We start from the raw sequence: 57,671 nt of genomic DNA on the forward strand, positions 1-57,671 counted from the left end.
GCTTCAGAAGGTTCGACGCATCCATCGCGCCGCCGGACGTAGCGCCTGCGCCGATGATGGTGTGAATCTCGTCAATGAACAGGATGGCTTTTTCCTGTTGCTCCAATTCCTTCATCACGGATTTGAGGCGTTCCTCGAAGTCACCGCGATAGCGCGTACCGGCCAGCAGGGCGCCCATGTCGAGCGACCAGATGACGGCTTCGTCCAGGATTTCAGGCGCCTCGCCGTCCACGATCTTCTTGGCGAGGCCTTCGGCAATCGCCGTCTTGCCCACACCCGGATCGCCAACGAGGATCGGGTTGTTCTTGTTGCGGCGGCAGAGCACCTCGATGCAGCGATTGATTTCCAGTTCGCGGCCGATCAGCGGATCGATCTTGCCGGAGCGCGCCTTTTCATTGAGGTCCACGCAATAGGCGTCGAGCGCCTCATGGCCCTGCTTGACGGGTTCTTCCTCTGAATGCTCCGCGCCGCGCGGGCTGGACGGACGGGACATGCCCGGCTGCTTGGCCACGCCGTGAGAGATGAAGTTCACCGCGTCATAGCGGGTCATATCCTGCTCTTGCAGGAAGTAGGCAGCGTGGCTTTCACGCTCGGAGAAGATGGAAACCAGCACATTGGCGCCGGTCACTTCATCGCGGCCAGAGCTTTCGACGTGCAGGATGGCGCGCTGCACCACACGCTGGAAGGCAGCCGTGGGCTGAACGCGGCCTTCGCCGTCATCCACAATCAGGCTGGACAATTCTTCGTCGATGTAGCGGCTGAGATCGGCGCTGAGCGCTTCAATATCCACTTTGCAGGCGCCCATGACTTCTCGGGCATGCTCATCTTCCGTCAGCGCCAGGAGCAGGTGCTCCAGAGTTGCGTATTCATGATCACGCTCCGAGGCGAGCGTTAGGGCCTTTTCCAGGGCGGTCTCTAAGGAGGGGGACAAGCGTGGCAAGGGGTTGGCCTTCCGGGATGAGTGTTTCTAGTCGTCTTTCTCCATGACGCATTGGAGAGGGTGTTCATGGCGTTTGGCAAGGTCCAAAACCTGCGCGACCTTCGTTTCGGCCACTTCGTAGGTATAAACCCCGCACAGCCCCACGCCCTTTTGGTGAACGTGAAGCATGATCCGCGTCGCCTGCTCTGTGGACCGGTTGAAGAACCGCTCCAGAATGAAAACGACGAACTCCATCGGGGTGTAGTCATCATTCAGCAGAAGGACACGATAGAGCGACGGCTTCTTCGTCCGGGTTCTCGTCTGCGTCGCGAGGCCGAAATTGGAACCATCCTCATCCCCTGACTGACTGCCCCCCGGAGGGCCCTCGGGGCCCGGGTCATTTAACCAGATAGGATGAAGAGTGCCGCTCATATGTCTTAAGATATACGTTCCTGCTGGACTTTGAAGAGTTGATGTCTGCCAATTACACAGGCTGCCTGAATTTAAGGCAAGGCAAGTGTATCAAGAATCTCCCGAATACGCTTTTCATTCACTCCGAAATCAGAGCGCCCGACCCGCGACCGGGAATAGATAGCGAGCGTGGCTTTGCCGGAGCCCTCCGGGCCTGCCAGGACTGCGATATCAACGTCATCCTTGAAACGCAGGATCTTCGAAATAGCGATGAAATGCATCCGCCGGGATGCCGGATCTGCGGCCTGCAATTCCCACCTTTTATGGCCCGCGACCACACCCTCGGCGCGGGCAAACAATTCCTCAGCTGTGCAGGAAAAAAGCGGCGCCTCGCCGTCTGGTGAGGCATGATCGACAAAGCCGGGCGGGGCGACGAGCCAGGTGTTTGGCGTCTTCGGACGCTTGAGGGTGGAGAAGTCCAGAAAATCGCTCATGTTACAAATGTATACGGACTCGCGGCCTGCGCCAGCCCCTGATCCAGCGTCAACACGGACCAAAAAGAAGAGACTGTCCTAAAAAGAAGAAACCGGGCCAATCAGGCCCGGCTTCCACCAATCTACTCACTCTACCTCCACGCCGGGCCTCTGCCACGCCCGGACGGGATTTCGAGGGGCAAGCCTACTTGCCGGAAAATGCCATGAACGGCTTCGCCGCATTGCGCCATGCGCTCATGCAGATATCAGCCTGCTTGGTCATTTCAGAGGTGTAGGCGGAGAAGAAATTCTTCGCATAACCGGTCTGGATTTCCATCGCTTCGCGCGGGTCTTTCGCGCTGGTCAGCGATTGCGTGGCTTCCACACCCTGCTCCAGCGTGCGAGCGAAGAAATCCATGTTGCGGGCGCCGAGCGTGCGGAAAACTTCCGTGGAGCTGGCTGCCTGCTTGGCAAATGCCTTGAAACCGTCTTCGGCGAAGCCGCCGAACTTGCCAGCGTAATCCGTCATTTGCTCTACACCTTCATCAATCATTTTGCTCGCTGAATCCGCGACACGCGCTTCCGCCTTGGCGGTGGTCGCTTTTGTCTTCGGAGCGGCTTTCTTTGCTGTCGCCATGGGATAGTCCTCTTCTAGCGTCGAGAGAGTACCCTAGCGTAAATTGTTCGCACATGCAATGATTTTTTGTGCACCGCACAATAAATTCCGGTCATGTTTCCGCACTCTCCCTTGCCAGCAGATTACGGATTTGTGAGGCTGGGCCCTGCGTTAAGGTGTGGTCAACAGATTTGACAGATTCTAGATTAAGACCGGGGCGTCCGGGGTTAACTCATTTGGGAGGAAACACGATGCGGCGAGCATTTTCACCAGTTCTGAAGGCTATGGCTTTAACGGTGATGCTCTTCATGTCCGGTCTGGCTGTCCAGACTGCGGCAGCCGAGAAATATGCTTCCATTGTGATTGATGCCGACACACATGAAGTACTGCACGCCCGCAATGCGGACGAGCCACGCTATCCGGCCTCTCTCACCAAGGTGATGACGCTCTACATGCTGTTCGACGCCCTGAAGGCCGGAGACGTGACGCTGGACGAGCGCCTGACCGTCTCACGCCATGCGGCCAGTCAGCCGCCTTCCAATCTGAAACTGCGCACCGGCTCCACGATCACCGTCCGCGATGCCATCGGCGCGCTGGTCAACAAGTCTGCCAATGATGTCGCCGCCGTTGTGGGCGAGCGTCTGGGCGGCACGGAAAGCCGGTTCGCACAGCTGATGACGGTGAAGGCCGAATCCCTGGGTATGCAGAATACACGGTTCATGAATGCTTCCGGTCTGCCCGATACGCGCCAGCTGACGACCGCACGCGACCTGGCCATCCTGGCCGAGGCAATGCTGGAAAATCACGCTGACTATTACCACTATTTCTCCCAGCGCAGCTTCACCTGGGGCGGGCGCGACTACAAGAACCACAATGACCTGCTGGGCAAGGTCGACGGTGTGGACGGCATCAAGACCGGCTATACCCGCGCCTCCGGCTTCAATCTGATGGCCTCCGCCAAGCGCGACAATCGCCGCGTCATCGCCATCATGCTGGGCGGCAACACATCCAAATCCCGCAACACCCATGTCGAGGATCTGGTCGAGGCCGCCTTTGAAACACTGAACGATCCGGCTGAGCAGCATGATCTGGTCTTTGCCAAGGTTGCCCTGCCGATCCACCCGAATGGTGCGGCCGAACCGATGCTGAACGGCAAGCCGCTGCGCGTGATCATTGCCGAAGGCGGCAGTGATGATGAGGCACCAGCCGAAACGCTGGTTACGGCGCAGGCTGTTGCCGCTGACAAAGCGGCAGCGCAGGAAGAGGCCGCCATTGTCGCCCGGGCTGAGCCGGAAATTGTCGAGCAGACCAAGATGGAAACCACCATCAATGTCGCTGAGCAACCAAAGACCCAAATGATGAGCGTGTCAGAATATGAAGCGCGCCAGATGGGCATCGTTCGATAAGCAGCGCACATCTGCGGCAGATGCCGCTTCAGTTCAGGCCTTGCCAGGTCCGCGCCCCTGACCCAGAACGCTTTTAAGGCATCAGGAGCGACTCGACGTGACCCGTGAAAGCGATCTCGACATAGCGCGCAATGTGATCCGCATTGAACGCGATGCGCTGGAACAACTGGAATCCGGACTGGATGAAACCATTCAGCAGGCCGCCGACCTCATCATGGCGACCGACCGCCATGTCATCGTCGCCGGCGTCGGCAAGTCAGGTCATATCGGCCAGAAAATGGCGGCGAGCCTTGCTTCGACCGGCACGCCGTCCTTCTTCCTGCACCCGACCGAAGCCAGCCATGGCGACCTTGGCATGATCGTCCCGGGCTCTGTGGTGATTGCGATCTCCTATTCCGGAGAGAGCCGTGAACTGGTGGATTTGCTGCGCTATTGCCGCGGCAATCAGATCCCCGTCATAGGCATGAGCCGCGCGCCGGACTCCACGCTGGGCCGCAATTGCGATGTGCTGCTGAAAATGCCGTCCGTGGCAGAGGCCTGCCCGAATGGCCTGGCACCGACCTCTTCCACCACCATGGCGCTTGCGCTGGGCGATGCGCTGACCATTGTGCTGATGGCGCGCCGGGGATTCTCGCGTGAAGATTTTGGCTTCCGCCATCCGGGCGGCAAGCTGGGTCGGTCCCTGCAAAATGCCGGGGACTATGTCACCGGGCGCGCAGACGATTTGCCAAGCGTGAGCGATACGGCAGCCGTGGACACGGTGATCCTGGCGATTTCGGAAGGCCGCAAGGGCTGTGTCGCCGTGCTGGATGAGGCGGGCAAAATGGTCGGCATGGTGACCGATGGCGATTTGCGCCGGGCCATGCTGGCAGGCAAGTTGAGCGGCAATGCCACCTCCATCATGACCGCCAATCCACAGACCATCTCCCCGGAAGAGAGAATGTCTGTTGTCATCAAGCGGCTGACGGAGAAGCGCATTTCGAATGCGTTTGTCGTGGAAGACGGGCGCCCCATCGGCATCATCGACATGAAGGATCTTCTTGCCGAAGGATACGTCTGAGGCGCCCGCGCTTCAGGGTGATTATTTCACCAGTTCAAACTTCACGCTGACCTGAGCGGAATAGCCAATCTCACCGCCGGAAATCGGCGTGGACTTGGCGTCCATCGCTTCGCTCATTACCATGCGGCCCATCTGCATCGGTTGCGGGGCATAGCCACCCGATTCAGAGATGCTGACGATCCGGCCAACACGCATGCCGGCGGCGTTCGCATAAAGCTGGGCGCGGGACATGGCATCCTTGATCGCATCCCGGCGGGCCTCATCCTGAGCATCGCTGGGATCTTCAAGGGCAAAAGAGAGCCCATTGAACGTGTTGCCACCGGCCGCGACCAAGCTGTCCAGCGTCTCGCCCAAATTGTCGAGATCGGAGACTTTCACCGTCAGCTGGTTGGAGGCAGTATACCCGCGCAGCACCTGTTTGCCGCTGCGACGTCCATTGCCGTCGGTTTCCTCAACATAGTCATATACCGGATTGAGCGAAAGGTTTGAGGTCTGCATGTCCTTTTCGGGAATGCCTGCCGCGGCGAGCGCCTCAAACATGCTGTTCATCGCTTTCGCCTGATCAGCCATGGCCTGCTGCGCCGTGTCGGCCTCGGCCTGAACGCCGGCATTGATATAGGCGATGTCGGGCGCCTGCTTCACGGTCGCTTCGGCAGAAATGTCGAGCGTTGTTTCAGGCTGGATGGAGTTGGGATGGTAGCTGCTGGTCATGGTTCCTGCACTTGCATTCTGGGCTGCTGGCATCTGAGCGCAGGCAGCCATTGTGCCGGCCAAGATAAGCGCGCTGGATGATATAAGCAGGTTTCGGGCAATACGCATGTTCGCTCCTTGCGTTGACTTGATGATCCAGCCTTGCAGGAGAGACATGACGCACTCATGAACAAATCAGGCCGGTTTTGTGTCCCCGTCTGGATATCCGTTCGGGTTTTGACTTTGCCAGGCCCATTGGTCCCGGCACATATCGTCTAGCGTAAAACGTGTCTGCCACCCCAGAAGTTCCCGCGCATGGGTCGGGTCTGCCCAATAGGCTGGAAGGTCACCAGGCCGACGCGGGGCAAACTCCACCGGAATGTCGCGGCCGCTGGCCTTTTTGAAGGCCTTCACAACGTCCAGGACCGAATAGCCATTGCCGGAGCCTAGATTGACCGTGAAACTGTCCGGAGACGCCATCAGCTTTTCCAGACCGGCAATATGCGCCTCAGCCAGATCCATGACGTGGATATAGTCGCGCACGCCTGTGCCATCCGGCGTGTCATAATCATTGCCGAACACATTGACATGCGGGCGGCGGCCAACGGCCACTTGCGCCACATAGGGCATCAGATTGTTCGGAATGCCATTCGGATCTTCCCCGATCAGGCCGGACGGGTGCGCGCCAATCGGATTGAAATAGCGCAGGATGCCTGCATTCACACCGGCGCCCGACGCGACGAGATCGTTCAGCATCAGCTCCACGGCATATTTCGTCATGCCATAGGGATTGGTCGGCGCCAGAGGATGGCTCTCTGTATAGGGCAGCGAAACCGGCGTGCCGTAAACGGTCGCGGAGGAGGAGAACACGATATGCTTCACCCCGGCCGCCTGCATCGCCGTGAGCAGGCTGAGCGAGCCCTGGACGTTGACGCTGTAATAGTCGAGCGGCTTCTGTGTGGATTCGCCCACGGCCTTCAGGCCGGCAAAATGGATCACAGCGGCACATTCTTGCTCTCGCATGATGGCCTCCATCCGCGCCGTGTCGCGAATGTCCGCCTCGATGACGGGCAAATCGTTCACGCCGGTAATCTGGCAGATGCGATCTATGGCAGCAGCGCAGGAATTCGAAAAATCATCAACAATAACAGGTCTATACCCGCGTTTTACCAGCTCGACGCAGGTATGCGAGCCAATATAGCCTGCGCCGCCCGAAACAAGAATAGTTCCTGATCTGTCCTGCATGTATCCTGGCCCTTATCTGTATTGGCGTGTTCCATCCCGGGAGATGGGGATACACTCCATGCAACAGGCCTACCATATTTCGTAAATCCCGGGCGCAGACAACGCATTGCCAAGGCGGAGAAGCTCGCTAAAACGGGCGGCTGGGGCCTGTAGCTCAGTTGGTTAGAGCGGACCGCTCATAACGGTTTGGTCGCGGGTTCAAGTCCTGCCGGGCCCACCATTCATTTCCGGTCGCCTTGAGCGTCACCGAAAAGCACGACTGCGACACTGGATCCCGGCTCTGCGCTACGCTTGGCCGGGATGACAAATTCCGTCTCGCCCCACACACCAAGACTCATCCTGAGCGAAGTCGAAGGATGGCTGCACGCGCACAAACCTCCCCTCCCTGTCATCCCGGAAAATCCGCAATGGTTTATCCAGGACCCTGCGCAGGGATATAGCGGCTGACCCAACCGGATGGCCCCCGCCATGCCGGGCAAACGTGCTGGCCGTTATGCCATCTCCGCAATCTCATTCCGGAAGTATTCAATTGTGGGCTTCAGCCCTTCGGCGAGGCGGATGCCCGGTTGCCAGCCCAGCGTGGTCTTGGCGCGGGTGATGTCCGGGCGGCGCTGGCGCGGATCATCCTGCGGCAGCGGCTTGTGAACGAGTTGGGATTTTGAGCCGGTCTGCTCGATTATCTGCTCGGCCAGCTGACGAATGGTGAACTCCCCCGGATTGCCGAGATTGATCGGTCCGGTGACGTCATTTTCCGTGTTCATCAGGCGGATCAGCCCATCCACAAGGTCAGACACATAGCAGAAGCTGCGCGTCTGCTCGCCATCGCCATAGAGGGTGATGTCTTCGCCGCGTAGCGCCTGGACTATGAAATTGGAAACAACGCGGCCATCATTCGGATGCATGCGCGGGCCATAGGTGTTGAAGATGCGCGCGACCTTGATCTTCACATTGTGCTGGCGGTGATAGTCAAAGAACAGCGTCTCGGCGCAGCGCTTGCCCTCATCATAACAGGCACGGGGGCCAAGCGGGTTCACATTGCCCCAATAGTCTTCGGTCTGCGGGTGGATTTCCGGGTCGCCATACACTTCAGACGTGGAGGCCTGCAGGATCTTCGCGCGGGTCCTCTTGGCCAGGCCCAGCATGTTGATCGCGCCGTGCACGCTGGTCTTGGTCGTCTGCACGGGGTCAAACTGGTAGTGAATGGGGCTGGCCGGGCACGCCATATTGTAGATCTGGTCGACCTCGACAAACAGCGGCACGGTGATGTCGTGGCGCATTACCTCAAATTTCGGATTGTCCAGAAGGTGGGCGACATTGCTGCGCCGGCCGGTGAAGAAATTGTCGACGCAGAGCACTTCCGCGCCGGTTTCCAGAAGCCGCTCGCACAGGAAGGAGCCGATAAAACCGGCACCGCCGGTGACAAGAATTCGCGGGACATAATGCATGGTCAAGCGATCTCCGCTTTTCCCTGCCCGGTCAAGGCTCTTGGACATTTCGCGGTGATGCGACAAGGTGATTTCCGGGAGGAAGCCGAGCCATGAACACGATGGACCGCATCATCGGATTTGCTGCGAGCCATCATGGCAGCCGCGACGCCGTGCTGGAAATGTCGCGCAATTCGCACGCCGTGAAGGATCTGGCCAAGGTGCCGGACGACCGATACCTGGCAACCATGACGCGGTGTGTGTTCAATGCCGGCTTCAACTGGAAAGTCATCGACACCAAATGGCCGGGCTTTGAAGCGGCCTTTGAGGGCTTCGACCCGCACAAGCTGGCCTTCTTTGGCGACGAGATGATGGGTCAGCTAGTGTCTGATGCACGCATCGTGCGTAATGGCCAGAAGATCAAGGCAACGCTGGAGAATGCCCGCTTTGTGGCAGAGACAGCGACTGAGCATGGCAGCTTTGGCAAATTCCTGAAGGCCTGGCCGCAGAATGACCAGGCAGGCCTGCTGGATTATCTGGGCAAGAAGGGCTCTCGCCTTGGCGGCGCTACAGGGCAGTATTTCCTGCGCTTTTCAGGGCATGATTCCTGGATCACATCCGGGGATGTCTGCCGCGCATTGATGCGTGAGGACGTGCTGGAGACGCCGGAAGCGAAGAGCAAATCCGCGATGAAGAAAGTGCAGGTAGCCTTCAATTACTGGCACAGCGACAGCGGCCTGCCCTATGCGCAGATCAGCCGCCTGCTGGCCCTCAGCGTGGGTTAGACGGACGCCTTCTTTCGGAAGTAGCCCAGCGTGCCTTTGTTGAGCAGTGCATCTTCCGCAAGGGTCTCGTGAGCCTCAATGTCTGGCTGGTCTTTGACCTGTTGATAGACATTGCCAAAATCCTTGTAGCAAGCGTCCAGCAGCGCATCGAAACTGTCGATGACGAAATAGGTCTGCTGGAAATCGTCGATGACGTATTTTGTGCGCATGATGCGCTGCAGATCGAAGGCAACACGGTTCGGGCTGTCATCCTCCAGCGCGAAGACGGTTTCCTGCGGACTGGACAGAATGCCGGCGCCATAGATGCGCAGGCCGCCTGCCTCGCGGATCAGGCCGAACTCCACCGTGTACCAGTAGAGCCGCGCCAGATTGTGCAGCTGGCCCAGCTGCATGGCGCGCTGCCCGCCCTTGCCATAGGCCTCCATGAAGTCCGCAAACACAGGATTGGCCAGCAGCGGCACATGGCCGAAAATGTCGTGGAAGATGTCCGGCTCCTGCAGATAGTCGAACTCTGCCTCCGGCCGGATAAAGGCGCCCGCCGGGAAGCGGCGATTGGCCAGATGGTCAAAGAAAATCTCGTCCGGCACCAGCTCTGCGACCGGCACGACGCGCCAGCCGGTGATCTTTTCCAGCTTGTCCGACAGCTCTCCCATATGCGGGATGCCGGAGGCTGAAAGCTCCAGCTCTTCCATCGCCTTCAGGGCCGTGGCACAGGCCCGGCCTTTGGCGACCTCGCGCTGGCGACGAAACAGGCGGTCCCACCTGTCGTGCTCCTCCGGGCTGTAGCTCTCCCACGCCTGATCAATCGTGAAATCAGCCGCGCGGGGTGCGTCATGATACCGGTTCTTTAGCATCCTGGCGCCTTTCCTCAGAGGGTATGGTCAAAACAAATATAGTTTCATTTGCAACTATATTTTCTCCGGGATCACCTGTCAAATGAACGAGCAGGCCCTACGCCATGAAACAGCCATATAAAGTCAGACAAATGGTCGAAAGATGATGGGTTACCGGGTATGGGATGCAATCAATTTATCAGAACATCGGCAAATACAGATAAACCAAAGATGCCAAAACCGACCTTCTCAGTCGTGATCGTGAACTATAATGGTGGCCACTATGTGCAGGATGCTCTGGATTCCCTGAGTCGCCAGACACGCCAGGATTTTGAAGTCATCCTGATAGACAATGCCTCCAGCGACGGCTCTGTCGACCATCTTGAAACGTCAGGCTTGCCTGGTTTCACCCTGCTCGCTGAAACAGAAAATCACGGCTATGCCCGCGGGTCGAATATCTGTGTTGCCCACGCGCGGGGCGACTGGATCGTCTGCCTGAATCCGGATGCCGTGGCAGACCCCTCCTATCTGGATGAGATCGCCAGCGGAATTGCACGCCATCCTGGCGTGAACATGTTCGCCTCGGCACAATACAGCCTGGAATATCCTGATCTGCTGGACGGAGCCGGCGATGCCTATCTGATCTTTGGCTTTCCCTGGCGGGGCGGCTTTGGGCGCCCGGCGCGCGAAATGCCGGATGAAGGCGAATGCTTCAGCCCTTGCGGTGCCGGTGCCATCTTCAACCGGGCGCTTTTTCTCGAAAAGGGCGGCTTCATCGAGGATTTCTTCTGTTTCTGCGAAGATGTCGAACTGGGCTTCCGGTTGCGTTTGGCGGGCGAAAGGTGCGTTTTCCTGCCGAAGGTCATCATCCATCATGTTGGCGGCGGCCTGTCCGGCCGCGACAGCGACTTCTCCACATATCATGGCAGCCGCAACAGGGTGTGGACCTATGCCCGCAACATGCCATCCCTGTTGTTCTGGCCCACAATCCCCGGACATCTAGCGCTCTCTGCCTATGTTCTGGGACACAGCATGTTCAACGGGCGCTTCCGGCACACCTGGCGCGGAATGCGTGATGGCCTGAAAGGCGCAACGCGCATGCGCAAGGCAGGCAAGAAAGACCGCGTGCAACGTATACCTTTGTGGAGGCTGGCACGCAGCATGGCGTGGAACCCGTTCCGCATGAGCCGGCGGCGTGTACATGTCCGCCCGCTTCAAACGCAGCACGGTCCGGAAAAGCAGGCTACAGATAATTGCACGCCTGCCAAAAACCCAAACACCACGGTTAGCTGACGCATGTTGTCTTTTGGACGTCTTTTACGCGCAGCGCGCGGATTCTGGAAAGCTTTGCCCCTGCCCCTCTGGATGCGCAAGGCTGTTGGCAAATATAGCTGGAAAACCATCGAGCAAGTCAGCTTCCTCCTCAGCCGGCGCAGCCCGAACTGGACAGAGGGCAAACTATACGTAGCCGGATTTTTCTCGGAATCCCACGGCATTGCCGCGTCAGCCATACGGTGCGCCAATGCACTGGAAGAGCTGGGTATGGATGTTGAGCGAATTGATCTTGGCCCGCCATCCGCGATGGCCCTGCTGAACAAGCCGCCCGCCCCGGAAAGCCTGACCGGCACATACATCATCCATGTGAATGCGCCGGAATTTTCCTTTGCACTCGCAAAGCTGGGCCTGACACACCGCTCACGAGCCAGAGTCATCGGTTACTGGGCCTGGGAACTGCCGAAAGCACCGAAAAGCTGGATCAAACGTAGCCGCCTCTGTCATGAAATCTGGGTGCCGGCGCAATTTGTGGCGGACGCCATGACAGAGGCCAGTTGCCCTGTTCATGTGGTGCCGCACCCCCTGCCAGCACTGGGAGGCCCAGCAGCGGCTGAAGCCCTAGCCTGCCCGATTGACGTGCCACAGGATGCATTTGTTGCCTTGTGCATGTTCGATATGCGCTCATCCCTGATGCGGAAAAATCCACTCGGCGCGATTGGAAGTTTTCGCAAGGCATTTTCCGGTGATGAAAATGCTATGCTGATCATCAAGACACAGCACGGCCAGCAATACCCGGAATCTTCTGCCCGGCTTCACGCCGCCGCTGAAGGAGACCCGCGTATTCTGATTGTAAACGAGACCTGGTCACGCTCAGAGGTGGACGGACTGATCCAGCGGTGCGACGTCTTCCTGTCATTGCATCGTGCAGAAGGCTTTGGCCTGGTGATTGCCGAAACCATGCAACGCGGCAAACCTGTACTCGCAACCGCCTGGTCAGGAAATCTGGACTTCATGGGTACGGACTATTTCGGTGCTGTTCCCGTCTCGATGATTGCCGTGCAGGATCAGGACCGGATTTACGAAGGACAGGAATGGGCCGAGCCGGATCTCGATGTTGCCGGGCGCAAGCTGAAACAGCTATATGACGATCCGGACCTGACCAGAAAAACGGGCGAAGATGGCCGCCAACGCGTCACGTCCCGACTGAGTGCACAGGCTTACAGAAAATATGTGCAACAACGGCTCACCCCGGATCAGCCCAGAAAAGTGTAGGAATAGGTTCTGGCATCGCCCGTCCGGTTCCTGATGTGCAAACCGGAACTGTCAACACCGAGGCTGGACCGGCTGACTTCGCCGACAAGCGCGCCGGGGGAAGACACACCCGCATTATGAAGGCCTGTTCCCGCTGTCAGAGTGATCAGACCTGGAGACGTCCCCACATCAAATACCAATATTCCGCTATGGTGTGCCTGCGGATAATCCGGGTCCACCACGGTCAGCATAAGGAACCCGCCGCTGCCGGGTGGAATGATCGTGGCCACATCCGCATCAGGAATGTCTATCAGGCCACTGCGCGCACCCGAAAAGCAAACCTGCTTTTCGCCCGGCGCAGCGCTGAAGCGAGACTGCCAACTGGACCCATCCTCGCTGGTGCGCAAGGCAAAGGCTCCGTCGGCCCCGAGGCTGAGTTCACTGCGGCCGGAATAATTCTGCTGAAACACCAGACTGGCAATATCCATAGACGCATTCTTGTTGATGACCAGTCGGTGGTCACCCCCATCATGAGTAAACAGCGATTGTGCAGACCGGACACTCAGGCGCCGTATATCATCTGGCGCAATGTTCACGCCAAAGCGGGCAGCCTCTTCGGCAGCACCGGCCCAGGCGCCCGCCTGGAACACAATCCGCTTCGCCTCGTCCATCACCCAGGCTTGCCACCCTGCCCCTGGCGTAACGAATATCCACTCGCCCGCATACCAAGCGGCGATCTCCGTCTGCCGCCCGGCCCAGCCCCCTGTCGCCCCGTCAGGTATCAGATAGCGGTCCCCTTCCGTAGGCGTCACATCTGAAATGTCAGTCACCCGCGAGATGACCGACAGTTGCACCAATGCGTCTAGGCGCTCCAGGGATTCATTGATGGTTACATGTTTCTGCGCCTGGGAGGGTTGCAGATATGGCAGGCCAAGATGTGAGGAATGGTCCATTCGGGATGTCCTTTTTGCTTACCTGCGAACGGTAAGGCAACGACCATTCCGCCGAACAGTTCAGCCACTCTCCCCGTTCAGTGCAGCAATCAAATCCCGTGCGCGTGCGGACCAACTGGCCGTTTGCGCCTGCTGCATCAGCGTTTGACGCAAGGCGGTATCCGCATCACCGGCAAAGCGCAGCACCGCATCCGCAAATCCGTCGGATTTGGCCTGCAACTCCACCCCCTCCATGCGGCCCCAGCCTTCATCAAGAAACGGCGTGGACACGACCGGCAAACCGGCGGCCATGTACTCGTAAATCTTGACCGGATCGACCATACGCGTCAGGGCCGTGACCTTGAACGGGATGAGCGCAACCGAGGCTTCGCATAGCCGTTTCATCGCTTCAGGATGGGGCATCTCGCCTTTCAGGATCACATTAGCAGGCAATGGTCCGGGTGGCAGGCTTTCGACCCGCCCAATGATTTCGAACTCTATGTCCGACAGGGTCTCTGCCGACTGCATCAGTAAGGGCCAGTCGAACCAGGACTCAATGGCGCCAAGATAGACGGCACGCCTTGCGCGCGGATGGCTTGCTTCTGCTTGCGACAAGGCCGCAGGGTCAAAGCCGTTTGGCACAAGAGCATTTCTCACGCCCGACAGGTCAGCCCGCTGAAGAAGGCCCACATGCGGACTGGTCACAAGATCTGCCTGCGCAATGAGCGCCTGTTCCTCGACCATGATATCCGCCCGGATATGATCAAAACTGCCATGGTCGTCCAGAAGATCATAGATCACACGGTTAGCTGCCAGCGCCCCTATAACCGGCTGCCATGCCGGAAAGAGGCACAAGACATCCGTATGTACCGCGCCCTTCAGAAGGGTATTTACCTGCTCCGCAATCTGATGGGCGGATGAAGCAGTCAGGCGGTCTTGCGCCATATCGAAGGCCCGCTCGAAAGGCACGGCTACGCCCGAGATTGCCTCCGCAAGGCTATACACAACAGGCAGATTGTTATCCGCATGATCCAGGCTGGCTGGCCCCAGATAGAGAACATGATCATAGGAAACCGAGAGGGCCTGCGACAGCTGCTGCTGGCGTTGGCGGCGAAACTCCCAGTCGATGGATGAAAGAACCAGCAGCACGCGCCTGCTCTTGCAGGGCTGTGTGCCCGGCCCGACAAACCGTATCTGTGACGCCAAACAGCCACCGGAACATTTCGGAGCGGGCATGGTCTGTACATGGCCCGCAAGAGACATGCGCCATGCTCCGCGCGAGCCAGGCTCGCTGACCGGGAATGGGATGTGAAACCTGTAGAGCGGACGCGTCTGCCATGCTGCCCGAAGGGCGCCATCCGGTTTCAGTCTGGCGTGCACAGGCTCTGCCCAGGCACCAGATACAGACAAGGTCTCCTCAGGTGACAGCGCCTTTGAAGGGGCTACCCAGCCAATCAGACCTTCTGCATTGCACTGGTCAATGTGGACCCAGAATGGCTTCCAAAGGGAAAGAAGATATCGCCGTGGCGCGCGATTCACAGGCCGGGCGTTTACGTTCTCATCCCTCGAATGGCCCAATCTGTTCCCCTTCATATGTCTTGCCTGCATAGTTTGCCAGGACCTGAACGATCCGGTTACTTGCCAGGCCGTCTCCATATGGGGATGCCCCGCTGGCCATTGCAGCATACACGTCGGGATTGTCCAGCACCTCAAGAACGGTGTCACGCACCTTCTCGCGCTTCAGCCCCACCAACCGGGCGACACCAGACGAAACAGCCTCCGGCCGTTCCGTTTCTTCACGCAGAACCAGTACGGGCTTGCGCAGGAATGGAGCCTCTTCCTGTACACCCCCGGAATCGGTGACGATCAGGTCCGCCGCCTTCATGGCTGCCACAAAGTCAAAATAGGGCAGCGGGTCGATCAGCTGGATGCGGTCATGGTCACCCAGTAATTCCTGAGCGGTGCTGACAACATTCGGATTGGGATGCACCGGATAAACGAGAAACACGTCCGGACGCGCGTCGATGACTTCGCGCAGGCCGGCAAAATACTGGCGCATCGGCTCGCCGAAATTTTCGCGACGGTGGGATGTCATCAGGATGAGGCGCTTGCCTTCCGGCGCTGCGAATTGCGACGGGGCCACGCGGTCCATGTAATAAGCGAGATTGTCGATCACGGTATTACCGGTCACAAAAAGCTTGTCTTCCGGCACCAGTTCGCGCCGCAGGGCATCAGCAGATGCGGGGGTTGGCGCAAAGTGGAAATCGGCCACCCTGCCCGTAATGACCCGGTTCAGTTCTTCGGGAAACGGATTGCGAATATCGCCGGTTCTGAGACCGGCTTCGACATGGCCAAATGGGATTCCATGATAGAAGGAACAGATCGAAGACACCATTACGGTGGTCGTATCCCCTTGCGACAGCACGATGTCAGGCTTGATCTCGTTCAGCGTTTTCTCCAGCGCCAGGAATGCCCGTCCGGTCAATGCCCCCAGGGTCTGGCCTGGCATCATCAGGTCAAGATCGTAATCCGGCACAATGTCGAATTGTCTGAGCGCTGTATCAACGAGATCGCGATGCTGTCCAGTCAGCAAAAGTGGTGCCTCACACCAGCTTTGTGCATTGAGCGCCCGCAATACCGGCGCCATCTTCACAGCCTCCGGCCGTGTACCCACGATACTGAGAATTTTCATGCTAACCTCGATAAATGCCGGAAGGAAAAGAATCGCCTCGCAAGCCGTTGAGTTAGCCGCCCACTCCCGACAGCGCAACCACGCCTTAAGCTTCCCGCTGCAGTTGACGCAATTTCTGCTCCGCGCGCCAGGTACGGTCGTTAAGATTACTACGGGAAACCTCCAAAAAGTCGATGTACAGGTCCTGAAACGCCAGCTTCCCGGGAGTTGGCCAGGCTAGGCGCCTCATCCTGCTGAGGAAGCCAGGATGGTTACTGATCGAAACATCTGCCGGGACCACATCTTCGTCCAGCAGAGTCAAAAGCCCCGAGATCGGAGAAGACACGAACGAAAGGTCTGGCACACCCCAAGTTTCAAGAATGCGCCGCTCATCTGCCCCGGCAACCACGACATCTCTCAAACGGTAGGTCTCGGCCTCGCTATCCGTTATTCGCTCCAGCAGGGCGATAACATCATCTGTGCGCTCGCCAACGCCTCTGCCGCTGTAATTGCGTGTCCGAAGGGTTTCAAAATCAGCTTTGGAGACCAGGAAAGGCAAAGCCTCCGGCCCCAAATGAACACACAATTTGTTTCCACTTGCAGCCTCAAGGAAAGCGCGGCCATTTGCGGCGACGATATCATAATCGCCGTGAAGTTCGGCAATGTCATGCCGCGCACCCAGGAACGTCACGCGATCCGGCGTCAGACCGTACATGCGCGCTGCTCTCTCCAGCCGTGCGCGGGCAGTCCCATCGCCGGCAATGTCCACGCCCCAGCCCTCATGAGCAGCCGCGGCCTTCAGCAAAGGCATGATCGCCTTGACCCTTGGCCTGTCGAGACGGCTGACGACCAGGACGCGCTTTCGCGGCGGAAGACCTGTCGGCTTCTGCTGAAACACTCCCGTATTGACGCCATTCATAACAACGGACACCCGCTGTAGAGGCGCCAGGGCCGCCGCCTCGACAACCTCCCTCACCTCTTCGGAAACGGCAACAATCTCTTCTGCCGCAGGCAATATAAACTGCCTCAGCACAAGCGTCCAAAGCGCTCCATAGCCCTGCTCCGCAAGGGAAAGAGGACCGTGAAGAAATACGCGGCGCGGGATGCCTTGCTTCTCGGCGGCGAGAACAGCCGGAAGTATGGAAGGAAACGGATGCGCCCAGACCTCTGTTACGCCGCGCTCTTGTATAATTTCGGAAAGTAGCTGAACCATTTCCCTGAGGCGGTCGGGGGTCAATGCCTTGTCAAAAGGCACCTCGAAGACTGCATGGTCGTATGCAAGCCCCAGCTCGTGCACAGCGGCCTCTTGCGATGCCGTAGCAAGAATAATCTTATAGCCGCGCGATCGAAGATAACGCAGCTCACCAGCAATTCGCGTCTCCAACCCACCGTGGCTGAGATTCGCAACACTGATGAGAATTGTTCTGTCCATCAGGGAATTTCTCTCCTATTGAGGTATATCTTCGCGGATGTTTGGAACCCATACGGGCGTAAATAAAATCTGATTTATGACGCAGAGTATAGTCACACCCAAAAGGTCAGCCTCGATATTCTCAGAGCTGACCAATGTAATAAACACCTGGCCCATCTGGTTTCTCATGGGCAATCAGGACATCAAACTTCGATACAAGCGCTCCATCATCGGCCCGTTCTGGATCAGCCTGACGCTGGCGGCATGGATTGCCGGTATTTCAATACTTTACGCCCAGATCCTGAAGCAACCCTTTCTCGATTATCTCGTCTTCCTGTCATGCGGCCTGCTGGCCTGGAACATGATTTCTGCCGTGATCAGCGAAGGCAGTGTTTCAGTCATTGATAATTCATCGCACCTGATGAGTGCGCCAATGCCCCTCAGCATTTTTGCGGCACGCGTTGTTTATCGGAACATCATCGTATTCTTTCACAATATGCTGGTTGTTGTCTGTGTCTTGATCTATGCAAAGGTACACATCACTTGGGCCATGCTGTTTCTGCCCGTTGGCTTGCTCATCAACTGCCTGATTTTATTCTTCTTTATCTCTGTAAGCGGACCATTGTGCGCGCGCTTCAGAGACCTTCAGCAAATTATCTCGAACCTCCTTCAGGTTTCGTTTTTCCTGACTCCCATCATCTGGCAGACTGGCCAGATCGGAGGGCGGACGCTGGTCACGCACGCCAATCCCTTTTACCATATGATTGAGCTTATTCGGGCACCTCTCATGGGGTATATCCCAAGCACAGATACACTGATCGCGTCAGGGGTCATGCTGATTGGCGGCCTTATCGCGGCACTAATTGTCTGGCGCTATAGTCGTAAACGCGTAATCTTTTGGCTCTAGGTAGACCTCATGACGTTTCTCAACGTTCAGAATGTTAGCTTCTCCTATCCGATCTTCAATGCGAAGAGCCGGTCCATAAAGAGCGCTGTTCTGGCGGGAGGCGCGGGTGGGCGCCGCGCTGAAGGCCCAGGGTCCATTGAGCTGGTGCACGCCCTGAATGACATTAATCTTGATCTGAAGTCCGGAGACCGGCTCGGCCTGATTGGTCATAATGGTGCGGGCAAATCGACTCTGCTGCGTCTCATGGCGAACATTGCCCAGCCGACGACTGGCAGCATCGAATCAAGCGGGCGTATCATCCCCTTGATCAGCCGCGGACTAGGCATCAACCCCGAGCTCACTGGTCGCCAGAATATTGAACTTCCCCTCCGCCTTTTCGGGGCGACGAACAGCGAAGTCGAAGAAGCCCATAATACCGTTCCGGAGTTCACCGAGCTCGGCGAGTTCCTGGACCTGCCCGTACGCACATATTCCGATGGCATGCGGGCGCGCCTGTCATTCGCGATCTGCACCGCATTGCGTGGAGACATTCTCGTGCTGGATGAATGGCTGGGGGCTGGCGACGCAGGCTTTGTCCGCAAGGCCAGCGAACGCCTGAAGCATATGGTGGAACAGTCCGGCATCGTTGTGCTGGCCAGCCATACAACATCCATTCTGCAACAGAACTGCAACAAGTTGGCCTGGATGCGCAAAGGCGAGATCGTCGCCGTGGGCGATCCAAAGGACGTGTCAGAAGCCTATGCGGCGGAAATGCGGCGTCACGGCCAGGCCGGAACCATGCAAAAACCGAGCGGAGAAGCAGAAGCAGCCAAAGCGCGGCAAGCCTATATTGACGATCAGGTCCGCCAAATGGATCAGGCCTGGTTCGCACAGAATTTCTCAGAGGCGCGCCGTATTGCAGAAGAACTTTATGCCAGGGAGAATGTTGCACGCGCGGCATACCGCCTGGGCACAATTCACTTCTACGGTCGAGGGGCGCCCATAAACATGGCGGTAGCCTTGCCCTATTTCCGGCACCCATCCCTAACGGATGATGCCTGGAGCATTTATCATCAAGGCCTGATTCTGGCAGACAAATCCTTCCCTGCCCGAGATGAAGCCATCGCTCATAATCTTATTGAAATTGCGATGACAAAGGGCGTGCGCGAAGCCGCCACTACCCTGCAATCTCTGAAAGTCAAACAGCAGGCGCTCAGCGCATAGTAGCCTGCGCCGACGCCTGCCTGGAAATGACTAGAGCTCGTCTGAATTCTGCGAAGCATAATATGCTTCGATACGATCCCTTATGGTGGTGACAAGCTTCTGCTCTACCTTCTCAAGCATACGGCGCAGAATGCCCGGCAGGCCATCTAGAACCGGGGACATTGAGATCACAGTCTTACCTGCCAATCCTTTTTCCGCCGCCCCTTCGAGAGACACCGGAGCCACTTTCGCAACAGTCCCCCGGCCTGAAAATTCCAGCCGCTCGCCATCTTTGCGACTCTCCACAACAAATTCAAACGGCAATACACCGATCGTTGCGTAGATCTTGCCTTCTACGCGACTACGGGTGCCCTCCCCCTCCTGGCCTGGCTCGGTCTCATAAACATCAAAGACTGCCTTGGGTACGGTTGCTGTCCAGGCATCCTGCGAATGCAGATAAACTTCGAGCGTTTCGACAGGAACGACAGACTCCGTTACCCTCAAATTCGATTTTGAATTATTCATTATACGCCCTTAATTATTGATATTCCACGCCGTCCAGCGAAACGACAAGGTTTCGTTTCATCTTCCGCTGCATGACATAGGCATCCTCGACCATAAATGTCAGCCCATTCCAGTAACGGCGGATATCCGCACGAATACCGCGCAGGCGCAGCGTAACGACCTTGTCGCGAACAAAATCCCCTTTGAAAAGGATATCGCAAGGCTGCTGAAGACGGGAGCCATCAAAACTGCAGCATAGTTTCCCATCAACCAGCACATCCACAACCGAAACTCTTGGCGGAGGCGGCGCAGAACAATTGATGCGAAGAGACAAGACCCAATCGATATCCGTTGGTATCTCGCACTGTGCCATATCAACGGAAAGGCTCTTATAGTCCCCCGGACGGGCAACCATGGGAAGCGGAATGACTTCCATGCCATTTTCGGTCTGTGCGATCTCGTAGAGCGCCTCTGATGTCCGCTCGCGCTCAAGCGAGCCCACTCCGGCACTCATATAGGAGTACGGAACACGACTACGGTTTGCATAATGATATCTGAGGTGCGCAACATGTTCAAAGGCATCGAGCATAGTCCGTGCACGCTCCTGCCAGCTGGCGGCATGAGCATGCTTCAAAACAGCCTTTTTGTAAGCCGCATCATCCTTTTTCGCCAAGGCTGCATCCAGCGCCTCAGAGAAAGATTGCACATCACTGGCAGAGAAGACTTCCTTGTAGGCAACACACTCTCTCATATCGCTGTTGACCAGAACCGGCTTACGCGCCGCGAAATACTCGAAAAGCTTTAGTGGCGACGTCGTCTTTGCAATGTCACCCTCCTTGAAGGGGATCCATGCTACATCGAAAGAATTCAACAGTGTCGGGACGGTTGGATACGGGAAAGGTCCCGGCCAGACGAGATTATCCGCCTCAGGAAGAGTAATGGAATCCGTGTATTTCGGTCCGACCATGACAAATGTCAGATCCGGCCGATGCCGCGCCAAGTCTGCAATCAACTCATAGTCCAGCCAATCGGCCAGCGCCCCGACATATCCAATAACAGGTTTGTTGCCATGCGCCTTGCGGATCTCATCAATGACCGGGTTCGTCTCCTTGCAGCCAATGAAACGTTCGATCTCCACACCGTTCGGTGACATGGCCACCATATCAGATGGGAAGCGGGCCCTCATTTCATCGTACAGCAGACCCGCTGTAGGAATGACGACATCGACAATTGAAGGCGCCAGCCATGCGAACGTTACCTTCGCCGCGTCTGCCCCCTCCTTGCCGGAAATTGCCTCATCAATATGATCTACATATTCATAGACAATATAGTGTCCGGCCTCTCGCCAGGCAGAGATACGCTCTTTGGAAAAATACCAAGCGGTACTGTAGAGGTCGATAAAGCTCGGCGGGCCATCCACGATGTACTGCTCAAACAATGCAGGCTGTTTGCACAGATACAAATTGTCACGAATCTGAAGAACTTCATCTCCCTCATCATACATGTAAGATGGAGAAAAGTAGATGACCATAGCCCCCAACTCCGCCATTGCGGCGGCGATATGCTGTGGCCTCTGAAAAAGGGGAAGGTTCCAATCCACAAAGGGCGGCACGATGAAAATGGGCTGACGTTTGTCAAACGCGTCATGCGCCTTGTGCAAAATGCTTTGCATGTTCATGAGACGCGGCTGATCCGCACGGTAAAGCACTTTCGGGAACTGGAAGGTTTTCTTTGCCTGCTCCCCTTGCGACTTTGACGAGAACGCACCAGGCTCCACTGCCTGACCATCAAAATCAAAGTCATGTCCGGCGACTCTGACTGTGAGACGCGCCTGAGAGCTGATCGTCTGCGGAATTTCTACAGCAAAGCCGATATGAAGCGCGGCATATTCCTCATCCACATCCTCCCGTACGAATTCCGGCTCAGCGGCCATGACCAATTCGTCATCGGCGAATACTTCAATGACCAGTACATCATCCGGGTTGAATACATTTACCAGCCAACCGCTGACATAATTGCGCTCAAACTTGTCAATAGCCCCCAAGAGCATAGCGATTTCCCATCTTCTCTATAGCAACTTAATCAAACGTACTGGAGAACAGCATCACGAAGCATCTGCACCTCCTGCTTCGCCACAGCGCGTAGCTCTTCAACCCCGTGCCGGTCAACGCCTGACATTCCAAGGTAAAATAGTTCGGGCAATCTGGCATCCCCGGCGACCGACAGAAAGGCAGCTCTGCCTATACGCTGATAGAAATGGACGAATTTGTCCGCCCTGCTCAGCGTAACGGTTGGTACCCCTGACATATGCCCAACCACACAACCATGAAACTTCATGCTGAGCAGCATCTGGCAGGTCTGAATCTCTCGCGTCAGCTCCTCTATCGTCCGCGTCACGGTGATTGATCTTGGCGTGAACGTATGCTCGTGCGCCTCCGCTATATCCTCTTCAGAGGTGGGGGCTGTTCCCAGAGGGATGTGTTTGATGGTCCATCCGTCATCCACAGCCTTCTGCAGAAACGCGTTGATATGGACCGGATCAATGTTCTGATAAGCACGCGTAATCAGACCGAGTACCTTGTTCTGCGGCGCATGGAATGGAAAGTCCATGGCGCAGACAATGTCTATACCCGGATAGACATCTATCTTTGGTCTCAAATGCTCTTGCATCCATTTTGCGCTGGCCTCGCTGCGCGCATGTATGAACTTCACATTTTCATGCTGCAGGAAACGCGACATCTCCAGGCAGACTTCCTCCTTCCAGCCGCCCCATCTGGGCACTTCCACGCCAATGACGAAGACGGGCTTGGCCAGGTATTCCTCTTTCCAGTAGAGGGGGCTGAGCGACCAAGGTATAACAAGATCCCCCCCGCCGATGATAATCGCATCGAATTTATCTACACGTTCGGCCACGGACCCAGAAAAATAGGGTGCTTCAGTCATGTCGTGCATGACGTCCACCTCAATATCCTCGTCCCCGGCGAACAAGTCGGTCAGAACCTCCCGGAACAACTCGTCGCCATAGTTACCCCACTTGAAATACCCAACAAGGCCAATACGCTTTGTCACATAAACTCCTAACTGCTTGCATTCTCTGATCTGTATTCGAGTTAACCTAGCGTGGAACCGGGCCGGTGTTCATCTAAATTTCCCGATAAAAAGCAGCCTGCGGGCGGCTCTACACACGTCAATTTACCTTGCTAAAGCTGCATCAGAGAAACGGGTTAAAAGCTTGTCCAAAGCTTTCCACCCGAACGACGATTTTGAGGGATCGTCCTAAAGCAAGGACACGTGTGAAGCAACCTGCCGAGCCCGGCATCGGGACAGGCTCAAACACGGGTAGCACATAGATTCCAAGGCGCACCCATTTCCCTGAAACACACGACCTGCAACAGATAGTAACCACGCGTGATTTGCCGCCAGATTGGCACCCCTCTATCGAGGCGCAACAGAATAAAGGAACCTACCATGTCCCTCCCCTTCATTGATCTACAGACACAACGCAAACGCATTGAGGGGGAAATTAACACTGCAATTCAGAGTGTTGTGGAAAGCGGCCGGTATGTGCTCGGGCCAGAAGTCACCGAGCTTGAAAAACAACTGGCGGAGTGGTGCGGCGCATCGCACTCTGTCAGCTGCGCGAATGGCACCGACGCGCTCGCCCTGGCACTGATGGCGTGGGAACTGAAGCCCGGCGACGCCGTTTTCTGCCCCTCCTTCACCTTCGTTGCCACGGCGCAAGTCGTGCCATGGCTTGGCGCCGCACCGGTCTTTGTGGATATCCTGCCGGAAACCTACAACATGGACCCGGCCCATCTGCGCAAACAGATCGAAGCGGTGAAGACCGAAGGCAAGCTGACCCCGAAAGTCGTGATCGCTGTGGACCTGTTTGGCCAGCCGGCCAACTATCCCGAGATCAAGGCGATCTGTGACGAGTTCGGCCTGAAGCTGCTGGCTGACACAGCGCAGGGTTATGGCTCCACGCTGAATGGCAAACACCCGTCCGACTGGGCCGATATCGCAACGACCAGCTTCTTCCCGGCCAAACCGCTAGGCTGCTATGGCGATGGCGGCGCGATTATCACCAATGATGCGGCCCTAGCAGAACTTATCGAATCGCTGCGTGTCTATGGCAAGGTGACGCCTACTGATGCCGCAGAACGCAACTTCCATCATGACCCCAAATATCTGTCGCTACGCGTCGGTATGAATTCCCGTCTCGATACGATTCAGGCCGCCGTCCTGCTGGAGAAACTGAAGATCTTCGCCGATGAGATCGACAAGCGGCAGGTGGTGGCAGACCGCTATGCCGAGGGCCTCAAGGGCCACGTAAAGCGCGTACCGACTGTCATTGAGGGCGGTCGGAGCGTCTGGGCGCAATATGTCATCGAACATGAGAACCGAGACGGTCTGCAGGCGCACCTCTCCAGCCAGGGCGTCCCAACGGCCGTCTACTATCCCGTGCCAATCCACGAACAGGATTTTTGCGCCGCCTACAAACCGCCTGCGGGCACCCTGCCCGTCACCGAGGCTGCCAGCAAGCACGTCATCGCTCTGCCGATGCACCCCTATCTGGAAGAAGCAGATCAGGCGACAATCATCGACGCCGTGCGCGCATTTAACGGGTAAGCCCCCTAGGGCTTCCAGCCCTTTCTCAAGAGTATCCGCAGCTCGACTACAGGGTAACGCGCACTTCGCGCGTTGCCTTTTGCTGCCTGTCATGTTACCCGCCATACAAACGTATAAAGGATTATTGATATGGCTAAAAGCTATCACGTAGCCGATATTTCCCTCGCCGATTATGGCCGCAAGGAAATTGCCATTGCCGAGACGGAAATGCCGGGCCTGATGGCCGCACGCGAAGAGTACGGCCCTTCGCAGCCTCTCAAGGGCGCGAAGATCGCCGGTTCGCTGCACATGACCATCCAGACCGCAGTTCTGATCCAGACGCTGGAAGCCCTCGGCGCAGACGTTCAGTGGGTCTCCTGCAACATCTACTCGACCCAGGACCACGCCGCTGCCGCAATCGCCGACAATGGCACGCCGGTCTGGGCCTATAAGGGTGAAACCCTGACCGAGTATTGGGACTACACAGACCGCCTGTTCCACTGGCATGACGGCACCGGCCCGAACCTGATCCTGGATGATGGCGGCGATGCCTCGCTCTACCTCGTTCTCGGAGAGAAGGCTGAAGCCGACCCTTCCATTCTGGACAACCCGAAATCGGAAGAAGAAACTGCGCTCTACGCACAGATCAAGAAGCGCATCCAGGAATCCCCAGGCTGGTTCGCCAAGACAAAGGCCGGTATAAAAGGCGTGTCTGAAGAAACGACGACCGGTGTGAACCGCCTCTACCAGATGGAAAAGCGCGGCGAGCTGCCCTTCCCAGCCATTAACGTCAACGACTCGGTCACAAAATCCAAATTCGACAACAAGTATGGCTGCAAGGAATCCCTAGTCGATGCGATCCGTCGCGGCACGGACGTCATGATGGCCGGCAAGAAGGCTTTCGTTGCAGGCTATGGCGATGTCGGCAAAGGCTCTGCAGCCTCGCTGTCTGGTTCCGGTGCCCGCGTATCTGTCTCAGAAGTTGATCCGATCTGCGCCCTGCAGGCCGCTATGGATGGCTTCGAAGTGATAACAATGGATGACGCCGCGCCGAAATTCGACATCTTCGTCACGGCGACCGGCAACAAAGACATCATTACCGTCGACCATATGCGCGCAATGAAAGACATGGCAATCGTCTGCAATATCGGCCATTTCGACAACGAAATTCAGGTCGAAGGCCTGCGCAATTTCGAATGGACGAATATCAAGCCGCAAGTTGACATGATCACCTTCCCGGATGGCAAGCGCATCATTCTTCTCTCGGAAGGCCGCCTGGTGAACCTTGGCAATGCGACAGGCCACCCATCTTTCGTGATGTCAGCCTCCTTCACCAATCAGACGCTAGCACAGATTGAGCTGCATACGCGCGGCGATCAGTATGAGAACAAGGTCTACACCTTGCCGAAGCATCTGGATGAGAAAGTAGCCATGCTGCACCTCAACAAGCTGGGAGTTCAGCTGACTGAACTGTCCGGCGAACAAGCCGACTATATCGGAGTCGACCAGACTGGCCCGTTCAAGCCAGAGCATTATCGCTACTAGAAGGCAGGGCCCGACTTTTGGCACGCGAACATATCCTCACCCTCTCCTGCCCCGACCGGGTTGGCCTTGTGGCCAGCCTGGCCAAACTTATGGAACGACATGGGTGCTTTATTGCGTCCTCGCGGACTTTCGGCGACCCTGAAAGCAGCCACTTCTTTGCGCGTCTGGTGTTCCATGCCCCTGATGAGTCCACCCCGGATGGCCTTGAGGCCGAACTCCACAACCTGGGTGACGAACTTCAGGCGGATTGGGCAATTCATTCGAGTGATAAGAGAATCAAGGCGCTTCTTCTGGTCTCAAAATCAGACCATTGCGCCAACACGCTGTTATACGGGGCGCGGCGCAGGGAATTGCCGATTGACGTTGTGGGCATCGTCTCCAACAACGAAACGCTGAGAGACAATTTCGCGCACTGGAACCTGCCTTGGTTCCATGTTCCGGTAACTAAGGATACGAAGCCGGAGGCCGAAGCCCGGCTTTTCGAAATCATCAATGAGACTGGTGCAGAGCTTGTCGTCCTGGCCCGCTATATGCAGGTCCTCAGCGATGAAGCATGCCGCCGCCTGGAAGGCCGATGCATCAACATCCACCATTCCTTCCTGCCAGGGTTCAAAGGCGCGAAGCCTTATCATCAAGCCCATGCACGTGGCGTGAAAGTGATCGGCGCGACGGCACATTACGTCACAGGTGATCTGGACGAGGGCCCGATCATTGCTCAGGTTACGGAAGTCATCGACCATACTTATAGCCCTGCCGACATGATCGAGACAGGGCGCCACCTTGAGGGCAATGCCCTGCTGCGCGCCGTCAAGGCACATGCGGAGCACCGCATATTTGTAAATTCCGGCAGAACGGTCGTTTTCGCCAGGTAAAAATAATAAGTACAAAGAAAGTCAGCACTCATGAAACTTTCCAGCCACGAATTTACCAGCGAGAGCGTCTCCGAAGGCCACCCGGATAAAGTATCCGATCAGATTTCGGATGCAATCGTGGATCTGTTCCTATCGCGGGACCCCAGCGCCAAAGTTGCCGTTGAAACCCTGACAACTACAAACCGCGTTGTTCTGGCTGGCGAAGTGCGCACCAACAATGGCACCGATATTTCACATGAGGAAATGGAACAGGTCGCCCGCGATGTGGTCAAACGCATTGGCTACGAACAAGACGGGTTTCACTGGAAAAACATGAGCATAGAGAACTATGTTCACGGACAGTCCGCAGAAATCGCCCAAGGCGTTGAAGAGGGCCAGGGCCTATACGGGGAAGAAGGCGCAGGCGACCAAGGCATCATGTTCGGCTATGCGACGAACGAAACACCAGAGCTGATGCCGGCCACACTTGTCTACTCGCACCAGATCCTGCAGCGTCTTGCAGAACTGCGCCATGACGGCACCCACCCGGAACTGGAACCTGATGCAAAAAGTCAAGTCACGCTACAATATGAAGGCTCTCAGCCCGTAGGCGTCAACGCGCTTGTTGTGTCCCACCAACACAAGGATAGCGCCTCTCTGGAGCAACTGCGCGAGATTATCCGCCCTGTGATCAAGGAAATTTTACCCGAAGGCTGGTTCCCGGAAGAAAACAAATTCTACGTGAACCCGACAGGTCGCTTTGTAATTGGTGGACCGGATGGCGATGCAGGCCTCACAGGCCGCAAGATCATTGTCGACACTTATGGCGGCGCAGCCCCCCATGGCGGCGGCGCCTTTTCCGGCAAAGACCCTTCCAAAGTTGACCGGTCTGCCGCTTATGCCACGCGCTATCTGGCAAAGAACATTGTTGCGGCTGGCCTCGCCGACCGCTGCACGATCCAGGTCAGCTATGCAATTGGAGTTGCACAACCTCTGTCAATTTATGTCGATACCCATGGTACGGGCAATGCGGACGAAAACCGCATCGCCCAAGCCCTGCGTGATCTGTTCGATCTTTCCCCTAAGGGCATCCGCACGCACCTCAAGCTGAACCAGCCGATTTACGGCCCGTCTGCTGCCTATGGCCATTTCGGGCGGACACCAACAGAGAATGGCGGCTTCAGCTGGGAGAAGACGGATCTCGTGAGCGAGTTGTCGCGCTTGGTGAACTAAACCCCGCAACCTAGAACGTCGTCATGATTTCTTTTACGGATGCCACGATTTTGCCATGGCATTCTATTTTCACCTGTTCTGGCATTGGTGCACTTTTTTGCTGATACGCCGCTGTTCCGGGAACAGAGGGCCCGCCCGGCGACAGGAACAGACGCAAGACGCCTTCCTCAGCAGACACGACCGGGCTGAGCATCCATGACTGATCGTCGGCAACACGCACAAGAACGTGTAGCTTTGCCGGTCGACCACCTGCCCCCGGCATACGGTTTACCCAAGCCGAGACATCTGTAACCTCCGGACACGGCGCAGAGGCATCAGATACCGCGGAGCAGGATACGAGCATGACGGACGTCACCAAGGACAAGGCGGCGCACACGGGCCTCACCATGGCCTCGACAGACGCAACCATAGCGCCCCCTGCTCTTGCGCCCCGTCGATATGGTTCGGCGAGGTAGACATTACCGCAGCCGCCTCCCCAGACCAGAAATTTATCAGCCCAAATGCATAGCGCGTTTCGAAATCCACCTGTCGACCACTGGGGCTAAGATCGGCATTGATATAATCACGCAGCAGATCGCCATTCAGATCCACTCCTATGGGTGCATTAAGGCGGAGAGAGCCCGTCTCCGCTCGCCGAGGTTGCGCCATGACAAAGTGCAGCCGTCCCTGCCCGACAAGACGGCTAACACCCAGAGACCAACGACTGGTCCAGACGCCTTGCGCATCAAGTCCCGGCAGTTCAACGCTTGCCAATTCGAACCCGGAGGAAATGGTCCAGGCTTCACCTGTCAGCATTGCACCTTCCATGGAGTAAGCCGTCATCCTGGTCTGATCTTCTTCACCAAAGCGCCGCTGAAGCGAGCCGCCAAGCGACGTTTCTTCATCCTTCACGAAGGAGGCCCCGGCCCGGATAGACCACGTATGGGCATCTCGTCCAACCATGAAACCGGATTGGGAACGCCCCTCCTGTTCCGCCGAAAAGATGTCCATCACAAGATCATCCCCGAACACGTGGCTGTATTTTGCCCAGGTTCCCGAGGTAGAAAACGCGTTGCCCATACCGGGTTCGTTCAGCAAGGAGATATCTGGCGCGAGGTGGGTGAGAGACCCGCCCTTGCCCAGCTCTACCTGGCTTTCCCCAAAACTGTAGCGCATCTGGAACGTGTATTGCGGGTCTTCCTGATACGGTGCCGTCGGATCATCCCAGACGCGAGCCTGTGTCCAGTTCAGGCTGACATTCCCCGCCCGAACCGAGCGGCTTTCGCCATTGGCCCAGTCCGCTCGTGCACCGAAATCCGTCAGACGCGACCCAAGAGCATCCTTTGGAATGCGCGCCGTAATGGCACTGGCATTCACACGAAAGCCTCGCTCATATTTGTCCTGGAAAGTGAGCCCGTCAAAGGCCCCGGAATTGGAGGCCCAATCCCCAAACGCTCCACCACTTGGTGCGAAGACCTCGGCCAGGCTGACTCTCTCAATCCCAAAATCAAGGTTCTGCTGCCCTTGCGGCTTGAAGGCCTCTTCAAGATTTAGCAGGCCGACACCGGAGACATCATCGACCCCCTCCCCTGCAATCTCACCCGTAATAGGATCAGGAGAAGTTTCGACATAGTCTGTAGCCGTATCAAGAAGGATCTGGAGCGCCACTTCAGGTTTCGACCTAAAATTGGGAAACGCATCCAGCAACAAGGCGAGCGAACCAGCAACATAGGGAGCAGCAAAGGATGTGCCGGAGATTCGATAATAGTCGCCCTCATCATCCGTATCATTGCAATTGTCTGTAACCTCCTGCGAACAGCTAGGAGAATCCGGAAAAATGACATCATCATCAAGTCCGGTGGAGATGACATCTTCACCTGGGGCGAGGATATAATAACGCTTTGCCGAAGCCCCTGCGCGATTGGAGAAATCGGACATCCGACCAGAAGGGTCTACAGAGCCTACCGCAACCACCCGGCCCTGTGAAGAAGCCTGGCCTGCTATATAGGCCGGCTCTGTCGGCGTGCTTCCAACAGCATCTGTCGGGTTGCCATTCTCATCTGTGCCAGCTGGTTCGGCTTCATTGCCGGCCGAGATAACGACGAGGACACCTGCGGCCACTGCAGCACGCACAGCATTCTCCAAAGTCGGATCATTATCAACTTCCCCGCCCAGGGACATGTTGATGATGCTCGCTCCCCGATCAACAGCGTACTGAATAGCACGCGCTAGATCTCCATCAGAGAAGACACAGTCTTCATCTTCGCCACTACGCCCGCAACTGCCCGGTGAATCCGCACGAATTCCGAGTATTGAGGATTCATAGGCTGCACCTTGAATTCCATTGGAAATATTATCATCCGCACTCGATCGGTAATCATCTTGTCGGCGCGCGGCGATCACACCACTTACAAGCGTGCCATGTCCCTCCGCATCAACATCACCAGGCTGGCGCGTGATCGTGGTACGGTTGCCATTGTTGTCAAAGCCCCGGCAGGCCGTATCGGCACAAACATCATACATGCCAACAACAGCGCCTTGGAGATCAGGATGGTCTGACAGAACACCCGTATCAATTACGGCGATCGTAATGTCCTTGCCTGTTGCGCCAATGGCGTAGGCAGAGGAAGCCCCGATGAGCGGCAAACCAATGGTCGCATTGTATTCACGTGTCTCAAATGCGGACGGGTTCGCAATCTGCTCCGGGAATGGATTTGATGTCGGCGGGAGCGGTGGTGGTGGTGGAGGGGGCGGCAACGGGGTAACGGCAGCACTGGAACCGCCACCTCCTCCCCCTGCACATGCGGTCAGCGCAAATACCGAAACACCCAGCATTACAGCTGTGCACAGTGAACGGGAGCGATGCTTGCGAGGTGTCTCAAAAATGGGCAGATACATGCATGTTTCCTGTCTCATCGGCACTGTTTCTACACGTGCCTTATCTCTGGAAACTATAACTCCACAACAAAGATCAAGTAGTGGCAATTATTTAGAGCAGCATATCACGAAAACTCCACCCGCTCCTGAGAGAAGTAGAAAAGAGACCGTATCTCATCATCAATCGCGTCGCCGCGTACTTCCAGCAAGCGATGCATTGCATGTTTTCGGTCCTTAAGAGCATGTTCGAAATCAGCCTCGATGAGGTGATCCACGCCTGTGCGAACCATCGCATCCCGTACTTCCATATACAGGGTCAAAGACCCGCCGAGGAACATGGATTCATATGCAATCTTGCTGGCAATCTTGTCGTGTATATCGGTGTACTGGAACTGTCGCTCCATAACGGATTTGCGCTTGCAGATAAAATCAATCTCGTGCCGATACTCAGGGTGACGCATATAATAATTTTTCAGTGCAGTCATCTCCGTATCGATCCGTTCCTGCACCTCTTCAGGTAACGCTTCGCTCAAAATAATGATGATATCGATATCAGAACCTTTAACCATCTCCCCTGTCGCCATGTGCTCACGTGGTTCATTATGGGCAAGATAGTACGCCAGGTCTCCGGCGATGAAGGCACATAGCTGGCTGCGGATTTCGCGTCCCAACGTGACGAATACCTGCTTCATGACCGACTGCGCGACAGACAGTTTCTCACGGCTGATTTCACGGTGCATGTTTGAGAGGGTTCCCTGCCGTTCAATCATCTTATCCCGCTGGCCTGGCAGGCCAAACAAAGTGAAGGAGAGGAAATCCCGCAAGATGGAAGGACTTAGCCGGACCTGGTCCTCGCGCCGAATATCAAAGCGCAGATAATAGCTGGCAAAGTGGGAGACATGCAGCTTCCGGCTCTGATAGCAGGCTTGCCAAAGAGCCAGTTGAGGGACATCGCGCATATCTTCAGCCAGTTCCTTGCCGAGACGCGGCCCTTTCTCCAACAGAGTGGCTTCAATACGTGCCTCGATGTGCTTCAGATCATATTTAGGCAATCGTTTATCCCCTTACTGACCATATTTACGCGCACGACTATCTGCCCAACAGGCTGAGGAGATAATCCTGATACTCGTTCTGAAACTCATCAGCCAGTGCACGTAAATCGTCCGCCTCAATCAGCTCTTTACGCCACGCTACTTCTTCGAGACAGGCGATTTTCAATCCTTGGCGCTTCTCCACCGTTTGAACAAACTGCGAGGCCTCCAGCATACTGTCGAAAGTTCCGGCATCCAGCCAGGTTGTGCCCCTTTGCAAACGCACAACAGATAATTGGCCACGCTTGAAATAGGCCTCATTCACACTTGTGATTTCCAGCTCTCCTCGGGCGGATGGCTTAACCTTTTCAGCTACCTCCACAACATCAGGCCCATAGAAATAGAGCCCGGGAACAGCCCAATCACTTCGGGGCTGGCGGGGCTTTTCTTCCAGAGACAAGGGACGCCCCTCATCATCCAGCTCCACGATGCCAAAACGTTCGGGATCCTTTACCTTATAGGCCAAAACCGCAGCGCCCTCTGTCAGCTTTGCCAGATCCTGCAATTGACCGGATAGACCTGCGCCATAGAAAATATTGTCCCCCAGCGCCAGGGCGCAGGGCTGGCCATCAATGAAATCTCGTCCGATCAAGAAAGCCTCTGCCAGTCCGTTCGGTTTATCCTGAACCGCATAGGAAATGTGAACGCCCCATTTGGAGCCGTCACCCAAAAGGCCTTGATAAGCCCCCCGATGCTCTGGATTGCAGATGATCAGAATTTCCTTGATCCCGGCCAGCATCAGCGTGGAGACCGGATAATAAATCAACGGCTTATCATAGATCGCCAACAGATGTTTCGAGATACCGCGAGTAACAGGATAGAGGCGGCTGCCCGCGCCCCCCGCAAGAATGATGCCTTTCATGACGCTTTCATCTCCTCCGTCAAGATCTGGACGGTTTCATCGAGGCCCTCTTCCCAGTCTGGCAATTCAACCCCAAACACGCGTGTCGTGTCAGACATGTCCAAACGGGCGTTCAATGGCCGGCATGCCGGAGTGGGATAATCTTTGGTCGGAATGGCTCTGACCTGAGCAACAGGGCCACCGTGACTTAGGCTTGACTGATATATCAGTTCCGCCATGGTCGCACGGTCTGTTTCCCCGGCACCGGCCAGGTGATAGACGCCCCAGGCATTATGTCCGGATACAGACACCCGCTCAGCAATTTGTAGTAGCCCACGCGCTAGGGCTGGCGCGTGTGTCGGACAACCATACTGATCATTCACGACAGACACCTCTTTGCGCGTTTCAGCCAAGCGCAGCATGGTGGTAACAAAATTGCTGCCATAGTGGGAAAAGATCCACGAAACCCGCACGATCAGAGACCGGGCAGCAGTGGCACGCACGGCAAGTTCACCGTCAAGCTTGCTCTGTCCATACACACAAAGCGGTCGGACGGCATCCTGGGGCGTATAGGGCGAGGTCTTTTCCCCGTCAAATACACAATCTGTAGACAAATGAATAAGGGGAATCCCCCGCGTATCACACAACCGGGCCAGGGTTTCAGGACCAGATACATTTAAGGCCCGACATAGCTCTGGTTCCGTCTCCGCTTTGTCAACAGCTGTGTAGGCCCCGGCATTTATGACCAGTTTGGGCAGATGCCGGTCGAGCGCAGCTCCCAGCGCCTTCGTATCCTGCAGGTCGGCTTCGGCATGACCCGCGCAGTGCACATCCGCACCGCCCTCCTGTGCGAGAGCTTGCGCGAGCTGTCCGGATTTTCCGATAACCAGATACCGCGCCATTATGCCTTCCCCAGCCGCTCACCGACATAGACACTTTGCTGGACAGGCTTCCACCAGCCTTCATTGCCGAGATACCAATCAATTGTTTCCGTAAGGCCGGTCTCAAAATCCCTGGATGGAGCCCAGCCCAGAGAGCTGCTGATCTTGCTTGCATCAATCGCATAGCGGAAATCATGTCCGGGCCGATCCGTAACGAACTCGATCAGGCGCTTGTGGGGGGCACCCTCAGGGCGACGATCATCCATGATCTCGCAAATCGTGTTCACGATATCAATATTTGTTCGCTCTGCACCGCCACCGACACAATAGGTCTCTCCCGGTACACCATTCTGCGCCATCATCAAAAGCGCGCGGGCATGGTCTTCAGCATGTAACCAATCACGCACATTCACGCCGCGGCCATAGACAGGCAGCTTTTCACCCGCAAGACATTTCAGAATCATCAGAGGGATGAGCTTTTCGGGAAACTGTCGCGGCCCATAATTGTTTGAGCAATTCGAAACGATAACAGGTAATCCGAATGTATGAAACCAGGCGCGCGCCAGATGGTCTGATCCCGCCTTGCTGGCCGAATAGGGAGATGATGGAGCATACGGCGTGGTCTCGCAAAATGCACCCTCCTCCCCTAAAGATCCGAAGACTTCGTCTGTGGAGATATGAATGAAGCGGAAGGCCCGTTTGTCCTCACCAGGCAACCTGGCGTGAAATGCCCGGGCGCCCTCCAGCATGGAATATGTACCAGAAACATTTGTGGCAATAAACGCGCCCGGCCCATCAATTGACCGGTCCACATGCGTTTCTGCGGCCAAATGAAAGATCGCCTTGGGGGCTGCGTCCCAAACAAGCTCTTTCATACGATCCGCACGGGTGATGTCTTCGACAACCAGCTCCACTCGGCCAGCCTTTTCCAAGTCTCCCAGCGAAGCCCGGTTCCCGGCATAGGTCAGCTTGTCGATGACGACGATCTTGTCATCACTTGCTTCTGCCAAATGGTGGCAAAGCGCCGACCCAATGAATCCTGCGCCGCCTGTGACGAGCCAGGTCATAATGTGCCACCTACAAGCTCTGGCACCTCTACCAACTCAGCCAGGCGCGGCAACACCTTATCCTTGTCCGACAAAATGCGCCGAGCGGGATCTACAGGCCAATCTATACCAATGTCCGGATCGTCATGCGCAATACCCCGCTCGTGGATTGGCGCATAGTAAGCATCCGTCTTGTAGGCAACTTCGCATGTTTCTTCGAGGGTACAGAAGGCATGCGCAAAACCGCGCGGAATATAGAGTTGCGCCCCGTTTGCCGCGCTCAGCTCCACAGACGTCGCCCTGCCGAAGCGCGGTGATCCTTTGCGGATATCTACAGCGACATCCAGAATACGTCCCTTCAGGCACCGCACCAGTTTTGCCTGCGCGTTGGGCGTAATCTGGAAATGAAAGCCGCGTATAGTTCCCTTCTCAGCGGACCAGGAGTGATTGTCCTGCACAAAGGGCTCTGTGATGCCAGCCTCAGCAAAGACATCCGCCCGAAATGTTTCGGCAAACCAGCCACGATCATCTCCAAATCGCTTTGGTTGCACGTGAATTACTTCTGGCAGGACGCCGTCCGGTTTGAAATCAAATGGCATGAAGGCCCGTCCGTCACAGGTGTTGCAAGTCCCGGCCTATAGCATGAACCGGTCTGACAGCAATTATTGCTACTCCACAGTTACGGACTTGGCCAGATTTCGCGGCTGATCAACATCTGTGCCTTTGGCAACCGCCACATGGTAGGCCAGCAGCTGTAGTGGAATGGCTGCCAGAATCGGCAGGCTGATATCATCGCCTTCTGGCATCAAAATGATATGGTCTGCGCGGTTTCCGGCCATCTGAATGCCCGCCTCATCAGAGATCAGGATGACGCGCGCCCCGCGCGCGCGGATTTCCTCGACATTGGAGATTGTCTTCTCGAACAGCTCATCCTTGGGCGCCACGACGACAACGGGTAGATCTTTTTCAATCAGCGCGATCGGTCCGTGTTTCAGCTCGCCTGCCGCATAGCCTTCGGCATGGATATAGGACACTTCCTTCAGCTTCAGGGCGCCTTCCATTGCAAGTGGATAGTAACGTCCGCGGCCTAAGAATAGGACATCCTTGCTCTGTGTCAGGGTCTGCGCAATCTCGCGAATCTGATCCTGAGACTTGAGGGCTTCAGTTATCTTGCGAGGCAGGGCCAACAGCGTCTTCACGGCATTGGCCTCATCCCCCGGCAGAAGATGGCCACGCACCTTGGCGGCACTGAGGGCCAGAACGGCCAGCACAGAGAGCTGAGCCGTAAAGGCCTTGGTGGAGGCAACCCCGATTTCAGGGCCCGCATGCGTCGGCACAATGGCCTCGGCTTCCCGGGCGATCGAGCTTTCCGGCACATTCACCACAGCGACAGCCTGTGTCCCGTTCTGACGGCAATACCGCAACGCGGCCAATGTATCTGCCGTCTCGCCCGACTGGCTGACGAACATGGCAGGGCCCGTCTGGGGCAGAACCGGCTCACGATAACGGAACTCGGACGCAATGTCGGTCTCGAAAGCAAGACGCGCTTTCTGCTCAAACCAGTATTTCGCTGTATGGGCGGCATAATAAGCCGTGCCGCAGGCGATCGCGACCGCACGGTCCGCCTTGGTGAACATCTTGTGGGCAACATCATCCAGATTCAGCGTCTGGGCCGCCTGGTCGATATAGGGAAGGATTGACCGCGCAAGGGATTCCGGTTGCTCGTGAATCTCTTTCAGCATGAAATGGTCATACTCTCCACGCTCGATCAGAGCATCATTGACAGCAGATTTCACACAAGGCCGGTTAACGCGCTCGCCTTCAGAATTGCGGATGTCTGTTGTCTCCCGTGTCAGGATCACCCAATCCCCCTCTTCCAGATAGGTGACATCACGGGTCAACGGTGCCAGAGCGATGGCGTCGGAGCCAAGATACATCTCTCCATTCCCATAACCCAGCACAAGTGGGCTGCCTTTGCGGGCACCAATCAACAGGTCCGGATCATCGGAAAAGATCGCCGCAATCGCGAAAGCGCCGGACAGCTCTTTCAGCGCCGCTTCAAACGCATCTACTGTGTCCATGCCGTCATCCATATTCTGGGCAATCAGCTGGGCGATAACTTCACTATCTGTTTCAGATTCGAACTGGCGCCCCTTGGCCTGAAGGCGCTCACGCAGCTCCCGAAAATTCTCGATGATGCCATTATGCACAATCGCGACATTTCCAGACATGTGCGGGTGGGCATTCACCTCATTCGGCTGGCCATGGGTTGCCCAGCGTGTATGGGCGATACCGGTCAGCCCCTCCAGAGGCTCGTCCGCAATGGCGGCCTGCAGGTTGATGATTTTGCCCTTGGCCCGGCGGCGCTCCAGGCGGCCATGGTCAACAACGGCCACGCCGGCACTGTCATAACCCCGGTACTCAAGCCGTCTCAATCCGTCCAACAGACGCGAAGGAACCGGCTCTTTACCAGCGATCGCAACAATTCCGCACATACTCTACCTCCATGAATCACCGGCACAGATAGACCCGCAGAATCGGGCAGACTAATGACACTTTATGTATGATTACAACAATGCGCGCCGACGTGCCCAAAGTGGCGTCAATCTTGCAGAGTTTAGCAGGTCTGAACCGTGAAGTTATCAAGACAACTTAGATTGCCGCCCACAAAGCCTTTTATACGCTAGCAAAAAACAGTACCTGACCAGCGCACGCCGCAAGGAAGAAAGACGTTTTGACCACGACACTTACCCACCTCGACCGCCTTGAAGCAGAAAGCCTGCACATCATGCGGGAAGTTGCTGCCGAATGTGAAAATCCGGTGATGCTCTATTCTGTCGGCAAAGATTCAGCCGTCATGCTGCATTTGGCGATGAAAGCTTTCTATCCCTCACGGCCTCCCTTCCCGCTGATGCATGTCGATACGACATGGAAATTTCGCGAGATGATCGAGTTCCGTGATCGCAAGGCAAAGGAAATGGGCTTTGACCTGTTGGTCCACATCAATGAAGAAGGTGTGCGCCATGGTGTAGGCCCGTTCAGCCATGGCTCTGCGGTCCATACCGATGTGATGAAGACCCAGGCCCTGAAGCAGGCACTCGACAAGTACAAATTCGATGCCGCCTTTGGCGGGGCCCGCCGCGACGAGGAAAAATCCCGTGCCAAGGAACGCATCTTCTCGTTCCGCTCGGCTGAACATCGCTGGGACCCGAAACGCCAGCGGCCAGAGCCATGGAACGTCTACAACACCCGCATCAATCAGGGCGAAAGCGTCCGCGTCTTCCCGCTGTCCAACTGGACCGAGCTCGACATCTGGCAGTACATCCGCCGCGAGAATATCGAGATTGTTCCGCTCTATTTCGCTGCGCCGCGCCCGGTTGTGAACTGGAACGGCGTCGACATCATGGTTGATGATGACCGGATGCCCGAAGACCTGGCCAAGACCGCTGTCACCAAATCCGTCCGCTTCCGCACGCTCGGCTGCTACCCCCTGACCGGCGCGGTCGAGAGCACGGCTGACACGCTGGAGGCGATCATCCAGGAAATGCTGCTGACGACGACATCCGAACGTCAGGGGCGCGTCATTGATGTGGACCAGTCCGCATCAATGGAGAAGAAAAAGCAGGAGGGCTATTTCTAATGCGCCTCAATGACGACCTCATCGCCACCGACATTGCCGCCTATCTGGAAAAGCATGAGCACAAATCCCTTTTGCGCTTCATCACCTGTGGCTCAGTTGATGACGGCAAATCCACGCTGATTGGCCGCCTGCTGTACGATTCCAAGATGATCTTCGAGGATCAGTTGGCATCGCTGGAAAGCGACTCCAAGAAAGTCGGCACACAAGGCGAGAATATTGACTTCGCCCTGCTTGTGGACGGCCTCGCAGCAGAACGCGAACAAGGCATCACGATTGATGTTGCCTATCGCTTCTTCGCCACCGACAAACGCAAATTCATTGTGGCCGACACACCCGGACACGAGCAATATACCCGCAATATGGCGACTGGCGCATCAACGGCCGATGTCGCCATTCTGATGGTCGACGCGCGCAAGGGCATCCTGACCCAGACGCGCCGCCACAGCTTCATCACCACCCTGCTAGGCATCCGCAAGCTTGTCGTGGCCGTCAACAAGATGGACCTCGTTGGTTATAGCGAGCAGGTCTACGAAGACATTATCGAAGACTTCTATGCATTCGCCGATGAGCTGGCGACGGATCTGGAGATCCAGCCCATTCCGATGTCAGCTCTGGAAGGCGTGAACATCACCAGTCGCTCGAATGAGACAGACTGGTATGAAGGCCCCAGCCTGATGGAATATCTGGAAACCGTTCCGGTTGGTGACAAACGTCTGAACGCGCCTTTCCGCATGCCTGTGCAATGGGTAAACCGCCCAAATCTCGATTTCCGCGGCTTTTCCGGCCAGATCACGGCCGGCACGATCAAAACGGGCGACCGGGTGAAATCCATGCCATCCGGCAAGCAGTCCACCATCGACCGGATCGTGACCGCCACCGGCGACCTTGAACAAGGCATTGCGGGGCAATCTGTTACGCTGACTCTGGCAGATGAAATCGACTGCTCGCGCGGCGATGTGATCGTCTCGGCTGATGACCCGACCGAAGTATCGGATCAGTTCCAGGCACGTATCCTTTGGATGAGCGAGTCTCCGCTGCTGCCGGGCCGCCGCTATCTTCTGAAGATCGGCTCCAAGACCGTGACTGCGACCGTGAACGCCCCGAAATACGGGATCGATGTCAACACACTGTCCGATGTGCCTGCCAAGACACTTGAACTCAACCAGATCGGCGTGACCACGCTGTCTCTGGATCAGGCCATTCCGTATGATCCCTATGATGTAAACCGCGAGATGGGCGGCTTCATTCTGATTGACCGGATGACGAATGATACGGTCGGCCTCGGCCTGATCGACTTTGCCCTGCGCCGCGCCTCCAATATTCACTGGCAGGCCATGGACATGGACCGCGCAACTCTGGCTGAACAAAAAGGCCAGAAACCGGCTGTGTTGTGGTTCACCGGCCTATCCGGCTCCGGCAAGTCCACCATCGCCAACGCTCTGCAGAAGCTGCTGTTTGCTCAAGGCAAGCACACTTTCACGCTGGATGGCGATAATGTGCGTCACGGCCTGAACCGTGACCTTGGCTTCACCGATGCAGACCGTGTGGAAAACATTCGCCGCGTGGCAAATGTGGCGCGCCTCATGACCGATGCTGGCTTGATCACGCTCGTTTCCTTCATCTCCCCCTTCCGGTCAGAGCGCCAGATGGCGCGGAATCTGATGGCCGAAGGCGAGTTCATCGAAGTCTATGTCGACACGCCTATTGAAGTGGCGGAAAAACGCGACGTCAAAGGTCTTTACAAAAAGGCCCGCGCTGGCGAGATCAAGAACTTCACCGGCATCGACAGCCCGTATGAACCACCGAAGGATCCGGAAATTACGATTGATACAGTCAATCATACCGCCGAAGAGGCCGCCCAGAGCATTATGGACTACCTCAAGGAAAAGGGTATGCTGGACATCTGATCCAGCTCTGACCTCACATCGATCTGCTGCATTGAGCCCTTCCCCGACGTAGCGGGTCGATCTGCTTCCCCCGACGCTGTAAATCTCTTTCAGACAAGAATTTGAGGGAGAGACAGAAATGGCAAAAGGCGACATGCCTGTGGTGGTTGGCGTTGGACAAAGCCTAAGCCAGTGGGACGGAACTCAAGGCGCTGCTGACGCCCCATCCCCCCTCTCCCTGATGGTCGACGCTTCTAAAGCCGCACTGGCAGACAGTGGCGTCGCAGACCTTGCTAGAGCCATCAATACGATCGCGGTTGTCCGCATCTTTGAGGACTCTGTTGGTGGCGCACCCCATCCTCATGGACACAACACGAATTTGCCAGGCACGCTCGCGCGCGACATAGGCGCAGCGCCACAGACGCTGATCTATGAGACCGTTGGTGGCCAGAGTCCCCAGGCGCTGGTCAATGAAATGGCCGCGAAGATCCATGCGGGCGATATCGACTGCGCCCTCATTTCGGGGTCCGAAGCAAACCGCGCCTCCAAAGGGGCCCGCCGCAATGGTGTCGAGATTAACTGGGCCGATGATGCAGACGCAAACTATGAAGATCGCGGGCTCGGCCCGATGATGCTATCACGCGAAGAGATCAAGCACGGCATTGTGGCGCCAGCCTATTTCTATGCCCTGTTTGAAAATGCCATTGCCGCCCGTGAAGGCGAAAGCCGCAGCCAGCATCGCACCTCAATGGCAAAGCTGTTCCAGCCCTTCACGAAGGTTGCCGCTGGAAACCCCTATTCTCAGTTCCCTGATGAACACTCCGTCGAATTTCTTTCCACACCGTCCAAAGCGAACTACGAATATGCAGACCCGTTCCTGAAATGGTTCATTGCGCAGGACGCGGTGAACCAGGGCGCCGCGGCCATCCTGATGAGCGAGTCAAAGGCAGATGCACTGGGCATTCCAGCAGACAAACGCGTCTACATCCATGGCGCAGGCGAAGCGGCGGATGACCTGATTTCTCTCCGCCCACGCCTCGACGGATCATGGGCCATGGAGAAAGCCATCAGCCGCGCATTGCACCAAGCGAATAAGACAACCGCAGACATCAAGCATTTCGACCTTTATTCCTGTTTCCCTTGCGCAGTGTTCTCTTCCACAGCAGCCCTTGGCATTGACTGGAAGAACGATCTGCGGCCGCTGACCCTGACGGGCGGCCTGCCCTTCTTTGGTGGACCGGGAAACAATTACTCCCTGCACGGCATTGCGGAGATGGCGAAAACCCTGCGCGAAGATACCGACAGCTACGGTCTTGTGCTGGCTAATGGCGGCTGGATGACCAAGGAAGCCGTTGGCATATATTCCATGCAGAAGCCGATCCACTTCATCCCCGCCGAGCCCTATGCAACGCCGACCGAGCAAGTTGAACTCTGCAAGGAAGATTGCGAAGGCACGCTGGAAACCTTCACGGTGACGCATGGCAAGGAAGGCCCGAACAAGGGCATCGCCTTCATTCGGCTGGAAGATAGCCGCCGCGCGCTGGCCAATGCCTCCCCTGCTGCGCTGGGCGTCCTTCGGGAGGATGCCTCCCCTGTTGGCCGCAAGGTGAGTGTGAAGGTCGAAGGTGAAAAGGGTATTTTCGACTTCGCCTGATGCGAGCTAGAGCAGAATAGGCGCGAGCACAAAAGGCAAGATGCACAGGCCAAGCGCCACCCAGCGCGTCTTGCCCATAGCCCGCCATCCGTCCCGTATGCCCCGACGCCAGCCAGGACTTGCCCGCTCACTCTTGACGATCCGTAGGCTGTAGATTGCCACGCCAGTCAGGGACAATCCTGTCATGGCAAGGCCGAAGATGAACCAGATGGTCTTGGTCCAATAGCCAGCAAATGTTCCGAAATGCAGCGGATCTGCCGCCTCGGATATCCGCTGGTGCAGGTTCAAGCTACGCGGATCAATGCCGCCCAGTACGGTGCCTGTTGCGCCATCCACCCAGACGGAATCCACCCGCGGCCTTACCAATATGGCGCGTCCCGTATGCCCCTGCACCATGAAGGCTGGGTATTTTTCGCGGGGCCAGATGATGGCCTTCACCTGAAACTCCGGCATGTCTCGTTGAGCCGCAGCAATACCCTTGTCGAGGGCACCCGCCAGGTCCTCTGTAGTCTGCGCACTACCTGCCGGCTGAATCTGAGGACGATCTGGAAGAGGTGCCCCCCCGCCCCAGACTTCAATGAGATACCAAAAGCCCGTGCCAATCAGCAGAAGAATGAACCACATGGACCAAAGCCCGGCCAACCGGTGCACATCGCCCACCATGGCGCGCAGGGTTCGTCCTTTCGGCCAGCGCAGGAAACCGCGCCACCAATTCTTGTAGACAACAAAGGATGTGACGAGGGAAACAAGCAACAGGACTGCGGCCATGGCCACAATGGAAACGCCCCACTTGACGGGCAACATCAAATGGCGATGCGTATTGCGCAGGAAACGCTGAAAGCCCAGCCAGCCACCCGTACCAGTGACATTCCCCGTACCAGGGTGCACGTAGACATGATGTGGCGTCGCCTTGCCTGGAGAGTTCACCACAACGTCAATCGCGGCGGCCTTGTTGATGGGGGCATCAATCCTGATAATCTCCGCCTCAGGATCAAATGCCATGACGGCCGCACTGACGCTTCCCCAGCTGACGGGCTGGGTCACCTCACCCGGACTCACCCACATGGCAGGCCGCGATAGCCAGTCAAGTTCGTAGGAAAAGACGGCGAGCGTTCCCGTCAGGAACACAAAAGACAGAAACAAAGAGACCTGCAGGCCCGCCCATTGGTGTATCTTCCACCAGAGGCGGGCCTTGGGTTTCTTTCGTCGGCGTGGGCCTGTTACCATTTACGGGTGACTTCAAGGAACACAGAGCGCGGATCACCTGGGAAGTGCCCAGTCCGGTCAATAAAGCCGCTGGACGCATAGGTCTCATCGAACAGATTGTCGACACGCAACAGGGCTTTCCAGTCCTCAATCTCGTAGATGATCGAGGCATCAAACACCATGTAAGGGCGCACTTTCTGCCCGCTGCGGCTGACGCGCACATCAACATAGTCGCCACCAAAGGCAAAAGCCGTGTTCCAAGCGGGCACCTGATATCGTGTCCAGAAACCCAGCGTATTCTCAGGTGCATTCGGGAATTTGTCGCCGACATTGGCATCGATACTGGTCAGGCCGTTCGACTTCGTAATGCGCGCATCATTATAGGCATAGGACACGGTGCCCACCCAGTTCTCTGTAATGTCAGCCGTGATGTCCGCTTCGAAGCCATCGCTGGTCACTTCACCAAAGGCCAGCAGGTCATCCACGTCATCTGCATCCACATCCCCGCGCGGGTCAGCCTGCAAGACATTGTTTTTGACGATGCGATAGATGGAGGCAGATGACTGAACCCGGCCATTCATCAACTCGGTCTTGATGCCCCCTTCGACGATCTCGCCTTCGGTCGGCTCAAACGGCCCGCCTGCCAGCGGCGTCTGGGCACTTATGTCCTGAGGCTCAAAGCTGCTCGCCCATTGGCCAAACAGGGAAACATCCTCCCGCACGCGATAGACCAGCCCTGCACGCCAGGTCACGGCGTCATCTTCATAGCCGTCACCCCCGACACGATCTTCATCCTCGAATGTGTCATGACGCACGCCGACGACGGCAACCACAGGCCCCAAGGTTGCTTCATTGAGGGCATAGAAGCCGTAACGTGTCTGCACCGAATCCGTAACACGTGCCGGAAGGTCATTATATGTGGACGGATCCGTCTCGCCATAGGTCGGGTTTTCCAGGCTGAGAGGAGATGGCAAACCGGAAGTTACGTTTTTCTTCCCGCGAATGGTCATCCCTGAGAAATAGGAATCATTGCGATACCAGTCCGCGCCGACCAGCACACGATTGTCGATTGCCCCGAACTGGCGAGACCAGACGGCATTAGTGCCCATGGAGACACCTTCATTGCGGCGCTTCTGATCACGGAATTCGCGAATGGACATGTCCACCTCACCATCGCCATTCGAATCAAACAGGCCGCGCGGCTCATGATACTGCTGCCGCTCGGTGCCATCCATGTAGCGGATACCTGCATCCAGAGTGAGGCCCTCCATTGGCTCGGCATACAATTTTGCCTGGAGAACATTTGAGGCAAGGTCGAGGAAGTCCGTCGGCTCGTTATGATTCCAGCGGCGGTCCGCAATGAAGTTCCCCAAATCATCCGTAGGCACACCGCGCAGACGGTTACCGTTCAGCTTCTGCTCATAGCGTGTGGCCTGCACCACCAGATCCGCCAGGCCGAGATCAAAGCTGATACCCGCATCATAAATGTCTGTCTCAGAGCCGGTATTCCAACGCGGCCCGTGCTGGTCTTCATAGAAAACGCCCAGCCGACCGGCCGTACCATCCATGGGCAACGCACCCGTCACTTCAAAAGATGCGCCCTTGCGCCCTTCCGTGCCGTAGACGGCTGAAACATTCGCCGCAAAGTCCCTGCTCGGCGTCTTGGTGATATAATTGAACAGGCCGCCCGGTGCACCGGCACCATACAACATGCCTGCCGGGCCCTTCAGGAACTCGACGCGTCCCACATTGAACAGCTGGGGCACGGAGAACCCGGCATAGGGATCACCGCGCAATCCGTCGAAAAAGTTCTCTTCCTGGCGAAAACCGCGCGCTGTCACGCCAGCATAGCTGTACACGGTCACACCTGAAATGTTGCGATAGAGATCCTGCGCATCCCGCGCGCCCTGGTCTTCAATCAGCTGGGAATTGATTACTGTGATCGCCTGCGTGGACAGGAGCGGCTCAGTCGGCAGCTTACCCGAACTTGTCTCCTGCACGCGGTAAAGCTCTTGCGCCCGGGAAGTCACGATCACTGTGTCCTGGCGCAGCTCTTTCCCCTCGTCCTGCTCTACAATTTGCGCCTGTGAAACCAGAGCAGAAGCGGCAGCACCGGCAAGAACTAGGCCGAGGCGCGGAACGGATAGTCGCTGAATCATGATGCTTCCCAGTGTTCGATAGATGGATCAGCGCCCGCCTACCAGCTCTGAGAATAATTCGCAATAACCCTGCGAATGATTTTCACATTCATCATGTATCGCGCCCGATGCCTGTGCTTGAGCAAAGGCTGCGAAGCAGTGCTTGCCCCTCCCCGTGACATGCCGCAATCTGGAGGCATGACGAGACATTTTCACCGGATAGGCGTGATCGGCGGCGGCGCATGGGGCACAGCAATTGCCCAGATGCTGACCCGTGACACACAGGACGTAATGATCTGGTGCCGCGAAGAAGAGGTCGCGGACGCGATCAATGCGCGGCATGAGAATACCGTTTTCCTGCCCGGTGTACCACTGAACCCATCTCTAAAGGCCACCAGCGACCTGACTGAACTGCACCTGATGGATGCGCTGTTCTCCGTTGCCCCGGCTCAACATACCCGCGCAACCCTGCGCACCCTGAAAGGCCATATTCGCTGTGACACGCCAGTCGTGCTCTGTTCCAAGGGGATTGAGCTGTCGAGCGCGGAATTCATGACGCAGGTTCTGGCGGATGAATTGCCGGAGGCCATTCCGGCAGTGATGTCAGGCCCTAGCTTTGCGATTGATGTGGCGCGCGGCCTGCCTACAGCTGTGACCTTCGCCATTGAGGATGAAAGCCTCGGGACGGATCTGATCGCAGCGATATCCACACCCACCTTCCGCCCATATCTGGCGCATGATCTACTAGGGGCCGAGATTGGCGGCGCGGTGAAGAATGTGCTGGCCATTGCCTGCGGTATCGCGCTCGGCAAGGGCCTCGGTCGATCCGCTCATGCTGCCCTCATCGCACGCGGCAGCGCGGAGATGACCCGGCTGGCCCTCGCACTCGGTGCAGACCGGGAGACAATGGCTGGCCTCTCCGGGCTCGGCGACCTTGTGCTCACCTGCTCCTCGGAGACGAGCCGCAATATGAGCTGCGGTATGGCGCTCGGCAAAGGTGAAACGCTGGAAGCCATTCTCGGCGCGCGCAACGCGGTAACCGAGGGGGTCGCCACTGCGCCTGTCCTGAAAAAGCTCGCCGCCAGCAAGAATGTCGACATGCCCATTTGCGATGCGGTGGCCGATGTGATCCAAGGCGCGATCAATGTGGATGAAGCCATTCATCGCCTGTTGATGCGTCCTAACCGGGCTGAGAGTGTCATGGCCTGATCATGCTCGAAGCCGATGTCGTGGTAATCGGTGCGGGGGTGGTTGGTCTAGCCTGTGCTGCCGAACTCGCCCGACGCGGACGCGATGTCGTCGTCCTCGAACAGGCACGGGCCATCGGAACTGGCATTTCGTCTCGCAACAGCGAAGTTATCCATGCTGGCCTCTATTACCCCACCGGCTCGCTGAAGCACACATTGTGCGTAGAAGGACGATACCGGCTCTATGAGTGGCTGGAAAGCCGAAATGTCGCCCATCGCAAATGCGGCAAGCTGGTTGTCGCAACCAGTGAAGAAGACCTCCCTGTCCTGTCAGCTATAGAGATGCAGGCCAAGGCCAATGGCGTGGAGGACATAGTCCATCTCACGCGCCAGAGCGCGACTGCACTTGAGCCATCCCTAACCTGCAAGGCAGCGCTTCACTCGGCAGAAACAGGTATTCTGGATACGCATGGTTACATGTTGTCCCTGCAAGGCGCACTGGAAGACCATGGCGGCATCATCGCCTTTGGCTCGCCCGTCTCAGGCGGCAGACTCTTGTCGGATGGGCACATAGCTCTCTCCTTGGGAGGAACTGATCCACAGACGCTGCGAGCGAGCACAATCATAAATGCGGCGGGGCTCTACGCCGTGCCGCTTGCTCGCGCCATTGAAGGTTTCCCACCAGAGGCCCTGCCCGAAATGATCCTGGCCAAAGGCAGCTATTTCAGCTGCCAAGTCCCACCTGCTTTTGAGCGCCTGATCTATCCGGTGCCGATAGATGGCGGCCTCGGTGTGCACCTGACGCTGGATCTTGGGGGCCAGATGCGGTTCGGGCCGGACGTCGAATGGCTGGATCAGAATGATCCCTGCACGGTTGATTACAGTGTGGCGCCAGATCGCGCGACTTCATTTTATTCAGCAATCCGCAAATACTGGCCGGGCCTGCCTGATGATAGTCTCACGCCTGCTTATTCCGGCTGCCGCCCCAAACTCTCCCATACAGGCGAGCCCACAGCAGATTTCCGCATAGACGGCCCGGCGCAACATGGCTTGCCCGGCCTGATCAATCTATTCGGGATCGAATCTCCCGGCCTGACCGCCAGCCTGGCAATTGCCGATCACGCTTCCGATATGACTGAAGCCTGAAATCACGAGTGGTCTCAGGCAAGTTCGAAGTGTGAGCGCACGGTTGGGTTCTCGTCAGGGCAACGTACTGTCCCCGCCTTGATCAGAGCAATCATATGCCCCAGCACAGACATGGCGGCCGCAGGATGCAGGCGCGTATCAACATCCGCATACATTACTTTCACCATCTCAGGGATCGCGGTCTCACCAAAACGCAGCTGCTCCAGAATGGCAGCCTCACGGGCTCGTCGGTGACTGGCATATTCTGTGATGAACGTATCGACAAAGGCCTGCCCTTTCACCGGGCTGCCATGGGTCGGCCAGAGCGTTTCGAACTTCATGGCCTGTATCTTGTCCAGGCTGTTCATATAATCTGCCATGTCCCCGTCCGGCGGCGCGACAACTGTCGTCGACCAGCCCATGATATGGTCACCGGAGAAACAGGCATTCTCCTCACGAAGACCAAAACAAAGATGATTGCAGGTATGGCCCGGTGTCTCAATCACATCCAGGGTCCAGCCCGGTCCGGAAATCACGTCACCGTCGCCAACTTTCACATCAGGCATAAAGCCCAGATCGTCCGCACTGCCGAGTTCGCCCTTGGCGGTCGGGATACCGCAATTCTTCGCATAGGTCTTGCAGGCCGCCCATTCGGCCAGCGGGTGCGCCAGCGGGGAATGGTCTGAATGGCCATGGCTGACCAGAACATGCGTAACCGTTTCGCCTTCGAGGACTTTTTTCAGGACTTCGAAATGTTCGGCGTCCTCAGGCCCCGGGTCAAGCACGGCCACCTCTCCATGCCCGATAATATAGACGCCTGTGCCGACATAGGTGAACGGGCCCGGATTATTGGCAATGACACGCCGTATCAGAGGGGAGACCTGCTCCACCACACCATACTCAAATTCGATCTCGCGGACGTAAGGTATGGCCATGGGCGTCTAAATCTCTTGCAGCGTCATCATAACGTGCCGGAGGAATCAACGCTTCTTCGGTGCAAAGGCGACGGCAAAGGCCTGCGCCATACGGCGCGTTGCGCGGAGCTTGGAGCCAAGCTTCAGGGCCACAGGCGGGCCCATATCCGTCTTGTTTGCATCGACGATGTAGATTCGTCCGGTTGTCCGATCACGTAAGACGTCTACGCCACCCCAGTCCAGACCGATTTCGGCAGCAAAGCGCTCAATGACCTCAATTTCGTCGGCCGTATAGCAATTACGAGGCTCATCGAGCAAAACTTCGACATTCTCGTTCAGGAAGCGACGCTCCAGCGGCCGACGCTTGCGGAACACGACGACCGGCGAGCCATTCACTATGCAACACCGCAGATCCTCGACCAGTCCACCATCAATCTCATTGTCAACAAGGCGCTGATAGGTCTTGCCAGGCAAAGGTGCATCAAGCGGGCCTTCCAGGATGCGGCCATCATGCGCGGCGTTGAGCTCGGATTTTTCGACCATGCGACCGGCATGGGTTGTCGGGTCGACGCTCAGCGAATAACCGGACGCGCGCTCGAAAGCAGCAGCGACGGTGGACTTTGAGATGTCATCGCAGCTGAAATTCACCAGGATGGCACCGTCTCTTACGGGAGGCGTGGAATTGTCCGTTTCGGTAGAATCGTCAAACTGCATGACAATGTCCGCCGTGGCGACATCATCAATCAGCTTGGCGCCGGAGACATGCATCACCGGCCAAATGAAATACCAAGGCCGCGGCTTGTCAGGATAGAAGGCAATCGTAGGGCGCTTATGCCCGGTAAGGCGCCGCCAAGTGCGCCAGGTTTGCGCAAAGAAGTAGAAGCAAAACCAGGTAAAGACGTCATGCAGTAAGGAAAATGTCAGAGGGATGCGATGCCCCGTCTTTTTTACAAGCACGGCCCGATCGTCATACTTGAAATCGGTGATCCACAGACGATCGCTCATCTTAATCCACTCCTGTTGCGCCAAAGGCGTTACACCCGCGCTCTCCCGCAATTCGCTTGGCACGGTGCCGAACACCTGACAACACTCTTAATGCGGCAACAGTGTGAAGAATTGCTCACAATAGCGTATCTGGCAACCCCTATAGCAGGCTTTCAAGGCTCGACAGATCATATCCGGCATCTGCAGCCGCATCGATGATTTCGCGGGCGGTTCCCTGACCGGCATGTGTCAGCGCCCAAGCCGTGATACAGCGCGTGCCGGTGCGGCAATAGGCCAGGACAGGCTGAGGCGCCTCATTCAGGATATTGCTCATACGCTCAACGATTTCAGGAGTCGGCGCGCCAGAGAAAGGCAAAGCGGCAAATGCGAGCCCCAGTGATTCGGCTTTTGCACGAATTGGGCCCATTCGGGGCTGGTCCACGCCTCCTTCTCCATCAGGCCTGTTGACGACAATCGTCTTGAATCCGGCCGCAGCAATCTCTGCAACATCATCCTCTGAAATCTGGGGAGCAACGGCAAAAGCGTCCGTCACGCGGCGAATATCAGCCATATTGAAAAATCCCTGCCTGAGTCTGCCGTCTTGATCGGCTGTATCTACAAGCTAAGGATTGTGATGCGGTCTGCCAAGCTTTGGTGTCGGTCGCGTCGGGAATTCCTTTCAACAGCAATGGAATAGCAGATAACGTGTCGACACTGCAGAGAGCCTTTAGCCGCATTCCTTGGGCCTACACATTCAGGCGGCTGCTGATAGCAATCCCGACAATGCTGGCTATCATTACCATGGCCTTCTTCATGATGCGCGCTGCGCCAGGCGGGCCTTTCGACGGAGAGCGCAAGCTGCCTCCTGCCACGGAAGCAGCCGTGGCCGCCAAATTCGGCTTCGACAAACCCCTGCACGAGCAATACCTGAATTATGTCGGCGGCGTGCTCACGGGCGATTTCGGCCCCTCCTACAAAACCCTCGGCAAGAGTGTGAATGATCTCATCGCCGACGGCCTGCCCCTGTCGCTCAGCATCGGTATTCTGGCGATGGTATTAGGGATCACTGTGGGCACGTTCCTGGGTGTTTTTGCCGGGCTCAGGCAAAATACAGCGGCAGACTACAGTGTTATGGGGATCGCTATGGCCGGCATCTCCATCCCCACCTTTGTGACAGGACCGATTCTGATTCTGATCTTTGCCCTTGGCGCAGGCATCTTTGCCGTAGGCGGTCTTGGCACCTATCCAAATATCGGCATGAGCTGGCACAATATGACGTTGCCGGTCATCACACTGGCCCTGCCCCAAATCGCGATCATCTCACGCCTGATGCGCGCCTCCATTATTGAGACGATGCGCTCAAACCACATTCGTACCGCCCGCTCCAAGGGCCTGTCAGAACGCCAGGTGATCGCGCGCCATGCGCTGCCGGCCGCTTTGCTGCCTCTGATTTCCTATGCTGGCCCGGCCATGGCTCGGGTCATGACCGGTTCTGTTGTGATCGAGAAGATCTTCGGTCTGCCAGGGCTCGGTTCCTATTTTGTCGATGGCGCGCTGAACCGCGACTATACCCTCGTGATGGGTGCCATCATTGTTTATGCGGGTTTCATCGTCATTCTGAACCTAATTGCCGACATTCTCTACGCAATGCTCGATCCGAAAGTGAAATACGACTGATGACAGACGTGGACCCCCTTCTCGACCCGACGGGTCGCATCGAGCCAGTTGAAAAGGCAATTGTGGGTGGACGTTCCCTCTGGGAGGACGCGCGCGGCCGCCTTCTACGCAATCGCGCCGCCGTGATTTCCATGTGGATTCTAGGTGTTCTGGTGATGATTGCCGTGTTTGGTCCCATGGTCTGGGTACACGATTACCGCACGATCTCTGATCTGCGTATGATCACCCCCACACTGGATGGCATGCATCCTTTGGGCACAGATTTGCAGGGGCGTGACCTTCTGGCGCGTTTGATGATCGGTCTACGAATATCCCTGATGGTCGGCATTGTTGCGACCGCAGTCAGTCTCATCATTGGCGTCAGCTGGGGTGCCACAGCCGGTTATCTTGGTGGACGCATCGACAATTTCATGATGCGCATCGTTGATGTGCTCTACGCTCTGCCCTTCATCTTCTTTGTGATCCTGCTGCTCACAGTGTTCGAGCGCAACATTGTGCTGATCTTTGCGGCCATCGGCGCCATCGAATGGCTCACCATGGCGCGGATCGTGCGGGGTCAGACGCTTGCCATCAAAGGCAAGGAATTCATCGAGGCAGCCCGCGCCTCCGGCGTGAACCGCCGCGACATCATCATACGCCACATCCTGCCGAACGTGATCGGCCCGGTGGCAGTCTATGTCACTCTGACCATTCCTGTGGTCATTCTGGCGGAGAGCTTCCTATCCTTCCTCGGTCTCGGCGTGAATGAACCGCTCACCTCGCTGGGCGTGCTGATCTCTGACGGCGCAGACCGGATGGGAGAGAAGCCCTGGATGCTGCTTGCGCCTGCCCTCACCATGGCCGTCACGCTTTTGTGCCTGAATTTCATCGGTGACGGCCTGCGGGATGCGCTGGATCCGAAAGACCGGTAAGCCTAAGCCACAGGCAGTCCATATTCATGCGAGACGATTGCATCGCACTCGATATTCTCTTAACCGGGAAGAACTGCTTCTGGCCGCAGTATAAGAACGATGTAGGGGACCAGGAAAATCATGAGTGAGGCGATAGACAGGAAAATTGTGCCGGTGCTGCTATGCGGCGGCGCAGGAACACGCCTCTGGCCTCTCTCCCGCAAGAGCTTCCCGAAACAATTTGTTCCTTTCACGGGGGGGGAAACCCTTTTTCAGTCTTCGGCCAGGCGTCTCAGTGGCGATGTCTTCGATGCTCCGCTTGTTCTAACGAACGAAGACTTTCGCTTCGTAGTCCAAGAGCAATTGAGTGTTTACCGAATACAAAATCAGGGCATCCTGATTGAACCTGAAGCTCGCAATACAGCTCCGGCAATCTTGGCGGCGGCCCTGCATTTGGCAAAAACACGCCCGGATGCCCTTATGCTGGTTGCACCATCTGATCATGTTATTCCCGATGCCCTCGCCTTTCATAAGGCTGTGGCAGCTGGCTGTAAGGCTGCAGCGAAAGGGGACCTTGTCACCTTCGGGATCAAACCGACCTATGCCGAAACAGGGTACGGGTATCTGGAATTAAGCTCTGTTCCGGTGGCTGGTGACCTCTCTCCCATCCGTTTGAACCGCTTCATTGAAAAGCCTGATGCCGACAAAGCAGAGAGACTGGTCGCTGCCGGTAATCATATGTGGAATGCAGGCATCTTCCTGTTCAGCGTGCAGGCCATTCTTGAGGCCTACCGCCAACATGCCCCGCATATGGTGCCCCTGGTTCAAGCCTCTGTTGATGAGGCAAAGCGCGATCTGGATTTTCTGCGTCTGCAACAGGAAGCCTGGTCGCAAGCCGAAGCCACCTCCATCGACTATGCCATTATGGAACGGGCCGATAATATAAGCGTCATTCCCTTCTCTGCCGGATGGTCGGACCTCGGGGGATGGGACGCAGTCCTGCGTGAGTCCGGCCTGGATGAAAACGGTGTGGCCGTCAGCGGTCACGCAACAGCCCTCGATTGCTCTGACACATTGCTGAGGTCAGAAGACGAGGGGCTGGAACTTGTGGGAATCGGTCTGAAGAACGTCATCGCGGTTGCTATGCCAGATGCCGTTCTGGTGGCAGATGCTTCACGCGCCCAAGATGTCAAACTTGCTGTTGCAGAACTGAAAAGAAAAGGCGCGCAGCAGGCAGAGAAATTTCCTCGCGATCACCGTCCCTGGGGCTCCTTCGAATGTATCGCTTCAGGAGACCGCTTTCAGGTCAAACGCATTTTTGTAAAGCCGGGCGAGTCCTTGTCGCTGCAATCGCATCGTCATCGTGCAGAGCACTGGATCGTTGTCGCAGGCACGGCCAGAGTCACCATCGGTGAAGATGTCAAACTCGTTGCAGAAAACCAGTCGGTCTACATTCCTATCGGAACGATTCACCGTCTTGAAAACCCGGGGGAAGACCCCGTCATCCTGATCGAGGTGCAAACTGGCAGCTATCTCGGCGAAGATGATATTGTGCGATATGAAGACAAATATGCCCGGAATTGATTTTCCCGACGCAATTAGGCCGCATCTGACTGCTTTTAAATGAAAATGCTGCGCTTGATTGCGCCTTCGCGCCTTGCGCAAACCTGTTCGCAGTAACTATCTGCAATAAATACGATATTCGAGAAAAGAGGACGCGCGCGGTTGGAGCTGTTCGTATTTTTTTGCAGCCTGATCATCTTCGGCGGCTTCGCCATGATGCCCCTCGCCCGCCGTGCCGGGGCCCCGTTTCTCCTCATTGCACTGATCATCGGCATGTTTCTGGGTGAAGATGGACCTGGTGGCATTCTGTTCAGTAATTTCAAATTGGCATTTGACCTTGGCAGTATCGCCCTGGCCGTAATCCTGTTTGCAGGTGGACTGGAAGCCAATCGCGCTATTTTCCGCAATGCTGGCGCACCGGCCACTAGCCTGGCAACAATCGGCGTGCTGATTACAGCAGCTATCACCGGAATTGCCAGCTGCCTGCTGCTGGATGTGCCGTGGTTGGTTGGTTTGCTTCTAGGGGCGACAGTTGCTTCGACAGATGCCGCCGCCACCTTCCTGCTTGTTCAGCAAAGTGGCATCGCCCTGCGTCAACGTTTGAAAGATGCCCTGCTTCTGGAATCCGGCCTGAATGATCCGATGGCGATCTTTCTGACCGTCTCTCTCACCACCCTGGTCGCATCTACGCAGCAGGATGTCACCGGAGACCTTATGTCGCTCAGCATCTTCCTGCTTCAGCAGGCGGGTATTGGTCTTGTCGGCGGAATTCTCGGTGGCCGATTGTTGGCGTTTATCCTGGACAGGCTGTTTCTGCCGCTGGGGACCTATCCTGTCATGTCGTTGACCGGGGCGCTGATCATCTTTGCAGGCGTCAGCCTGCTGGGGGGCAGCGGCTTCCTGGCAGCCTATCTTGCGGGTTTTACGCTGAAGGCGCGTCTGCACCGACCGATAGACCGCATCATGGATTTCAATGAAGCCTTTCAATGGCTATGCCAGATGGTGCTTTTCCTGATGCTCGGCCTGCTGGTCACGCCAAGCGCCCTGATGCATGGCTTTTGGCCTGCCCTCGGATGCGCCGCCGTGTTGATGCTCGTGGCCAGGCCTATCGCTGTCTTCACGAGTGTCGGCTGGATGGGCTTCAGCCTGAAGGAAAACATATTCCTCAGCTGGGTCGGGCTCCGCGGCGCGGTGCCGGTTCTGCTCGCCATCTATCCAGTCATTTCACCTGGGCCAATCTCGGTCGGGTTCTTTAATGTGGTCTTCGTGATTGTTGCGGTGTCACTCACCGTACAGGGCTGGACCATCGCACCGGCGGCACGTTTGCTCGGCCTGCAACCGGAAAAGAAATCCGCCACTGAAAACCCAGTCTCTGCCGAAACGACGCCTGCCTAGTGCAGGGCAACTTCAATATCATCCAGCAGATTACGCACGCGCTTTGCGTTGGCACCGAGGTCTGACAGGCCAACGCGGCTGGTAGAGCGAACATCTATACGTGTGCCCCCTGCTTCCATCGCAAGCACGCGGATCATCACATCGTCCTTGAAACCGAACCAGAAGCTGGTCTCGGTTGCTTCGATCCTGCCTTCGGCAGCATCTGCCGACACGATCTTCCAGCCGCGATCTTTCACCAGTTCCACAATTGTGGCGAACGCGTCCGGCTGTGCGACGGGCGCTTCGTAAGTGTCGAGCTTTGGATAGGGAGCGACTTTAGGAGAATCCTGCTCTTCCGGACGGAACTCTGCTTCTTCCTGCAGTTCCGAAACAAGGCGTCCTGGTGTGCCAGGCCAGCGGCCTTCTGCCGCCTCCGGCACCACAGGCGCATCCTCAATCGGGTTCATAGCGCCATCGGCTTTACGTTCAGCCACCAATCTCTCGCTTGGCTGGATCGGATCAGACCAGTCCGTCTGCACATCATGGATTGGTGGAAGGCGTGTCGCCTGCCCGCCAAAGGCCGCCACACGACCAAAGCTCAGCCCCGCAACCAGAAGAGCCGCTAAAGACAGGATGAAAGCGCGCTTACGGGGCGCCTTGATCAGGGCCAGCACCATGGCAACGACAGACACGCCGAGTGCCAGGAAGATCAGCTTCAGACCCCAGTTCAGGGTCATGGTGCCAAGGCCGAACTGCCAGCTCCAGGCGCCAAACCGCGCGCCCACCGCAGCGATGACAAACCAGAGAACGGCAAAAATCGAAAGGCCCAGAGAAACTTTCGCCACGATGGCGCGCCACCCGGCATCCTGTGCTTTATCCACTGAACTCATGGCGTCTGCCTTCCCTTCATACCCTTTGAGGGAAAGACATAGGCCAGTCGCTCGGGTTGGACCAGTCCTGAGCCTCACAAATCGCCGGAACATGAGGACTGACCGGGCGTTTTACAAAATCTGCGCAAGAATGGGAGGTTTCCAGCCATGGAAAAAGGATCCTACGGCCGTTTCGGCCTGATGATTTTGACGTCAGCCATCGTGATGTTCGGCTTGATGTATCTGAACACTTACGCTGTCTCACATGTCCACTGGAGCGAAACGCGCTTTTACATGACCCTTATCATGGCGGCGGCCATGGCGGTGATCATGTTGTCTTTCATGCTGAACATGTATCGCAGCACCCGGCTGAATTGGGCGATTTATGTAGGTAGCGTCATGCTGTTTGCCGCGGCGCTGGCGCTTGTGCGGAGTCAGGCAACGGTCAGCGACAAATCGTATATGAAAGCAATGATCCCTCATCACTCCATTGCCATTCTCACAAGTGAGCGAGCAAATATTCAAGACCAGCGTGTACGCGAACTGGCTGACGGCATCATCCGCACCCAGCGCAAGGAAATTTCTGAAATGGAGTGGCTGATTGCCGACATCGCCAAAAATGGAAAGGCGACAACCCCCGAAGAAGCTGCCGCCCGTCCTGTGCCTGATTTCAGCGGTAAGAAGGACTAGGCCGCCTTACGCCGTTGGCAGTTTGTAGTCCTTGAACTGCTCGCGCAGCGCCAGCTTGTTGATCTTGCCCGTGGCGCCAAGCGGAATTTCGCTGACGAAGACAACATCATCCGGCGTCCACCATTTCGCGATCTTGCCGTCCAGCTGAGCCAGCACTTCTTCCTTGGTGGGAGCCTCCCCCTGCGCCGGCTGAACCACAAGCAGCGGACGCTCGTCCCACTTCGGGTGATAGATGCCAATCGCGGCGGCGTTCGCCACTTTCGGGTGCCCCACCGCAATATTCTCAATGTCGATGGAAGAGATCCACTCCCCGCCAGACTTGATCACGTCTTTCGCGCGATCAGTGATCGTCATGGTGCCATACTCGTCAATGTGCGCTACATCGCCGGTATCAAAGAAGCCATTATCGTCCAGCACATTGCCGCCAACTCCCTTGAAATACCCAGCAGCAATCGCGGGGCCGCGAACCATCAGGCGACCGCTCGTCTCGCCATCATTCGGCAGGTCACTGCCTTCATCGTCAACGATTTTCAGCTCCACACCGAATGGCGGACGTCCCTGCTTCAGTTTCTGCTCCAGACGCTCTTCAATCGGCGCAGTCACCATATGTGGCGGCAGTGTGCCCAGCGTACCCAGTGGCGAAGTCTCGGTCATGCCCCAGGCATGGACTACGTCCACTTCATAATCTTCCTCAAATGCGCGGAGGATTTTCTCCGGCACGGCAGAGCCGCCAATCACCACTTTGTTCAGATGCGGCAGTTTCAGATTGTTCTCCTGCAGGTGGTTGAGCAGCATCAACCAGACAGTCGGCACGGCGGCGGTGATGGTAACCTTTTCGGTGTCCAGCAGCTCATAAATGGAGGCACCATCCATTTGCGCGCCAGGCATCACCATGTTTGCGCCTGTTGCCGGGCAAGACAGGGCCAG

The 57,671-nt window shown here is 56.7% G+C and carries 51 protein-coding genes and 1 tRNA gene (1 of these 52 running past the window's edge); 22 read left to right on the forward strand and 30 right to left on the reverse strand.

Translation table 11 applies throughout. The features are described 5' to 3' along the window. The 4 genes from HY2_RS10810 to HY2_RS10825 form a co-directional block, all read right to left on the reverse strand. On the reverse strand, positions 1-940 hold a 940-nt coding region (locus HY2_RS10810; RefSeq protein ID WP_034827757.1), incomplete at its 3' end, for a Clp protease N-terminal domain-containing protein. A 27-nt stretch (positions 941-967) separates the two neighbouring features. Then, positions 968-1,351 carry an ATP-dependent Clp protease adapter ClpS gene (clpS, locus tag HY2_RS10815; RefSeq protein ID WP_034827491.1) on the reverse strand — a complete coding sequence of 128 codons (384 nt, stop codon included), beginning with the start codon at positions 1,349-1,351 and terminating at the stop codon, positions 968-970. A 71-nt stretch (positions 1,352-1,422) separates the two neighbouring features. Next, entirely contained in the window at positions 1,423-1,824 is a 402-nt protein-coding gene (locus HY2_RS10820; protein WP_034827493.1) for a DUF1499 domain-containing protein, read from the reverse strand. A gap of 184 nt (positions 1,825-2,008) precedes the next feature. After that, the gene (locus HY2_RS10825) at positions 2,009-2,440 is read right to left on the reverse strand and encodes a phasin family protein (protein ID WP_034827495.1); all 432 of its coding nucleotides are present in this window, start codon (positions 2,438-2,440) and stop codon (positions 2,009-2,011) included. A 263-nt stretch (positions 2,441-2,703) separates the two neighbouring features. On the opposite strand from HY2_RS10825, the gene HY2_RS10830 reads away from it, so the two are divergent. Together HY2_RS10830 and HY2_RS10835 are read left to right on the forward strand one after the other, a co-directional pair. Continuing rightward, on the forward strand, positions 2,704-3,825 hold the full coding sequence (locus tag HY2_RS10830) for a D-alanyl-D-alanine carboxypeptidase family protein (protein WP_112063309.1): 1,122 nt from the start codon (positions 2,704-2,706) through the stop codon (positions 3,823-3,825). Between the two features lie 97 nt (positions 3,826-3,922). Next, positions 3,923-4,885, forward strand: a complete 963-nt coding sequence (locus tag HY2_RS10835; protein WP_034827497.1) for a KpsF/GutQ family sugar-phosphate isomerase — start codon at positions 3,923-3,925, stop codon at positions 4,883-4,885. Positions 4,886-4,906: 21 nt separating this feature from the next. Here HY2_RS10835 and HY2_RS10840 read toward each other — a convergent pair whose 3' ends face one another. Both HY2_RS10840 and galE read right to left on the reverse strand, forming a co-directional pair. Beyond that, positions 4,907-5,752, reverse strand: coding sequence for an SIMPL domain-containing protein (locus HY2_RS10840; RefSeq protein ID WP_051594926.1), 846 nt, complete (start codon positions 5,750-5,752; stop codon positions 4,907-4,909). An 18-nt stretch (positions 5,753-5,770) separates the two neighbouring features. After that, the gene (gene galE, locus HY2_RS10845) at positions 5,771-6,820 is read right to left on the reverse strand and encodes a UDP-glucose 4-epimerase GalE (RefSeq protein ID WP_034827499.1); all 1,050 of its coding nucleotides are present in this window, start codon (positions 6,818-6,820) and stop codon (positions 5,771-5,773) included. A 143-nt stretch (positions 6,821-6,963) separates the two neighbouring features. Here galE and HY2_RS10850 point away from each other — a divergent pair. Continuing rightward, positions 6,964-7,040 (forward strand) — tRNA-Ile (locus HY2_RS10850). Positions 7,041-7,311: 271 nt separating this feature from the next. On the opposite strand, the gene HY2_RS10855 is transcribed toward HY2_RS10850, so the two are convergent. Then, positions 7,312-8,265 carry a UDP-glucuronic acid decarboxylase family protein gene (locus HY2_RS10855; RefSeq protein WP_034827501.1) on the reverse strand — a complete coding sequence of 318 codons (954 nt, stop codon included), beginning with the start codon at positions 8,263-8,265 and terminating at the stop codon, positions 7,312-7,314. Between the two features lie 92 nt (positions 8,266-8,357). Between HY2_RS10855 and HY2_RS10860 the strand changes: the two genes are divergently transcribed. Then, entirely contained in the window at positions 8,358-9,029 is a 672-nt protein-coding gene (locus tag HY2_RS10860; protein WP_034827503.1) for a DNA-3-methyladenine glycosylase I, read from the forward strand. Here HY2_RS10860 and phhA read toward each other — a convergent pair. Next, positions 9,026-9,883, reverse strand: coding sequence for a phenylalanine 4-monooxygenase (gene phhA / locus HY2_RS10865; protein ID WP_034827505.1), 858 nt, complete (start codon positions 9,881-9,883; stop codon positions 9,026-9,028). The two genes, HY2_RS10860 and phhA, sit on opposite strands and share 4 nt — an antisense overlap. 210 nt (positions 9,884-10,093) lie before the next feature. Between phhA and HY2_RS10870 the strand changes: the two genes are divergently transcribed. Then, positions 10,094-11,155: a glycosyltransferase family 2 protein gene (locus tag HY2_RS10870; RefSeq protein WP_051594927.1), complete on the forward strand. Its 1,062-nt coding sequence runs from the start codon at positions 10,094-10,096 to the stop codon at positions 11,153-11,155. A 3-nt stretch (positions 11,156-11,158) separates the two neighbouring features. Continuing rightward, positions 11,159-12,409: a glycosyltransferase gene (locus HY2_RS10875; protein WP_081815026.1), complete on the forward strand. Its 1,251-nt coding sequence runs from the start codon at positions 11,159-11,161 to the stop codon at positions 12,407-12,409. Here HY2_RS10875 and HY2_RS16820 read toward each other — a convergent pair. The 4 genes from HY2_RS16820 to HY2_RS10895 all read right to left on the reverse strand — a co-directional run bounded on the left by HY2_RS16820 (position 12,391) and on the right by HY2_RS10895 (position 17,423). Beyond that, positions 12,391-13,341 (reverse strand): DUF2793 domain-containing protein, encoded by a 951-nt coding sequence (locus HY2_RS16820; protein ID WP_051594929.1) that lies wholly within the window; start codon positions 13,339-13,341, stop codon positions 12,391-12,393. The genes HY2_RS10875 and HY2_RS16820 overlap by 19 nt on opposite strands. A 60-nt stretch (positions 13,342-13,401) precedes the next feature. Further along, entirely contained in the window at positions 13,402-14,898 is a 1,497-nt protein-coding gene (locus HY2_RS10885; RefSeq protein ID WP_162173285.1) for a glycosyltransferase, read from the reverse strand. Further along, positions 14,879-16,012, reverse strand: coding sequence for a non-hydrolyzing UDP-N-acetylglucosamine 2-epimerase (gene wecB / locus HY2_RS10890; RefSeq protein WP_051594930.1), 1,134 nt, complete (start codon positions 16,010-16,012; stop codon positions 14,879-14,881). The genes HY2_RS10885 and wecB overlap by 20 nt, the downstream gene beginning before the upstream one ends. Positions 16,013-16,097: 85 nt before the next feature. Beyond that, positions 16,098-17,423 (reverse strand): glycosyltransferase, encoded by a 1,326-nt coding sequence (locus HY2_RS10895; protein ID WP_034827509.1) that lies wholly within the window; start codon positions 17,421-17,423, stop codon positions 16,098-16,100. Positions 17,424-17,589: 166 nt separating this feature from the next. On the opposite strand from HY2_RS10895, the gene HY2_RS10900 reads away from it, so the two are divergent. Together HY2_RS10900 and HY2_RS16825 are read left to right on the forward strand one after the other, a co-directional pair. Further along, on the forward strand, positions 17,590-18,309 hold the full coding sequence (locus tag HY2_RS10900; RefSeq protein WP_051594931.1) for an ABC transporter permease: 720 nt from the start codon (positions 17,590-17,592) through the stop codon (positions 18,307-18,309). A gap of 9 nt (positions 18,310-18,318) precedes the next feature. After that, entirely contained in the window at positions 18,319-19,512 is a 1,194-nt protein-coding gene (locus HY2_RS16825; protein ID WP_051594932.1) for an ABC transporter ATP-binding protein, read from the forward strand. Positions 19,513-19,542: 30 nt separating this feature from the next. Here the strand turns inward: HY2_RS16825 and HY2_RS10910 are convergent, their stop codons facing one another. Genes HY2_RS10910 through HY2_RS10920 form a run of 3 tightly spaced genes read right to left on the reverse strand, consistent with a single transcriptional unit; the run spans position 19,543 to position 23,064 of the window. Then, a complete protein-coding gene (locus HY2_RS10910; RefSeq protein WP_034827511.1) occupies positions 19,543-20,016 on the reverse strand; it encodes a hypothetical protein in 474 nt (157 codons plus the stop codon). Between the two features lie 13 nt (positions 20,017-20,029). After that, positions 20,030-22,045 (reverse strand): glycosyltransferase, encoded by a 2,016-nt coding sequence (locus HY2_RS10915; RefSeq protein ID WP_034827513.1) that lies wholly within the window; start codon positions 22,043-22,045, stop codon positions 20,030-20,032. 32 nt (positions 22,046-22,077) lie between these two features. Continuing rightward, positions 22,078-23,064, reverse strand: coding sequence for a polysaccharide pyruvyl transferase family protein (locus HY2_RS10920; RefSeq protein ID WP_034827515.1), 987 nt, complete (start codon positions 23,062-23,064; stop codon positions 22,078-22,080). Between the two features lie 399 nt (positions 23,065-23,463). Between HY2_RS10920 and HY2_RS10925 the strand changes: the two genes are divergently transcribed. The 4 genes from HY2_RS10925 (at position 23,464) to metK (ending at position 28,232) form a co-directional block, all read left to right on the forward strand. Further along, complete coding sequence (locus HY2_RS10925) at positions 23,464-24,624, forward strand: DegT/DnrJ/EryC1/StrS family aminotransferase (RefSeq protein ID WP_034827517.1); 1,161 nt, start codon at positions 23,464-23,466, stop codon at positions 24,622-24,624. 129 nt (positions 24,625-24,753) lie between these two features. Then, positions 24,754-26,148, forward strand: coding sequence for an adenosylhomocysteinase (gene ahcY / locus HY2_RS10930; RefSeq protein WP_034827519.1), 1,395 nt, complete (start codon positions 24,754-24,756; stop codon positions 26,146-26,148). Positions 26,149-26,165: 17 nt separating this feature from the next. Further along, entirely contained in the window at positions 26,166-27,020 is an 855-nt protein-coding gene (gene purU / locus HY2_RS10935) for a formyltetrahydrofolate deformylase (RefSeq protein WP_034827521.1), read from the forward strand. Positions 27,021-27,050: 30 nt separating this feature from the next. Beyond that, positions 27,051-28,232 (forward strand): methionine adenosyltransferase, encoded by a 1,182-nt coding sequence (gene metK / locus HY2_RS10940; RefSeq protein WP_034827523.1) that lies wholly within the window; start codon positions 27,051-27,053, stop codon positions 28,230-28,232. Positions 28,233-28,242: 10 nt separating this feature from the next. On the opposite strand, the gene HY2_RS10945 is transcribed toward metK, so the two are convergent. The 8 genes from HY2_RS10945 to glmS form a co-directional block, all read right to left on the reverse strand. Continuing rightward, entirely contained in the window at positions 28,243-28,641 is a 399-nt protein-coding gene (locus HY2_RS10945; RefSeq protein ID WP_034827525.1) for a hypothetical protein, read from the reverse strand. After that, the gene (locus HY2_RS10950) at positions 28,614-31,109 is read right to left on the reverse strand and encodes a S8 family peptidase (protein WP_034827527.1); all 2,496 of its coding nucleotides are present in this window, start codon (positions 31,107-31,109) and stop codon (positions 28,614-28,616) included. Before HY2_RS10950 ends, HY2_RS10945 begins: the two co-directional genes overlap by 28 nt. Before the next feature lie 104 nt (positions 31,110-31,213). Next, positions 31,214-32,140: a nucleotidyltransferase domain-containing protein gene (locus tag HY2_RS10955; protein WP_034827529.1), complete on the reverse strand. Its 927-nt coding sequence runs from the start codon at positions 32,138-32,140 to the stop codon at positions 31,214-31,216. A 37-nt stretch (positions 32,141-32,177) separates the two neighbouring features. Further along, complete coding sequence (gene rfbA, locus HY2_RS10960) at positions 32,178-33,041, reverse strand: glucose-1-phosphate thymidylyltransferase RfbA (protein WP_034827531.1); 864 nt, start codon at positions 33,039-33,041, stop codon at positions 32,178-32,180. Beyond that, positions 33,038-33,922 (reverse strand): dTDP-4-dehydrorhamnose reductase, encoded by an 885-nt coding sequence (gene rfbD, locus HY2_RS10965; RefSeq protein WP_034827532.1) that lies wholly within the window; start codon positions 33,920-33,922, stop codon positions 33,038-33,040. The genes rfbA and rfbD overlap by 4 nt, the downstream gene beginning before the upstream one ends. Then, positions 33,922-34,968 carry a dTDP-glucose 4,6-dehydratase gene (rfbB, locus tag HY2_RS10970; RefSeq protein WP_034827534.1) on the reverse strand — a complete coding sequence of 349 codons (1,047 nt, stop codon included), beginning with the start codon at positions 34,966-34,968 and terminating at the stop codon, positions 33,922-33,924. Before rfbB ends, rfbD begins: the two co-directional genes overlap by 1 nt. Beyond that, positions 34,965-35,546, reverse strand: coding sequence for a dTDP-4-dehydrorhamnose 3,5-epimerase (rfbC, locus tag HY2_RS10975; protein WP_034827536.1), 582 nt, complete (start codon positions 35,544-35,546; stop codon positions 34,965-34,967). Before rfbC ends, rfbB begins: the two co-directional genes overlap by 4 nt. A gap of 69 nt (positions 35,547-35,615) precedes the next feature. After that, positions 35,616-37,442, reverse strand: coding sequence for a glutamine--fructose-6-phosphate transaminase (isomerizing) (gene glmS / locus HY2_RS10980; RefSeq protein WP_034827538.1), 1,827 nt, complete (start codon positions 37,440-37,442; stop codon positions 35,616-35,618). 239 nt (positions 37,443-37,681) lie between these two features. On the opposite strand from glmS, the gene cysD reads away from it, so the two are divergent. The 3 genes from cysD (at position 37,682) to HY2_RS10995 (ending at position 42,127) form a co-directional block, all read left to right on the forward strand. After that, on the forward strand, positions 37,682-38,587 hold the full coding sequence (cysD, locus tag HY2_RS10985; protein ID WP_034827540.1) for a sulfate adenylyltransferase subunit CysD: 906 nt from the start codon (positions 37,682-37,684) through the stop codon (positions 38,585-38,587). Next, positions 38,587-40,494 carry a sulfate adenylyltransferase subunit CysN gene (gene cysN, locus HY2_RS10990; RefSeq protein ID WP_034827542.1) on the forward strand — a complete coding sequence of 636 codons (1,908 nt, stop codon included), beginning with the start codon at positions 38,587-38,589 and terminating at the stop codon, positions 40,492-40,494. The genes cysD and cysN overlap by 1 nt, the downstream gene beginning before the upstream one ends. Positions 40,495-40,612: 118 nt before the next feature. Further along, entirely contained in the window at positions 40,613-42,127 is a 1,515-nt protein-coding gene (locus HY2_RS10995; RefSeq protein ID WP_034827544.1) for an acetyl-CoA acetyltransferase, read from the forward strand. Between the two features lie 6 nt (positions 42,128-42,133). On the opposite strand, the gene HY2_RS11000 is transcribed toward HY2_RS10995, so the two are convergent. Together HY2_RS11000 and HY2_RS11005 are read right to left on the reverse strand one after the other, a co-directional pair. Beyond that, entirely contained in the window at positions 42,134-43,354 is a 1,221-nt protein-coding gene (locus HY2_RS11000; RefSeq protein ID WP_034827546.1) for a PepSY-associated TM helix domain-containing protein, read from the reverse strand. Continuing rightward, complete coding sequence (locus HY2_RS11005; protein WP_034827548.1) at positions 43,348-45,492, reverse strand: TonB-dependent siderophore receptor; 2,145 nt, start codon at positions 45,490-45,492, stop codon at positions 43,348-43,350. Before HY2_RS11005 ends, HY2_RS11000 begins: the two co-directional genes overlap by 7 nt. Before the next feature lie 177 nt (positions 45,493-45,669). On the opposite strand from HY2_RS11005, the gene HY2_RS11010 reads away from it, so the two are divergent. Continuing rightward, complete coding sequence (locus HY2_RS11010; RefSeq protein WP_034827776.1) at positions 45,670-46,680, forward strand: NAD(P)H-dependent glycerol-3-phosphate dehydrogenase; 1,011 nt, start codon at positions 45,670-45,672, stop codon at positions 46,678-46,680. A 2-nt stretch (positions 46,681-46,682) separates the two neighbouring features. Further along, on the forward strand, positions 46,683-47,804 hold the full coding sequence (locus tag HY2_RS11015) for an NAD(P)/FAD-dependent oxidoreductase (protein WP_034827550.1): 1,122 nt from the start codon (positions 46,683-46,685) through the stop codon (positions 47,802-47,804). A gap of 14 nt (positions 47,805-47,818) precedes the next feature. Here HY2_RS11015 and HY2_RS11020 read toward each other — a convergent pair whose 3' ends face one another. From HY2_RS11020 to HY2_RS11030, 3 genes are all read right to left on the reverse strand, one after another. Beyond that, the gene (locus tag HY2_RS11020; protein ID WP_034827553.1) at positions 47,819-48,718 is read right to left on the reverse strand and encodes an MBL fold metallo-hydrolase; all 900 of its coding nucleotides are present in this window, start codon (positions 48,716-48,718) and stop codon (positions 47,819-47,821) included. Between the two features lie 45 nt (positions 48,719-48,763). Beyond that, complete coding sequence (locus tag HY2_RS11025; RefSeq protein ID WP_034827555.1) at positions 48,764-49,702, reverse strand: ATP-grasp domain-containing protein; 939 nt, start codon at positions 49,700-49,702, stop codon at positions 48,764-48,766. A gap of 139 nt (positions 49,703-49,841) precedes the next feature. Continuing rightward, positions 49,842-50,252, reverse strand: coding sequence for a protein tyrosine phosphatase family protein (locus tag HY2_RS11030; protein ID WP_034827557.1), 411 nt, complete (start codon positions 50,250-50,252; stop codon positions 49,842-49,844). A 134-nt stretch (positions 50,253-50,386) separates the two neighbouring features. On the opposite strand from HY2_RS11030, the gene HY2_RS11035 reads away from it, so the two are divergent. From HY2_RS11035 to HY2_RS11050, 4 genes are all read left to right on the forward strand, one after another. Beyond that, positions 50,387-51,358, forward strand: a complete 972-nt coding sequence (locus HY2_RS11035; protein ID WP_267895819.1) for an ABC transporter permease — start codon at positions 50,387-50,389, stop codon at positions 51,356-51,358. After that, positions 51,358-52,269, forward strand: a complete 912-nt coding sequence (locus HY2_RS11040; RefSeq protein ID WP_034827559.1) for an ABC transporter permease subunit — start codon at positions 51,358-51,360, stop codon at positions 52,267-52,269. The genes HY2_RS11035 and HY2_RS11040 overlap by 1 nt, the downstream gene beginning before the upstream one ends. A 120-nt stretch (positions 52,270-52,389) precedes the next feature. Further along, entirely contained in the window at positions 52,390-53,832 is a 1,443-nt protein-coding gene (locus tag HY2_RS11045; RefSeq protein WP_034827561.1) for a mannose-1-phosphate guanylyltransferase/mannose-6-phosphate isomerase, read from the forward strand. Between the two features lie 141 nt (positions 53,833-53,973). Further along, positions 53,974-55,206, forward strand: a complete 1,233-nt coding sequence (locus HY2_RS11050; RefSeq protein WP_034827563.1) for a potassium/proton antiporter — start codon at positions 53,974-53,976, stop codon at positions 55,204-55,206. Here HY2_RS11050 and HY2_RS11055 read toward each other — a convergent pair. Continuing rightward, positions 55,203-56,075, reverse strand: coding sequence for a DUF1499 domain-containing protein (locus HY2_RS11055; protein ID WP_051594934.1), 873 nt, complete (start codon positions 56,073-56,075; stop codon positions 55,203-55,205). The genes HY2_RS11050 and HY2_RS11055 overlap by 4 nt on opposite strands. 147 nt (positions 56,076-56,222) lie before the next feature. Between HY2_RS11055 and HY2_RS11060 the strand changes: the two genes are divergently transcribed. After that, positions 56,223-56,744 (forward strand): DUF305 domain-containing protein, encoded by a 522-nt coding sequence (locus HY2_RS11060; protein WP_034827565.1) that lies wholly within the window; start codon positions 56,223-56,225, stop codon positions 56,742-56,744. Between the two features lie 6 nt (positions 56,745-56,750). On the opposite strand, the gene HY2_RS11065 is transcribed toward HY2_RS11060, so the two are convergent. Further along, positions 56,751-57,671, reverse strand: the 3' portion of a protein-coding gene (locus HY2_RS11065; protein ID WP_034827567.1) for a long-chain-fatty-acid--CoA ligase. The gene runs 705 nt beyond the window's last position; 921 of the gene's 1,626 nt are visible here — the last part of the coding sequence; its start codon lies beyond the right edge, outside the window; it ends in the stop codon at positions 56,751-56,753.

This window comes from Hyphomonas pacifica, assembly GCF_000682675.1.
Lineage (GTDB): Bacteria > Pseudomonadota > Alphaproteobacteria > Caulobacterales > Hyphomonadaceae > Hyphomonas > Hyphomonas pacifica.

Coding starts and splice junctions, on each gene's coding strand:
- clpS (WP_034827491.1), bottom strand. CDS start 1,351: ATGAGCGGCACTCTTCATCCTATCTGGTTAAATGACCCGGGCCCCGAG.
- HY2_RS10820 (WP_034827493.1), bottom strand. CDS start 1,824: ATGAGCGATTTTCTGGACTTCTCCACCCTCAAGCGTCCGAAGACGCCA.
- HY2_RS10825 (WP_034827495.1), bottom strand. CDS start 2,440: ATGGCGACAGCAAAGAAAGCCGCTCCGAAGACAAAAGCGACCACCGCC.
- HY2_RS10830 (WP_112063309.1), top strand. CDS start 2,704: ATGGCTTTAACGGTGATGCTCTTCATGTCCGGTCTGGCTGTCCAGACT.
- HY2_RS10840 (WP_051594926.1), bottom strand. CDS start 5,752: ATGTCTCTCCTGCAAGGCTGGATCATCAAGTCAACGCAAGGAGCGAAC.
- galE (WP_034827499.1), bottom strand. CDS start 6,820: ATGCAGGACAGATCAGGAACTATTCTTGTTTCGGGCGGCGCAGGCTAT.
- HY2_RS10855 (WP_034827501.1), bottom strand. CDS start 8,265: ATGCATTATGTCCCGCGAATTCTTGTCACCGGCGGTGCCGGTTTTATC.
- HY2_RS10860 (WP_034827503.1), top strand. CDS start 8,358: ATGAACACGATGGACCGCATCATCGGATTTGCTGCGAGCCATCATGGC.
- phhA (WP_034827505.1), bottom strand. CDS start 9,883: ATGCTAAAGAACCGGTATCATGACGCACCCCGCGCGGCTGATTTCACG.
- HY2_RS10870 (WP_051594927.1), top strand. CDS start 10,094: ATGCCAAAACCGACCTTCTCAGTCGTGATCGTGAACTATAATGGTGGC.
- HY2_RS10875 (WP_081815026.1), top strand. CDS start 11,159: ATGTTGTCTTTTGGACGTCTTTTACGCGCAGCGCGCGGATTCTGGAAA.
- HY2_RS16820 (WP_051594929.1), bottom strand. CDS start 13,341: ATGGACCATTCCTCACATCTTGGCCTGCCATATCTGCAACCCTCCCAG.
- wecB (WP_051594930.1), bottom strand. CDS start 16,012: ATGAAAATTCTCAGTATCGTGGGTACACGGCCGGAGGCTGTGAAGATG.
- HY2_RS10895 (WP_034827509.1), bottom strand. CDS start 17,423: ATGGACAGAACAATTCTCATCAGTGTTGCGAATCTCAGCCACGGTGGG.
- HY2_RS10900 (WP_051594931.1), top strand. CDS start 17,590: ATGGGCAATCAGGACATCAAACTTCGATACAAGCGCTCCATCATCGGC.
- HY2_RS16825 (WP_051594932.1), top strand. CDS start 18,319: ATGACGTTTCTCAACGTTCAGAATGTTAGCTTCTCCTATCCGATCTTC.
- HY2_RS10910 (WP_034827511.1), bottom strand. CDS start 20,016: ATGAATAATTCAAAATCGAATTTGAGGGTAACGGAGTCTGTCGTTCCT.
- HY2_RS10915 (WP_034827513.1), bottom strand. CDS start 22,045: ATGCTCTTGGGGGCTATTGACAAGTTTGAGCGCAATTATGTCAGCGGT.
- HY2_RS10925 (WP_034827517.1), top strand. CDS start 23,464: ATGTCCCTCCCCTTCATTGATCTACAGACACAACGCAAACGCATTGAG.
- ahcY (WP_034827519.1), top strand. CDS start 24,754: ATGGCTAAAAGCTATCACGTAGCCGATATTTCCCTCGCCGATTATGGC.
- metK (WP_034827523.1), top strand. CDS start 27,051: ATGAAACTTTCCAGCCACGAATTTACCAGCGAGAGCGTCTCCGAAGGC.
- HY2_RS10945 (WP_034827525.1), bottom strand. CDS start 28,641: ATGGTTGCGTCTGTCGAGGCCATGGTGAGGCCCGTGTGCGCCGCCTTG.
- HY2_RS10950 (WP_034827527.1), bottom strand. CDS start 31,109: ATGTATCTGCCCATTTTTGAGACACCTCGCAAGCATCGCTCCCGTTCA.
- rfbA (WP_034827531.1), bottom strand. CDS start 33,041: ATGAAAGGCATCATTCTTGCGGGGGGCGCGGGCAGCCGCCTCTATCCT.
- rfbD (WP_034827532.1), bottom strand. CDS start 33,922: ATGGCGCGGTATCTGGTTATCGGAAAATCCGGACAGCTCGCGCAAGCT.
- rfbB (WP_034827534.1), bottom strand. CDS start 34,968: ATGACCTGGCTCGTCACAGGCGGCGCAGGATTCATTGGGTCGGCGCTT.
- rfbC (WP_034827536.1), bottom strand. CDS start 35,546: ATGCCATTTGATTTCAAACCGGACGGCGTCCTGCCAGAAGTAATTCAC.
- glmS (WP_034827538.1), bottom strand. CDS start 37,442: ATGTGCGGAATTGTTGCGATCGCTGGTAAAGAGCCGGTTCCTTCGCGT.
- cysN (WP_034827542.1), top strand. CDS start 38,587: ATGCGCCTCAATGACGACCTCATCGCCACCGACATTGCCGCCTATCTG.
- HY2_RS10995 (WP_034827544.1), top strand. CDS start 40,613: ATGGCAAAAGGCGACATGCCTGTGGTGGTTGGCGTTGGACAAAGCCTA.
- HY2_RS11000 (WP_034827546.1), bottom strand. CDS start 43,354: ATGGTAACAGGCCCACGCCGACGAAAGAAACCCAAGGCCCGCCTCTGG.
- HY2_RS11005 (WP_034827548.1), bottom strand. CDS start 45,492: ATGATTCAGCGACTATCCGTTCCGCGCCTCGGCCTAGTTCTTGCCGGT.
- HY2_RS11010 (WP_034827776.1), top strand. CDS start 45,670: ATGACGAGACATTTTCACCGGATAGGCGTGATCGGCGGCGGCGCATGG.
- HY2_RS11015 (WP_034827550.1), top strand. CDS start 46,683: ATGCTCGAAGCCGATGTCGTGGTAATCGGTGCGGGGGTGGTTGGTCTA.
- HY2_RS11020 (WP_034827553.1), bottom strand. CDS start 48,718: ATGGCCATACCTTACGTCCGCGAGATCGAATTTGAGTATGGTGTGGTG.
- HY2_RS11025 (WP_034827555.1), bottom strand. CDS start 49,702: ATGAGCGATCGTCTGTGGATCACCGATTTCAAGTATGACGATCGGGCC.
- HY2_RS11030 (WP_034827557.1), bottom strand. CDS start 50,252: ATGGCTGATATTCGCCGCGTGACGGACGCTTTTGCCGTTGCTCCCCAG.
- HY2_RS11040 (WP_034827559.1), top strand. CDS start 51,358: ATGACAGACGTGGACCCCCTTCTCGACCCGACGGGTCGCATCGAGCCA.
- HY2_RS11045 (WP_034827561.1), top strand. CDS start 52,390: ATGAGTGAGGCGATAGACAGGAAAATTGTGCCGGTGCTGCTATGCGGC.
- HY2_RS11055 (WP_051594934.1), bottom strand. CDS start 56,075: ATGAGTTCAGTGGATAAAGCACAGGATGCCGGGTGGCGCGCCATCGTG.
- HY2_RS11060 (WP_034827565.1), top strand. CDS start 56,223: ATGGAAAAAGGATCCTACGGCCGTTTCGGCCTGATGATTTTGACGTCA.